Raw genomic sequence first — 57671 nt, forward strand, 5'->3', positions numbered from 1 at the left:
TATACATCCACGCCTATGACCACGGCCACTATAACCGCCACTCCTTTCGGAACCTCCGGAACTGCTACGGCCACTCCCTGGCCTTCGGTCACCTATACATCCACGCCTATGACCACGGCCACTATAACCGCCACTCCTTTCGGAACCTCCGGAACTGCTACGGCCACTCCCTGGCCTTCGGTCACTTATACATCCACGCCTATGACCACGGCCACTATAACCGCCACTCCTTTCGGAACCTCCGGAACTGCTACGGCCACTCCCTGGCCTTCGGTCACTTATACATCCACGCCTATGACCACGGCCACTATAACCGCCACTCCTTTCGGAACCACACCTACCGCCACCGCTTCGGTCACCTATACGTCCACACCTACAACCACGCCTACCACCACAATAACTCCCACCGGCACCTCCGGAACTGCCACGGCCACTTTCTCACCGACAGTCACCTATACATCCACACCTATTGCCACCGTGACCTGGACCGCGACTCCTTTTGGAACTACACCTACCGCTACCGCCACCATAACAGTCACGCCTTTCAGTACCTCGCCCACGGCAACTGCTTCGCTCACCAGAACGCCCGAGGTAAATCCCAGCGTAACCCCAACCACCACAGCGGTTATCGTACTTCCAATTAGCAGCGTCAAGATAACCAATAACATCCTCAATCCCGTTAAAAGCAGTCAACCGTCCTTGATTTCCTTTCATCAGGAAACTCCCGGCAGGATTACTGTAAAAATTTACACCACCCACGGCAAGTTAGTCAAAACCTTGGTGGACAATAAAGAGTATCAACCCGGTCAACACACAATGGAATGGTATGGAAAAGTGCAATCCGGAGAAGTGGTTCCTTCCGGAATCTATGTTGTGCATATCCAGGCTCCGGGCATTAACCGCTACGTGAGAATTGCGGTAATCAAATGAACAAAAACCGACTCTATAAACTTATAAATCTACGAATTCAAGGAGGAAGCGACATGTTTATAAAAACTCTGACCCTCGTGCTCACCAGCCTGTTGCTGTGCGGGCCCGTGTACGCCCAAATCCTCAGTGGCGGCGAAACACTCAAGACAGCCATCGGCGCCCGCCAGACCGGTATGAGCGAGGCATTTACCGCTTTATCCGGTGATGTTGCCGCCATGTACTATAACCCGGCAGGGTTGGCCAAACTCACCTCGCCTGAAATCACAACGATGTATACGGCCAATTTGTTTGAAAACCAAAATGCACTTATTGCCTTTGGAATGCCGGTACCGTTTTACGGTTCCAACACCCTCTCAATCGGTTTAATGAACCTGGCGGGAGCGCCCATGGATATTTATTATCCGGACGGCACAACAGAAACCCGAACCTCGCAAAACGATCTGATCACAACCGTAGGAATTGCCCGTCAACTTTCAACATCATTCTCGGTCGGCTTCAATCTAAAGTTCTTTTATTCATCACTGATTGAAGAGTACACTGCCCTGGCTTTTGGCTGTGATTTGGGAACGCAATATGCCTTTGCCCAACTCCCCGGTCTGACTTTGGGTGCGGCACTCCAGCATCTGGGAACGGAAATAAAATATGAGGACGAGGGTGATCCCATGCCAACGACGCTCCGCATCGGCGCGGCCTATGCCTGGCTGTTGGGAAAACCGCACACAGTGACCATCAGTACAGATGCTTTACTGCCCAATGACAGTGAGCCGCTGCAAAATATCGGCCTGGAATACAACTGGCAAAACACGCTCTTTATACGGGGAGGATATAAACTGGGATATGATATTGATGCTTTTTCAATCGGTGCCGGGATTGTCTTTTCCGGATTAAAGCTGGATTATGCCTTTTCCAGCACACAACTGGAACTTGCCATCCACCGTGTCAGTTTGGCATATTCCTTTGCGCCCTGAACTTCACTCACGCATTGTGGAGGATACTCATATAAATATGGGTATCCTCCACTACGCTATATTCTTTGAGGCGTTTGGTCACCCAGCTACAAAATTGGATTCCTTGTTGTGATTTGACCCGATAACCAACAGAAATAATAACATCCAAATTACAAGAATTTGTTAACTTGGTAGAAAATTCGGAAATTCCGAATTTTCTACCAAGTCGATCTTCAATTAATTAGAGTGCACCCATCGGGTTTGAACTGACATGATAAAATATTCAATATTTTATATGCGCTTCAATTGTGTCAGCTGACAAATCCGCACCACAATCCCACTCAACAAAATATCCGCCATTTGTTATTTGCATAAAAGCATCTAATTTTTCCAAATCAGTAAAAGCTTCAAATTCCAGATAAGGTTTCACATCAAAAATACCTGCGTTTCCATTATCAAAAATTATTTGAAGTGTATAATCACTATTCGGTTTTACTTCACTTATTCTCATTGATCAAGTCCTTTGATTTTAAAAAGTGTTTTACCATTCACTGCAAGCTCCCAATCTGCCAACAACTCATCCTTATGAATTTCAATCCAGGCAATAATTAGCTTAGCTTTCTGAGGTGATATCGAACCAGCCAGCAATTTGCCGTCCGGCACAGAATAAACTGCTGTTTCACCTTGGTATTCAGCGTGAATATGAGGCAATTTATGTTTTTCAATATCCCGAAAAAACATCCGAATTAAAATACCATAAAACATTGAAATCGTCGGCATTTCTTTTCCTCTTGCATCCTCTAAATTGACTTCTAAACTTATTTTAACCATTTCCGGATAATTTTCACAACTAAAATAACTAATTACACATGTTTTTTATAAATTGATAGAAAATTCAAAAATAAGAATTTTCTAAAATGAAGCTTTTCTTTTCGTCTTCGTTAAGACACAAGCTTTGGTTTTAAATATTTTTCAATATTTTCTACCCCAACCTTAAAATCATTTTTATATGCATCACTACCACCAAATTTCTCATATGTCATACTTTTGGTTTCTTTTTCAGGCGGATTTGGTTTTTCACTTGCATACATAAATGGATGCCTAACGCCATCAATCGCATCTCGATACTTAAATAATGTCACTAGAATACGCCTGCAAAGATCATATTCAAATTTTCCCTTCAACTGTCGTTTCCAGGTGTTAAGACCTGTGATAGCAACTGCGATTGCTGCTCCAGTAAGAATAACATCTTTTATCAGCACTATGAGTTCAGAGCAGGTCACTTGATCTCTCCCTTCAGACAAAATAAATCAGTAGCTAATTCCAACAAATTCAATGCATCATACTATTTTCATCATCTACAACTATCCAGTGAATAAATCACACCACTATCGAGTTACCTTGAAAGACCCTAAGTAAGCTGTTTTTTCACAACGAGTACTGTTTGAGCTCCCCGAAGGGGGCGAGTTACGCAGCCAGAAAAAACAGCTTACTTAGGGTCTTTCAAATGTTTTATTTACTGTATTGATCCGTTGTATCTATCATATTGAGATGATACTTTTTTCAGTATCTCTCCAAGGCTGCCCAACCACCTATTCTTTCAATGCTTCCGGTTTGGTAGCCAGTTTGGCATTGATGAAATCTTTGTGGTCCAGCCAGAGTAAATCGGCAATCTTGCGGATGGTCTCCAGTTCACTGCTTTCCAGTTCATGATCGGCCCAGGCGACCGAGAAAAGATCATGCACCAGTTTGACCCGTTCCTCATAAACACAGACCTTATTCACCTCACGGGTAAAACCCTGCCAGTCCAACCGTTCGGTAATCGCTTTGCCGGCGGCATCCAGGATATCTTCCTGCTGCGCCGCATCGTCAAACCCTTTTTGACCAAGAATTTTTTTCTTGGCTGCAACTTCTTCTTCGGTAATCTTGCCGTCTGCACCGGAAACCAATGAGAGCAGCGCACCTAAAACCACGCGATAGGTCAGTGCGTGATCTTTTTTTTCTTCTGCTTTGGCAATCTTGCTTGTGAAAAGTTCTAAAAGCCCCATGTCCTTCTCCTTCACCCTGCTTAAATTAATTTAATTCCTAGAAAATATATATTATATAAACTTATTCAATTTCCCCGCTCTGAAGAACGGGGATTTGGATATGATCTGTAGAAAATCATTATTACAATTCCGCAGTTTGTTTCTCAAACAAACTGTCCCCGGCTTAACATGCTTTACAATAATGCTATCCCGCTCATGTCACGCAGTTAAAGCCGGGGAATTCACGGTTAATATATTAAACTAAAGTATCATACTGCTCCAAAACATACTCATCAAACGGTTTCATGACCATAAGTCATCTATTTTTTCACAGCGAGTAATGTTTGAGCTTCCCGAAAGGGGGCGAGTTACGCAGCCAGAAAAAATAGATGGCTTATGGTCAAAGAGCACATACTTCTTCTACTACTTTATTTATTATTTTCATTCTCACAAATTTCGTAATGCAACATTTCTCACAAAAGGCCGGGCGATTTCCTGAAACCGTTCCAGGACTTCCCTGGGATAGGCCGGACGATCCATCAAATCCGGATGAGTCACATGGGTGGAAATATACTGCTGAAGAAAATAGGACGGCGCACCCTCAATCAAGCGGACGATTTCGCGAATATCCGCTTCCTGTACCAGCCCGGGTACACAGGTCGTGCGGTACTCGGTTTCAATTTGAGGATTATTGCGCAACAGCGCGATGGTCTGAAGCAATTGCTCCTTGGCATCGGCAGGCGCACCCAACTCGGACGCATACCTCTCAGGCGAGGTTTTCATATCCACTGCCACATAGTCTACCAATTGTTCTTTGATTAAGGTTTTAAGCACATTGGCACGCAGCCCATTGGTGTCCAGCTTGATGGCAAGACCGGTTTCGCGCAAGCTTCTCAATAAATAGGTAATTTGAGGATGCACGGTGGGTTCGCCGCCGGTAACAACAACGCCTTCCAGCAATTTCCGGCGGCGTTCAATCGCTTCAATCAATTCGTCCAGCCGTAGATCGTCCAATCCCTGATCTTCCGCCAACAGGAGTGCATTGTGACAAAAAAAACATTGCATATTGCAGCCGCTGAGAAATACCACCCCGGCGACCTTGCCGGGAAAATCCACCAATGATGTGCCTAAAAATCCCTTAATGCCCTGAATTGCATTCATTTTTCTGGTTTTCCTTTTCCGGAACAAACTCTGTCCGATCTTTAAATTCTTCCTGCTTCCCTTTGTTCCACTGCTGTACAGGCCTAAAATAGCCTACCACGCGTGAATAAACCTCGGTTTTTTCAGTACATTTTTTTGACATTGTATTTACCCCCTTTCGCTCGTGACTGGTGTTTTATGCGGTATTGCTGATGTCTCGCTTGCGGATTCTGGAATTTCCGTATCACCTGTTTCATCTTCTTTCATATACGGACATTCATAATGCTCCCCGCGGATATACCCATGCACCGGACAAATTGAAAAAGTTGGCGAGAGTGTAAAATACGGCAAGGTATAATTTTCGGCAATACGCCGCACTAAATTTTTACAAGCACGGATATCGTCAATACTCTCCCCAAGAAAAACATGCAGCACCGTTCCCCCGGTATAACTGGATTGGAGCTCATCCTGATGCTCCAGAACCTCAAAAACATCAATACTGCCATTAACCGGATATTGAGTTGAATTGGTATAATAGGGTTCATCCGTGCCCGAAGTAATAATATCGGGAAACTCGCGGCGGTCCAGCCGGGCAAACCGGTACGTAGTTCCTTCCGCCGGGGTGGCTTCCAGATTATACAACTCTCCATCCGCCTGCTGGTATTCCTGAAGGCGGTCACGCATAATATTTAATGTATGCAATGCCAGCGTCCGACCGGCCTCCGTCTCAATGCCCTGTCCGGTCAGATTCCGGGCCGCTTCATGCATGCCGCACAATCCGATGGTGGAAAAATGGTTGGACCAGTACTGACCGCTGCGCTGCTTGACACCTGCGAGATAAAATTTGGAGTAGGGATAAAGATTCTTCTCTGTGTAGCGCTCCACGATCTTGCGCTTGGCCTGGAGGCTTTCCCGGGCCAGGTCCATCAAATTCAGGATCCGCGCGTGAAACTCTTCTTCAGTCGCAGACAAATACGCAGCCCGGGGTAAATTCAGCGTCACGACACCCAGACTGCCGGTCAGGGGATTGGAACCGAACAAACCGCCGCCCCGCTTGCGCAGTTCACGATTATCCAGCCGGAGCCGGCAGCACATGGAGCGCGCGTCCTCAGGGTCCATATCACTATTTATGAAATTGGCAAAATACGGGATACCGTATTTCGCGGTCATGGCCATAATCGAATCCACGATCGGCGCATCCCAGTTAAAATCTTTGGTCAGATTGTAGGTCGGAATGGGGAAGGTAAAAATACGGCCATGGACGTCGCCGCGCATCATGACCTCGCAAAACGCACGGTTGAGCATATCCATTTCCTTCTGAAACTCACCATACGTCTCCGGTTGCAATTCCCCGCCCAAAATCACCGGCTCATTTTTCATGCGCTCCGGCATCTGCAGATCCATGGTGATATTGGTAAAAGGCGTCTGGAAACCAACCCGGGTCGGTACATTGACATTAAAAATAAATTCCTGCATACACTGGACAACTTCCTTGTAAGAAAGCTTGTCATACGCAATAAACGGCGCCAGATAGGCGTCAAAATCAGAAAAAGCCTGGGCACCGGCTGCTTCGCCCTGTAAGGTAAAGAAAAAATTACAGATCTGGCCCAGCGCAGTCCGGAAATGCTTAGGCGGTCCGCTCTCGGTCTTGCCGTACGCGCCCTGCAGACCTTTCGTCAACAGGTCACTCAAATCCCAGCCGCAGCAATACACTGAGAGGGAGCCTAAGTCATGGATATGAAAATCACCGTTTAAATGGGCATGCCGGACACGCCCGGAATGTAATTCCTCCAGCCAATATTGAGAAATCAGAATCGCGGTAATGTGATTGTTCAATCCCTGGAGCGAATAGCTCATATTGGAATTTTCCTTGATCCGCCAATCATTTTCTCCCAGATAATTATCAATAATTTCATTAGCAGAAGAAAACAATTCAGAGGTTTTGCGCAATTTGGAATGTTGGGCACGATACAAAATATACTGCTTGGAAACGTCCTTGAATCCCTCATCCATCAGGGTGGTTTCGACAATGTCCTGGACATTTTCAACCGTAGGTATCTGGTCGCCTTTATAGACAGCTCTTAAAATATTATGTACGCGCCGGGCGGTATTCTGTGCCTGCGCGAGATCATGCTTACCCACGGCAGACATGGCGCGAAAAACAGCGTTGACAATTTTTTGTTCATCAAAAGGAACGAGCCGTCCATCACGTTTTCTAATTTGACCGACACCCTGAATTTCCATTAGTACATTGTCCTCCCATATAATTTAACATAAACATATTTCTGTTGTGATTCATCTCAATTTTTATTGAGAGTGAATAAAACTCCGTTGAAAACGGCAAATCTACTTAATCACAATATATTGTTGTACAATCAATAAACACACACTATATATGGGCGTTTTTAATCTGTCAATAAATTTATTTTCCCTATATTTAAAGCCTTTTCGAGCCCACACCCCGAAAAAACAACCTATAGAAGCCTTTCTGGATTGCAAAAAAAATCACATTTTTCCCACCAGGAAGTCCTCTTTTCCTGGTCATCGCACGATCCCAGTTTCATCAAAAACAGATGTCAAAGAAGGCGTCAAGTGAATAGCGTGCCCGCGATACCCTGTTGAAATTGCTTAATAAGGATAACGCATGATCGTTTAAACCTTCGAAGAGATGTCGGGGTGTTCAATCGTATCCTGCTGGGTATGCATTATTTTGATGATCACACGTGCTGCGGGTGGTCGTGATCACCCTAATTAAGCCGGGTCAAACCTTTAATAACGAGCCTGTGTCAACAAGTGGCAATTCCGTTCTTTACATTTGATTGTCGTTGCGAGGAGCGGTTTTTGCGACAAAACAATCTGTTTTGATTGCAAAGATAAAAACAGGATTGCGACCAACGGAAGTCCCATACGATCCCCCATCCGGTCGGGGCTTCGCTTCGCCCGCAATGACAAATATCAAATTATTTAAGAGACACTACCGCAGCGTGCTACCCGGACCTATTTTTTCTTTCGCGTTTTAAGAACACGCTGCTTGATGACTTGTTTTTTTACGCCGGTATTTTTTTTCACAACTTGTTTTTTGGATACCGTCTTTTTAGTTGTAGTTTGTTTGACCTTCTTCGCAGCCGGCTTTTTAGAGGCTGCCTTTTTCTTGGAAACCAGCCTTGGGGTCTTTTGAAAAGCAGGGACTGCCGGCTTCCACTCCGGGTGCTTGACAGCACTTTTCTTTTTTGTCACAGCTTTGGGCACGACCGGTATTTCTGATTGCAAAACAGGTTCCGGTTTGACCGCTGCTTTTTTCGGCTGCACTTTCATCACTACTTTTGGTTCTACAAAATTTTTAGCCAGCCAAAGTGCACCCAACCCTGCAAATAATACAACCAAGCTGATTAAAGCACCCACGACCGGGATCAACTCAACCAGGAAGAGCGCGGTAAAACCAAGAACAAATGCCCCAATATTTGCTTTCATTTTATCCGGGGCCGGTTTAAGCACCAGCACGCCCAGTAAATATCCCATGCCGATGGCGGTTGCCATCCAGGCTGCAAAAGAAGTAATCCCCAGCACAATGGCAAGGGGAATCCCGATAATGGTAATGATAAAAATAATCAAACCAACCAATATTCCCAATGCAGTTAAAACGCCCCAGCCCAGACTGGACCAGAATTGATACCGCATGACCATGGCATACCGCCGCGCCGGTTGCGGAAGCAGCAGGATAAGAATACAGCCCAGCACCAGCAAACCAATATAAATCGTCAGGCGGTAAACCACTTTGCCAAATGTAAAAAAATTCTTCAGTCCGGCGGACACATCGTCTTGATCTTCTCCGGTATTTTTTTTCCAAACCGGGCGATTCTGGACATGGGCTCCCTGTTCAATATGAATCTCTTTTTCCGCAGTATACTCCAACCGCCCCAGGATACGTGCTTTTCGACCGATGATGATGGACCCTGCCTCAATCAGCAGGTCACCGGCAACTGTCCCATCCAGCATGACCGTGTTGGCACTGATGCGCATCCTGTCATTAGCTGTGCCGCTAAAGTGGACGCTGCCCCCTAAAAACCAGGAATCCGCTTCAAACACACTCTGGGGTTTGACATAAATTTCCGAGGCCAACACCAATGCACTCCCGCCAACCCTCCCGCTTAAAATAATATGCTTGGCCAGGACATGCAAATCATCGCCTACTTTGGCATTGATCTCGCCTTCCACCACCGCCACATTTAAATCCTGGACCACGGTGCCGGCAATCGCGGCTTTGGAAGAAGCCGCGACAAACAGGTCCTGAAGTGCATTGCCGGAAAAATCAACCTGCTCTGCCGCAATATAAAAATCCTCATCCAGCAAATCGCCGCGATCATAATAGATGTTTTCCCCGGATTGAAACTGCATCCCCAAAACCGGTGATGCCGCTAAAATGACCAGCAGTGCAGATAAAATTATTTTTCTCATTTCCAGCTCCTTTATTCATGCAGGCCGATGTACGCTCTCAGTCGGCACCTAAAATCCTTGACCGCTTCTATCCTAGCATTATAAAAAAAGGTTGAACACTCAGAAATCACTTTATTCAAAAAAACTCCTTGGCTTGCCAATTGGGTTTTTCACCAAAAACGAAACGCTTACTTGCCCAGCTTCAATACTGTCAGCAAATTCTTGCCCTGATAATCACTGATCTCATAGATCGTTTTTTCCCCTTGACGCCTCGCCCAAAAATGCCCCTGCTCGGTTTTTTTCAATAATTCCAGCATCTCATTTTTATCCGGCGTTCCCACCTCAATCAATGCCAATATTTTTTTATCCCATACGGCATCATCTAAAATTTTAGATGCCGATAACCGGGCAAACGCATTGAGAAAACGGCTCACCTCGGCATCCGGCAGTACGCTCCCCTGCTGCTGATCTTTCCAGACCATTTTAGCCGGTAATGCCGCAGGAGTCACAGCCTGGGCACCGTCCTTTACAATTTGTTCCTGCACAACCTCTTCGCGGGCGACAACCCGGGCCAGTCTCCCCTTTTGTGAAATTTGAATTTTGCGAATCGTATCTGTCGAAAAATCATAAATCTTCAGACTGCGCCACTGTTTGGCATCTTGGTTTAGTTGCTGTGTGATGTCGCCCAACAAGCTGTAAACACCGGTCTTGCCCGGGAGCCTGATATAGGTATGGGTCTTGGCTTCATTGACCCGGCCGACATACAGTTCAAGCTGTACACCCGCTTTGCCGGCAATCATGACATGCATGGCTGTGGTCGTGGCAAGCCCGAAATCCGCTTCCGCCTCGCTGCGCCGGGTAATCATATTGGTAATCCGCAATTCCCCCAAAAGACGCTCCAAGGAGCTGCCCTTGCCCGGGTCAACCGGAAAAACAATGGGTTCCAGCAACTGCCATGCCCCGCTTTGTTTTTCAAAAACAATTTTCTCGTCGCCTTTTTCCACGATTATTTTTTCAATTTCTTCTGCTTTTACCACCGGCAACTGAGGAAGCTCCAGGGTGCTGAAACCCTTATTCCCGGTCTGACTGATCAAAACATAGATCAACAAAAGCAGGAAAAAACCGCCTGCAATAATAAACTTTTTCTGTCTCACTTTATGCGTCCTCCTTCTGCTGATCTGACGATGCTTGCTCTTCCGGCGGTGTACGCTGAGCATCCGCAGGTGATTGATTAAACTGCGCGGCAATAATTGCCCGCCGCGCCTCCATCCGGCGCCAAAGCACCAACCCAACAATAATCACCAAAACCGGGAGACCCGCGGAATTAAATATTTTGATAAACTGACGATGTCCCTCGGCAATTTTACCAATTGCGGCTGCCTCACCGCCTTTACTCCGAATCGCAATCAAGGCATCGTCCTGAGCAACCCAGTCAATCATATTCTGTGTCAATTGGGCCAAACCATCTTTACGCCGTAGATCAATAAAATCATTGGTAATAAAATCAGCCCCGCCCACCACCACCAGGCGGGCCGGCTTGGCATTTTTGATATACGCCGGCAATACTGCCGACCCATCACTCGACAGCGGAACCTGCCCCTCTCCAAATGCACTGGGAAAAGCACCCGTCAGTGTCAACATCAAATCATACTGTTTCATCTCGTTTTTCTGCGGCGGCTGAATATATTGTGGCGAGAGCATGAAAAATTTCATCTGCGACCAGGCATGCTCCGAACTTCTGGCTAACACGCTCCCGACCAGTTGATTTTTCTCTACGACTGCCTGATTCAAACTCAGTGAACTCACAAAAGGCAATGTAAATGATTCTAAATTTTTAACAATCAAATGCTCCGCATCCACATGCGTAACCAAAGGAAAGGGCGGGTACGGCACAATGTTCTGCATGATAAAACCGGGACCACGCTGTGCCACCGAAATCTTCTGACACTGGGCATCATACACCAGATCCGGCATGATTTGGCCGCCGTAGGCTGCGACCAACTGCGAAAGCTGTGAATCCACAATTTTTGCCTGCATGGTTTGACGCGCATCCGCTTTGACCATCCTGACAAGCAATGCAAGATTTTTGCCTGACCGCAAGAAATGATCCAACAGATAACGCTTATCATCCGGTATCATCTCGGTCGGGCCTGCAACTACCAGCGCATCAATCCGCTCCGGAATGGTTCCGGTTTTCAAATTAACCGGCTGGACCTCATAGTTTTTCGAGAGGATCGTCACCAAATTGGAGAGTTCCGTTTCATACGCAGGCTCACCAAACCCCTGAGTAATACCCACGACTTTCATCTCATCCTGGATTAATTTCTTAATCATACCGGATAGCTGATATTCCATGCCGGTCGTATCCTGTAAAAGCGGGATCACTTCTTTTCTTCCTTGATACACAATGGCCAAACCCATGTAACCGTTTTTCTGCTCAAATTTGTCCTTTTCAACCGCAGTCAACTGAATCTGGTAAACGCCCAGACTGCGGGCCTCCTGTGCCAATTTAGGATCATCCGCCGGATCCAGAAACTGATAATTAAAATTGCCATTCGAATATGCCCGGTAATCCTCCAGCAAGTCACGCAGGTAGCGCGCATTGGCATTGTAGGGTGGCGGTAATTTCTTGGTAAAAAATGCCTTCACCGTCAAGGGGTCCTTCAACTGACGCATATACTGTTTGGAAACTTTGGAGAGCGAATAAGCATGGGTCTTGGTCAAATCAATGCGAACAAACAGTTTTATGGAAATAATATTGATCAGCACTAAAATGCCGATAATCATCAGAAAAAACGAGAAATCACTGCGTGTGCGTTCTTCGAATTTCATCCTATTTCCTCCTTTCCAAAACCAGGCGCGTACCCATAAAGGTAATCACCAACAAGGAAATAAAATAAACCAAATCCTTGGAATCAATGACGCCGCGGGAAAAATTCTGGCTGTGGTATTCAACCCCGAGATATTGAAACAGGCCGACCAAAAATCCCGGCACCACCATCAATACCTTATCAATCAGGAAAAGAACGAAGCACAGTGCAAATCCCAGAATAAAGGCCACGATCTGATTGCGTGTCAGGGCTGAGGTAAACAACCCAATGCTCAGATAGGCTGCGCCTAAAAGCAACAATCCGATATAACCGCCAATCACCGGTCCCCAGTCCAGCGGACCCAGGGTTGAAATGGTAATGGGATAACTCAGTGTCACTCCAATGGTGATTGCCAAAAAGCTGAAGGCTGCCAAAAACTTTCCCAGGAGCATCTCCGTCGTGGTCAGCGGCAGGGTCATGAGCAGCTCAAAAGACCCGCTGTTCATTTCCTCCGATAAAAGCCGCATGGTAATCGCGGGTGCCAGAAACATCAGCAACAGCGGAGCGGTCGTAAAATACATCCGCATATCAATCTGTCCAAAAAGAAAAAAACGGGAAAAGAAAAACCAGCCGGTAAATACCAGATAAACCACCATCACCACATAAGCAATCGGTGAAAAAAAATAAGAATAGAGCTCTTTTTTTGCCTGACCGCCAATCCGTTTCCAGCTCCGCAGAATATCGAAGCGGGCGGAACCGGAAGCGGGGTTATCCGTTTGGATTGTCATAAATAAAATCCCTCCTTGAAAACATTCAAAATATGGAGCCCTACGGGCTTGCCCGTGGTACCCCTTTTGACCTTGCATCGCACGCCCGTTTAGCAGACAACCAATGGAAGTCTCGCATTTCAATCATCTTTCCGGTCGGAGCGACATCCCGCGAAGCATTAAAACGCATTCATACCCGGATCACCCGGCATTCGCCGGGCAAGTAACGCCGGGCAAGAGTCCGAGGTATTCTGCAAAGCGGGATAAAAATCAGTTTGCTGTCAGCCGTTTGAAAACATTCTCCAGACTGACCACCTCACGATACATTTCATACAATACCCATCCCTGTTGTTTGGCCAGCGCAAAAATCTCCGGCCGCAAATCATCGTCATGCAAACTCTTCACCAGATAGCCTTGAATATCTGCGGCTTCAGCTTCCGTGCTTTCCACTGCCTTGACTTTCTCGAGTTTTTCCAGGGACACTGCAACTTGCTTGCCTTTGATTTTTAAATGAATCCGGCTTTCATCCACCGCCTGCTTCTGGAGTTGCTTGGGATTACCGTCCGCCACCACCTTGCCTTGATGGATAATCACGACCCGATCACAGGTCGCCTCCACCTCGGAAAGAATATGCGAGGATAAAATAACCGTCTTTTGCCGGCCCAATCGTCTGATCAGATCACGAATCTCACTAATCTGATTCGGGTCAAGTCCGGCAGTGGGTTCATCTAAAATCAGATATTCAGGATCATGCAGCATGGCCTGCGCCAAACCCACACGTTGCCGGTTCCCCTTGGAAAGCTCGCCGGTTTTCTTGGCCACCACATCCTGAAGTCCACACACCGCGACCATCTCACGAACACGCTCCAGACGCTGGTGGGGGGCGATCTGACGCATATCAGCAATATACATCAGATAATCATACACCAGCATATCCTGATAAATGGGATTGTACTCCGGTAGATAGCCGATCATTTCCTTAATCTGATCGATCTCCTCCAAAACATTCCTGCCTCCCACAAAAATTTTGCCTGACTCAGGCCGGAGATACCCGGCAATGAGACGCAGCGTGGTTGTTTTCCCGGCACCGTTCGGGCCCAAAAGACCCAAAATTTCACCTTTTTTCACCTCAAACGAGATGCCATCCACAGCCTTCACAGGACCAAAATTTTTGGAGAGATCTTCTGTTATAATCATACGGGTGCCCTCCATTTTTCTAATATTTTTTCCAATAAAAACTCCAAAAGTTTACTCAATATCAATTCCCTTTGTCAAGTCTTGCCGTTATTTTTTTTCATGTCATTCCTTTTGTGCCCAAATAATCCGAAAATCATCCCGTTGCGAAGGTTTTCCCAATTTTTTCATTTCAAACACTTCGCTTTTGCGATAGCCGGCGCTACGCAATGCCTGCTTGACGGTTGTCAGCGAAAAAGCGTAATGCCGGTGTTGTTCAGACCAGGAGGTCTGCCAGGCATCCGGTTGACCGTCAAACCCCTCGATGGTTACGTTTGTCGCTTGCTGCCGAGGGTCCCACTTGGCTTGCCAGCGGGTAAAAAAACCGTCCCCTTCCATAACCTGTGCCATTTTGCCGAATTTTTCTTTTAAATAGCGACTGGCATACTGATCAAAACAAAATACACCGCCCGGTTTCAAAACATCTCCGACCTTGCGAAAAACCTGTTCCAATTGTTTCGGTGATTTCAAATAATGCAGACCTCCGAAAACACAGACTGCCAAATCATAGCTCCGTTTTAACTTCATCGCTAGAAGGTCTTGACGGTAACAGGATATTTTCGGAAATTTTTTTTCCGCAATCGCCAGCATCGCCCGAGACTGGTCCAGCACATCCACTTGTTTGCCTTCGGATAAAAACCGGCCGGCTGCCTCCCCGGTGCCGCCTGCCAAATCTATCACCTGGATGTACTCAAAGCGATGCTTTTTAGCCAAACGCTTAAATGCCTTCCACCAATCAGCAACAAAACGTCCCTGCATGATGGCATCATAGCGATGTGAAAATTTATCGTAAATTGTTTTTTCCATGAGTCCTAACTCTTGAGAAAAAAATAATTGCCTTTAAGACACCCAAACAGTGCTTCAGTTCATTTTTTTTTCAGACTGCGTTTGGCTGTCTTTTTTTTCTTTCCAACACTTTTTACCGCAGACCGGGATTTCGTCTTAGAACGCTTTTCCATTTTAGCAATACCAGGAGAAACAACTCCCTCAGTTTGAATCAATCCGACTGTTGCAATAATTTTCAGACCTTCTTCCGGTGTGATGGCAAGCACATTGAGATCCTTCATAGGAATCATCAAAAAAAAACCTGATGTGGGATTCGGGGTGGTCGGTAAAAAAACATTGACCAGCTCCTTCCCGGCAATTTTCCGGGCGCTGGCCATGGACGGTGTGGTCAGAAACCCCAAGGCCCAAATCCCGGGCCGGGGGTATTCAAACATAACCACCGTCTGAAAAGCGCTTGAGCCGGTAATGGAAAAAGAATTCACCACTTGACGCATCGCGGAATAAATACTGCTGATGACCGGCAAACTTTTAATCAAGCGGTCTCCGAAACGGAGAACTTGCCGGCCAAGATAATTGGAAGCAACCAAGCCGGTTAAAAAAACCAACAATAGCGTAGCGACAATACCAAATCCCGGAATATGCTTATATTCCGATGGTATTTTAAACCCCAGGGTCCGCAAAACCTCCCCGCCCATGGGTGCCAGCCACCCATCAAGGAGATTGAATAGGAACACAAACACAAAAACCGTGGCAGCAATGGGAATAATCACCAAAAGTCCTGCAATGAAGATTTTCCGCAAAGTAAATTTGCTTTCCTTGGTCGTAGTATTCATCTGTCCTCCCCTTTTTTTCCAGCGCCAGTATGCATGGGGAAAATTGCAAAGTCAAGTATGAAAGCGAGAGGTTCTTTGCACCGCACTGGCATCCTCCGGCGAGTGAACTGTTTTATTCCTTAACAATTATCATGGCATGTTTCCACCAAGTAGGTTATGATACCCTCATTATTTTTTGCCGCAGTTCGATTCTCAAGCAAACTGTCCCCGGATTCAAAACCGGAGATAAAACAGTGGCATACTAAAGGTCTTTTGTTATGATGCTCATGCGGATTATCCAAAACATGACTGTTCCACCCGCCATCCGCTTCTATAACCATCTGTTCCATAGAAAAAAAGCAGTGCCGCCGCCTGCTCAGTCGGCTGTGGAAAAAAAGATCCAGGATTATGCCGCCAAGCGGACGGATATCAGCGATCATTTAACCACCTTATTTCATGAAGCACTGAGTTCCCGGCCGAATATAATTGTCGAACTGGGTACGCGCGGCGGTGCCAGCACCTTTATTTTCAAAAAAGTTGCCGAACATTTCCAAATTCCTCTGATCAGTGTGGATATTGATAACTGTCGGGAACTGGGTTCCCATCCTTTCTGGACATTTGTACACAGTGATGATATTGCCTTTTCTGAAAAATATGTGGATTGGTGTAAAGAAAAGCAATTCCCGCAATCAATTGACCTGCTCTTTATTGATACATCCCACGAATATAAACATACTGTTCAGGAAATCAAACATTGGCTGCCACTGGTATCGGAAAACGGAAAAATCATTTTCCATGACACCCATCTCCGCCTGATTTACAAAAGAAAAGACGGCAGCCTGGGGTTGGGTTGGGATAATCAACGCGGCGTGATCCGGGCCATTGAGGAATATTTCGAGACAACCTTTGATGAAACCAAAGATTTCCAGACAAGCATGAATGATTTTATTATCCGCCACTGGGCTCATTGCAGCGGCTTGACGATTCTGGATAAAGTACCGAAAAAATAATATAGTCGATCCTAAAAAAGTCAAATTGAAACTCATTTCCCGATGAAGCCTGGTCAAACGATTGAGCAAGTACGCTGCCGGGATTCGGATGATACGATGATACCCCGTCTTCGTGGCCGCTACTTTCGTGTCTATCCTCCTCGTCCCCGTTCTGCACTTTGTCCTTTGGCGGCTTACGCGATCAATCATTTAGTAGGGAATGGTCGCGACCATTCCCTACCGGCGGTTGAGACCTGTGCGCATTGTTTCAATCCTATGCTGCAAATCCGGCATCTGGCATACGCCGGACAAGTACGCCCGGGCAGGCTGTCCATCGTGTTCGCGCTAGCACGATAAGCTTTTCAACATTAATGAATCCGATACGTCGCTTTTGACTCCTGTAAATTCCAATCTTCACGCCAGGAGCAGTGCGCCAGCAACTGACGGTATCTTTTTTTATTCAGCGTCTTTTTTATTCGCTGAAAATCTTCAACCTGCTCCAGCTGTTCAATGACCGGTCCGTAGGGGCACAATTTAACTCCCCCGTTTGATAAAATTGTCAGGGTGTTCTGTCGGGCGCATTGCGTAAATGTCTTACGCGGCACCAGGGAAAGGGCGGGCATCATACAAGCATCAATATCGATTTTCTTTAAAACCCGCATGCGCAGCATTTTAAACGCAATATAATCAAGGAAAAGCCCAAATTGATCCCGCGTCATCCGCGGACGTTGCTCATCTTTCGGAACATGAAACTGTATTTTCTCAGCCAAATCAAGCAAACGCGGAAGCAAAAGGTTCTCCAGCACCTTTTGGAGCATCGCTTCGGTTAAATTCACCTGAACTGTAATCCGAATTTCTTTTTGCTTTGCCCAAGCGAGTGCCTGGTAAAAATCCGGCCATTCCAGGTACGCGACACTCTTCTCATCCAGCAGCACTGTTACCTGAAAGCTTTGCTGTAAATAGATTGGTTCCACTTTATAAAGATCCGGGTAATACATGACCGTTGAAAAACAATGTTTTTTTTCAATGGCTTTCTCCATCAGGCTTTGACATGCATACAGCTTTTCTGCAGAAAATTTGGGTAATACAAATTCCCAGGCCGGAATGTCTTCTGCCATCCGGAGCAATGCGATAAAAAAATCAAGAGATTTTTCCTGATATGCATTTCCGGAAGTACCGGGTGGACAGGTATCAATACAATCATGAGAATAGCAAATAGCAAGTTTTTTCCAAGTCATTGTCTGCTCCTTTTCGAAAATAGTCCTGTTGAGTCAGACAATACTTTCTTAAAAATATTTCACATAAAATGATTTTTTTTTTAAAATTCGTCGCTTTTAAGAACAACGTATCAGAATCCGCTTAAAAACCGGTCCAATTCCAGTATCTGGGTAAAATTCTCCAGCACCAAGTCAGGTTGATGTTCGGATAATTGCCGGGTAGTATAGGGCCCTGTAGCAACTCCCACGGTCCGGGCTCCGATTTCCTTGCCGGCGCGAATATCATGCTGCGTATCCCCAATCACCAGCACTCTTTCCATGGAGATTTTTTGACAGGTGGCGTCCTCTGCGCGCGCAACAGCAATGCGTAGAAGCTCGGACCGCACAACGGCATCCGAACCAAAACCGCCAAAAGGAAAAAAACGGTTTAAATCAGGCGGTTCCAGTTTGATCCGGGCACCCTTCTCAAGATTGCCTGTCCCCAGTGCAAGAACATAATCTTTCTGTGCCTGAGCCTTTTCCAAAAATGCCCGAATTCCGGGGAGCACACGAAAATTTTTCGCTGTCTCAAGTTTTTCAACCAGCAGGACCAAATAACGCGCAAAGACGTTTCCCATCTCATCCTCCGCCATGTCACGACCCTGATATTTATTTGACAGCTCATGCGCAATGGATGTATCGGTCCTGCCGGCAGGTGAAATATGACTCAAAGCATCCTGCCAGCCAAAATATTCTGTAAATGCCTGATTCATGGCCAGCATGCCGGCCCCCCCTGTCCGTACCAACGTGGCGTCAAGATCAAAGAGAAATAAAATCGGTTTATTCACAAAGACTCCTTCCCATTCAATTTTCCCAAGCACCCTGGGTGCTGATTTCATTCATTTAACAAGTGCTGTTTCCATAAAATCCTCTGCACTTTAGGAAATTACTTTTGGGGCTGCACACGCTTTTTTAATTCCTGCTCGCAGACCTCCTTATTATTCATGAATATCCGGGTATTTGGAAATACCAATAATGCTTGCTCATACACCTCAATCGCCTGTTGCCATTGCTGCTTTTGAACAAACCCGCCCGCCCAATTATTCCAGGCCGCAATAAGATTTTCTTCAAGATGACCATCCTCCGGATAGACCTGCATGGCGCGTGTATAGGCTTCCACAGCAAATTGCCAGTTCCCCCGGCTGCCGGAGGCGGCAGCCAAACGGTCATAGGCAAGCCTGAAAAACTTCTGTATATTCTCATCTGTTCCCAGATTTTTTTTATAACTTTCAATAATGATCAGTGCCTGGCGTTCGGCCTCTACAAATGATGTCAGCGCCATGGTCTGTATTTTTTGTCCCCAAAGACCTGCAATCATCTTCCGGACAGTCTCATTGTTTGAAACATGTTCCTTTATCCCTTTCAATGCTTTGTCTAATGATTCAGCTGTGGGTTTCACTAACCGCCCCTTCACATACTCTTGCACAATAAACACCCGTTTATTCTCAAAATGGTTCTTCGCCTTTACCGCGCTTAAAGCCTGGTGACAACGGTCAAGCGCTTGCTGCCATGCCCTGATTTCAATGGCCTGATTTATCCATCGGTCCCAAACGGCCACCTGGTTATTTCCCAACATCTCATCCGCAGGATACAGGGTCAGTGCCTGTTGATAAACTGCGAGCGCTTCTTTCCATTTCCCTTGCCTGGCTAAGGTCTTTCCCCGGTTGTCCAAATCTACAATCCCTTTTTCTGTTCCAATGAAATCCCGGTTACGCGCAGACGCTGTATCGATTTGTTCGCTTTTAACAGATTTTTGCAAACGGTTCAAAATGATCGCATCCCCGGTATTTTGTACAAAATTATTTTGGTGATATTTCTCCATCAAAATACGCAGTTGCTTTTCTGCAGCTTCCGGTCCTTGACGGGCATACACATCTTCAATCATGACCTGAACAACATCTGCCAATCTCTGCCCAAAATAATTTGCATCAAGCTTTTCCTGAATCGCTTTTTCACACACCGCCTGTGCCTTCTCCCAGTGTTGTGAAATCATAAGCTGACGTATCCAGTTTTCCCAAACCACACGATAATTATGGTGTAGGTTTTCATCATCAGGAAACAGACCCAGTGCTGCTTGATACGTTGCAATGGCCTGGGTCCAGGCTTTTTTTTGCAGGTGATGTTGGGCTTGAATATCATAGGCATTGCGAAGCTGAATCGCCATCCCCGGAACATCCCGGATCAGCGGTTCACAACGCCGAATAATTTCCGCCGCACGCAGCTGCCCGTCTTTTTTCAATTGTACCGCCAAAAGCAGCTCCCGCACATAGGCCTGTCCCGCCCGTTGAATCCCAATTTCATCCGGATATTTTTGCATCTGTTCCTTAAGTTTTGCTTCCGCCTGCACAGCGCCTTGTTTTTTCTTGAGGGACATGGCCCATGAAAAAACAATAAACCCCCGATTATTGGCATAGCGTTTATCCTGGGGTGCAAATTTCATTGCCTCCCCTAAAATCATCATAGCCTGCGCAAAGTCTCTTTTTTTTAATACCTTGTTGGACCACTCCAAATAGACTTCCTGCTTCCATTCCCTGAGCTTCTTGCGCGCGGCCGGCGAAAGCGCTTCATTCTCCAAATCGGTCAATGCCAATGCCCGCCGCCACTGGTTGCGTTCAATAAACGCCATACTCGGTTTAATAAATACCCAGGACTGCAACCTTTCGTAGTTGCCCTCCGGCATGCGTGCGGCAGCTATTTCTAGCAACTGCATTGCTTCCGTGGGTTTCTTCGCGTCAACCGCTGCTGTAATTTGTTCTTCCCAAATAACTTTTTGATTGTTCAACAAGGTCGCATCTTTGGGTGCCAGTCCCAGACCCATTTCCACCACTTCCACTGCTTGCGTGTAGTGTTTTTGGCCCACCAGTTCCTTACTCCAATTTGCCAAAACCGCCAGCACATTATGGACCGCTGTCTTCATTTTTGCATCCAAACTTAACGCACAAAAATTTGCCAACAAGGCTTCCTGATACTTTCGCTTTTTCGCCAGTTCAACACCGTGATTATAGTAAATAAGTGCGGCCAATCCCAGACCCGTAACTTCACGACGTTTATCCTGGTCCTTTTCCGAAATATAATTAAATCCCGTCTGCCGGGTAAATTGAGCCAGCACCTCAGGCCGACTCGCCGGATCAAACCCCGCCGGACTTGTCGTCTCTACATCCACGTGCCTGGCACCATCATAAAAAATAGAAAACGTATGATCCGGCACTTCAATCGCGCGGATATCCAGTCCCAACTTTTGACCAAGAATGCCATACAGGGCTGATGATGACACACAATTAAATTTTCCGGTATCCAACAGTGTCGAAAAACTGCTCTGATTTTCCTGATACCCGGAAATCAATACCCGTTTGTGCATCCACGCCAGCAGCAGTTCTCCTTGCTGATAAACTGTTTTCCCCTTGCGGATCATAATTTTCGCTTCCGCGACAAGTTGGTCTATTTGAGCAAGATAACGCGCTCGTCTCTGTTTTTCCTGTACCCCGGAAGCAACCAGGATCGCTTCTGCTTGTGACCAGGCAGCCAGCTTGCCATTTTTTGCATCCGCAAACAGCGATGCCTCGTCCGGCGAAATGTCAAAAACCGAAGAATTCTTTTTGAGCTGCCGGATAACCACCAAGGCGGATGCAGGTGATTCCTTAAAAGCATAATGCGACTTCGGTGCACCCACCCTGCCTTTAATCTCCAGCCCAGCCAAAGAAATCACCTGATTCTTCCCGCTTGCCTTGAAACGAAGCATCATCCATCTGGCTGCGACCGGGTCAAAACGAATCGACTGGTTTTTTTGATTATATAACAAGGTTTCTTCACGAATCGTTTGAAAACCCGTTTTTGCAGAAAGCGTTGATACCAGAAACTCCACCTTCATGGTATTTTTATTCCCCGGGCTTTTCAGATCAAAAAAAATTTCAAACGCTTCGGGCGCAACCACCTTTTGCTGCGAAACAAAAACCAAGTCCAAAGGAAATCCGGGATCAAGCGTGAGTGTCAGGGATGACGTCTGATTTGGACCCCATAAAGCCGATAGCTTTTTTTTGTCCAGCCAGGCGTCCGAAACCGAGATCAATCGAACAGCACCTTGAGCAAGAAAATCAATGCTTGGTTCAGCTGCATAAGCAGATAGCCGCATCCCCGTAAAAATCACCAGGAACGCCATCACAACACGCTTCACCCAAACCCTCCAATGGTGCCAGGCACCTTTTAGAAATTAAACTTACATCAACTTAGCTTCAAACACCGCACTTCCAAATATCCGAAATTTTTCTAATCGGCCATGCAGATTATCCGACATTTCATCTGCTTCCTCAACATATTCCCGATACAACTGCTGCCGGGCTTTTTCATTACCTGACAATTCAAGATATGTTGGATGGAGGTCTATACTTACGGTTTCATGCTTCCGGCCATAGGCGTAACATATATAACTGGAATAACTATATTTCCCCGGATAATCTACCAACCCAGCATTGACCGGGTTACGGTCAATGTATCGTAGGCATGCCAGTATATGCTTGTTTTCTTCAATAATCGTGGACCGGAAGCGGTCGCCCCAAAAATGGCCGGATACTGTGTATTTGGTGTTGTAATATTTGGCATAGGCGGTCTTAAATTCGCACATAAAACTTGAAACATCTGTGTTTTCTTCCATTTTAATAATTAGATGAAAATGATTACCCATAGGTGTGAATCCATAGATTCTAGCGGAATATTTCAGTTTAATACGCTGCAATATCCGGCATAGTGCCTTTCGATCTTTACTCTTCTTGATAAATAGTTGTTTGCCATTGGTGCGGGATGTGATGTGATAGGTTAAATTTGGTGCTTTCAAGCGTAAGGGTCTGCCCATTGCCTGCCTCCTCTAGAAGTATTTACTGAGTTAGACAGACAATCTCTGATTTCCATGCACTTTTTCTAAAAAAAGTGGCTGGCACTAAGCTACTGGCACTAAGCTACTCGTATTGGGTTGAGGTGTTAAAACTGCTAGAAACGTAGAATTGCTGTTATGCCGATTTGAATATTTTGAATGGTATCGCTGCTCTCGGAATTGGTTATCGTAAATCCTGGTAGTGTATAAACCTGGATTTCAAGCATTTCGATGTTCACTTGGACACCCAAGGCACTTTGCAGCATGGTAGTTTGCGCTTTTTCATAGGTGTTTTCTTGATAGAGCAGCCGCATTTCAAGCCAAAGTGCCAGCCACGGGAATACCGTTGCTTTTATTTGGGCCGGAAGTGTACCGGATAAACTCTGATAATTTTCCCAGACATAATCACTAACATTAAAAATCGTGTTGTCAAGATACGTCAGTTCCAATCCAACAGAAAAATCAATTTGTTTGCCGGGATTTGTATAATATGCCCCAGCAGCAACTTCATAGTTGAGAATGTCCAGATCATACCCGGTCCGTCCGATTTCAAATACGGTTTGAGTCAATTGATAATTCCCCATCCCTGCCTGAACCAGGACATTTTCCGCTCCCATATTGCCGAATAATCGGCGTACATTGACTTCCCAGGAATCAAGTGAAAACTCAATTTCCCGGGTTTGGATATAATCGCCCATGGCTTGCATGGATGACATACCACCATAAATTTCTATGTCATCATAAATGATTCCCACAAAATGTTGCGTGGTCTGGGAATTATTGGTATATGAATAATCATTGGCGATATCTGCAGCATAATCAATAAAATGAGTTTGTTCTTGTATTGTAATAGCATAACCCAGTTCCAGTCCCAATATTTGGGTTGTAGCAACAGCCGCATTGATTGTCTTCACAAATTGCTTATCTGCGGCAGCAATCCGGGAACCATCCAATGTCGAAATGCTTTCTTGTGAATCGAGCCATTGCTCATAGGCATATCCGACATTGATACAAGCCCATTTTTCAATGGGTACAATCACCTGTCCGGTATTGCCAAAAAAATCATCATGATTTTCTTTCCGGAAAACAGGATCATACGGTTTGATTGTCTGTAATTGCAGGTCTGAATTATTTTCAATAAGATACTGTGAGATATGATTCAATTGCGCTGGGTTATCCAAAAGATTCTCCGGCTGCGCAATTTTTTCGTGTAGAAAGAGATTGCTTTTTTCCTGATATAGAGAACGAATGGATGCCTGGACAGATGAGGTTATTAATATAAGTGCGAATAGAATAACAGCCTTTTTCATACATAAACTCCTGTTTTTTTTATTTGAAGACAGTTTGCCCGAAAATATTTTCCCGAACAAGTAGGGGCACAGCGCGACCGAAGGGAGTCCCGCACGATCCCCCATCCGGTCGGGGCGCCGCGCCCCTATACCCTATAAAATGTCTATTCCACAAACCGGTCTGAAAAATCCGTTTTAGAATAATTCCAGATTTTCAGATTGTCAATATAAGCATCTGCTTTTTGTAATGCTCCTGATCCGACAATCCCGTTTAATACGGTGAATGGAACAGATCCTACATCATAATTTCCCCAGTCCTCAGTACTGTAGCCAACTTCTACACCATCTTGATAAACAGCTATTGTTTTACTGCCATCAAACCCCGCATTTCGGTCATAAATTAAGGCAATATGTACATTCTCGTCACTAGACCAATTTAAATTTGGAGTTACCAGTACACCGCTTGCTCCAACAATTATTACTTTAAATTGGCTGGAGTGGGCTTGATCATCAACTGCCATCAAGAACCAACTGCTTCCAGGATTTTGATGCACCCAATATCTGGCATTGCTTTTGGCTGTCTGTGCATAGCCATTAACCATTGCAAAATTCGGTTTTACCCAATATTCAATGGTTCCTTTTTCGCCATCAAATACTGAATTATCATATCCTATATAGCTGTACCTATCATCATTTATGGCACCATTTCCAAACTGAACTGAATCATAACTAATACTTCCGGTAATCGTTCCATTAGGTCCGCTTTCGCTATTTTGGACTTCTGTTACTGACCCCAGCTTATTCCATAGCAAAAGACCTGGTACTTCGACCTGAATGATCAACGTCCCGGTATTATGCTCCACACGGATGGTTACTGTGGTCGTGGCGTCCTTGGTCACAATGGCCTCGCCCGTGCCGGTGTAAATCTCCACGCCGTCCACATCGTACAACTGTACCAGAATATCCCAATGCCCCACCTGGATGGGCTCAAATATCACGCTTCCGGAATGATCGGCTATCGTGATGGGCAAAACATGCGTCAACGCGCCCTTGGTCACAGTCACCTGACCGGTGGCGATGTTGTCCGCCGCGTCCAGGGCAAACATCATCTTCCCCTGACTAGGTGCCGTGTTGGGTGCAATTGGATTATTCTGCGAGCAGCTAATAAACATAACAGCAGGAACTGCAAGTACTGCGAGTAATAATGCTAAACGTTTCATACTGTATCTCCCTCACGTATTGTATTTTTGCAGGGGCACGGCGCGACCGAAGGGAGTCCCTCACGATCCCCCATCCGGTCGGGGCGCCGTGCCTCTATAAAATTTTTATTCCACAAACCGATCCGAAAAATCCGTCTTGGGATAGTTCCAGATTTTGAGATTATCAACAATGCCATCATTGCCTTCCCAATGATGACGACTCCAGTCATCCGGCTTAGGATAGGTACCCAAATACAATATTTTATCTGTCGACCAATTTAATGTAGGCATTCCAGTTTGAGTTACTACTGTTGTACTTATTGCAACACCATTTACAAATAGCTTTAATTTATCATCAGCTGTTGCTCCTGATCCATCCCAGGTAAGCGCCATATGAAATGGAGTAGATGTACTCCAACCCGGTATACTGCCCGGCGCCATGGTTCTAAAAACATTATTTGTATCATCATCACGAACAGTTAAAATCAGGTTGTTTTGCCAATCATTATAATGTATTTGAATTCCCAAAGGCTGTTCAGGATCATTAATTGAATTCATAATTGTATAATATAGTAAACATACATTATGACCAACACTACTGCTGCTCCAATTAGGTTGGTACCAAAATTCTATACAACCCTTTGGACCTAATTGAAGATTTTCATATTGAATATAATTATCTGCAATATTGTGATCCCCTGTACGTTCAGCAGGTTCATATCCATTTCCATATTGTCCGGAAAGATATAAAAGATCCCCAACAATCATTCCATTGGGTCCAACTTCACTATTCAACACTTCCGTATCTGACCCCAGCTTATTCCATAACAAAAGACCCGGCACTTCGACAATGATTTCTAAATTACCGGTGTTGTGCTCCACGCGGATGGTAACAGTCGTGGTGTTATTCTTGGTCACAATGGCCTCGCCCGTGCCGATGTAAATCTCCACGCCGTCCACATCGTACAACTGTACCAGAATATCCCAATGCCCCACCTGGATGGGCTCAAATATCACGCTTCCGGAATGATCGGCTATCGTGATCGGCAGTACATGCGTCAACGCGCCTTTGGTCACCGTCACCTGGCCGGTGGCAATGTTGTCTGCCGCATCCAGGGCAAACATCATCTTCCCCTGGCTAGGCGCAGTACTGGGTGCAATTGGATTGTTCTGCGAGCAGCTAATAGCAATAAAGGCTGATATTGCTATTACAGTCATGATTGATAGTATTTTTCTCATTTTTTCTCCTTTTGGTTAAGTTGAAATTTTTATCCAACCCTATTCTGGCGGTTATCCAAACCGCCCTTGCCAAAAACGCACATCACCTCCTTTTACCAAAGTCGGTATTGCTTATTGATTTAGTCTGATTTTGGTCAACCATTGCCAAACCGGAAAAATCGTGTTTTGGAATTACATTGCTAAAACGGTATAAATAAAAAACTTAAAAACAGACCTGCTGGATCAATATAAGAAAGATAGTTTTGAACAACTGTTTATTACAAAAAAGTTCGTTTTTTTAATAGTAATCCCAAATGTCATCCGCTCATATCTTCTTTGCGTGTTTTGCCACTTTTTGATCTTTTTGATCCATCTGCAACATAAAATACCTGACCAAATCCGCGCTGCGCTTAGCAGCATCTGCCAGGGTATTGGCATCATAATCCAATGCTTTGCCTTCAATGGGCATGATGAGCATCGGGCCGATGGTGGCTGCTTTCCCGGCATCAACCGACACTGTAATGGTTGTTTTACTTTCCTTTTCATCTTTTTTCAAAACCCGGTAAACCGGATGGGCTTTGGCGCTGATCCGGGTTTGTTTTTCATTTGATTTGAATTCAATTGCCAAAACAAACATATAGTCTTCGCCGGCCAATTCCCTGCTTCCTTTTCCGGCTATTTCCTTTGGCAGTGATGATTTGAGCGTGGTCTCGGCACTTTGTGTTTGATTGGTTTTGTCAAAAGCATACAGTTTCATATAAATATGCTGCGACAGGATGTTTTGCACTTTTTTCCGTACCTGCTTTTCCGGCATGGCCAGAATCCGAGACGAGAGACTCTTGGGCAGGACTTCTTCTGAGGATACCTGTTTGTCCTTGACCCATGTATATCCATTCTTTTTCGCCTCAACACTCGTAATACCCATTAACAATACTGATAAGACCAAACATGACAAAAGATGATATTTCATTTTTTCTCCTCCTGAATCTTCTAGAATGAATATTTCAACTCAATCAATTTCAATGTTGATAATTCGAGTTTACAGAATTCTTTCTCCTGCGCCAATAATTCATTGTACTTATGAATGATGCGCATAATGTCGTCTTTCGTGATTCTAAAAAAGAACGCTCCAATAACACCAACAGAAAAAGGCGCAAGTATCCACGAGGGAGTTCCTTCGTCCGTGTTCGCAGTCGCTATAAAAACAGCAAACCCGACAGCAAACAAACTGTAACTTATCCAAAAAAATATATTTTCAACTTCCAGGGCATCTATCATGGGATCTAATTCCTGATATAGTTCCTCATCAAAAGGTCTTACTTGATTAATATATTTCCGCATTTTCCCTATTGATCCATTCGGATACATTTCCAGAATACTTAGGGTTTGCATATCAAACAGCTTCACTTCGGTGATTGATATTTCCTCGGTCTCATTTTTTTTCGTTTCTGCCAAAACCAGCATAGGATTACATATCAAAACTATTCCCACTACAAATACAATAATTCGTTTCATAGCATGACTCCTATTTGATCTTTATGATCCAAACCACAGACATGTTAATTGGACGGGTTTCATCCGCCGTACGCGGAGTACCATTAGACCCATCACTACGAGGAACTCCAACTCTGAGATAGCTGACATGTGCACTATCTGCCGAAGCAAGCCTATCATTGTAGTATCCTCCAGAACCATGTGTTGGTATTTCGTCTTTCGATCCGGCATATTCCAACTTATGTTTATGCCCCTGAAAAGCATCTTCTTGTTCCACACCTGATGTTTGACTCCCTCGCAAAAACCTCCCCAGAATATTTAAATTCGGAATGACTACCCCATCCAAAGACCCGCCGGTTCCTGTCAATGTCTGGCCATTGCATTCTACCCAGCTATCCGGGAGTGTTTGGGGAACATTGGGTAAACTTTTATGCCAAGCCATAATCGTCCCAACCGGCAAGGTGGCATCAAATGCCATTTTTTGTGCTGTAATCGCGCCGTCCGCCACTGTCATGGCATAGGCTGATGTTCCCAGTTTTTGCCTCAGTGTCATTTCGGCATTGGTACCGACTTGAATCCCCACCCAGAGAGGTTGATTGAAACTTGACGGGGTCAACGCAGTTAAATTACCTAACACAGTATTGAAATAACCATTGTTGGTTACCACACTTTGCGCCTCTTCCCAGACCATGGTCCCGCCGCTTTCAGCTGCGTAGAGACGGAATGTGACGGAATACTGACCGTCGACAACTGGTTGCTGAACACTATCCATCAACCGGCCTTGGTAATTGAGGGTGTTAGGGATGTCGGCGAAAACGCCGGGTGCCATAACAATCACGAGTAGAATAGAAAGATATACTTTCTTCATTTCCTCAAACCTCCTTTAAATTTAATGTGGAGCAAACCTTCACTTATTTTGCAATTCCGAAAAAAAATATCTTGCAAAATTGGAGTAACAGCCCAATAATACATGTATGACATATTTACCTCGTTTTTCAGAAAAAAAAATCCAGCAGCTTACCAGGCAATTCGGCGCCATTCTGCTTACCGGCCCGCGCCAGGCCGGTAAAACCACGCTGTTGACCCACGCAGCCAGACAGCTTTTCAAATCAAACTTCTCAACCTTTTCCTTTGACACACCCAGTGAGATGGATACTTTTCGCCGCGATCCTGACCTTTTTTTTCTCAATCATCCCGGAATCCTGCTCCTGGATGAAGTCCAGCATGTTCCTGATATCTTCCCCTATTTAAAAAGTGAAATTGATAAAACTCCCGGTAAATTCCGTTTTTTTATTACCGGCTCCCAACATTTCGCCCTCATGAAGGGTGTAAGTGAGTCCCTTGCCGGACGGGCGGCTATATTGGATCTTTGGCCCCTGGCGCAACAAGAACTATACAAATCCAATTTGGAACACACACTTCATTTCCTGGAAAATCCTGCTGCTTTATCCACACTAAGAAAAAAAGAATTCCCGGTTAATGACAAACAGCATATCGTTCCAGCCATACTTAATGGCGGTTATCCACCTGTAGCTCTAACTGGTTTACCACCTACAGAGTGGTTTGAATCATATCGCCGCACTTATTTGCAGCGAGATATCCGGCAACTTAGCCAGGTCGGCGACTTAGGCCGATTTGACCGCTTTTTGACCCTTTGCGCGGGCCGCTCGGGAACCATTTTAAATAAAGCTGAATTCTCCCGTTCACTCTCGATTGACAATAAAACCGTAGATCATTGGCTTTCCCTGCTGGAGAGCAGTTATCAAATGATCTCCCTGCCGGCCTATCATGCCCATACCACCAAACGCATTACCAAGCGGCCCAAGTGGATTTTCGCAGACAGCGGCCTGGGTCTTCACCTCCAGGGTATCCGCGACATGTCAGGCCTGCTGTCAGCTCCGCATTTCGGACATCTGTTTGAAGCCTTTGTGACCATGGAGATCCGCAAAATTTTCAGTCATACCGGCAAACCCTGGAATGCTTTTCATTTCCGCGATGCCGTTGGTTTGGAATGCGATTTGGTGTTGGCAAAAGGCGGCCTCCTGCTTCCCATTGAAATCAAGCATACCGCCGGACCCACTACCTCCGATCTGGCGCCGCTCCGATGCTTTATGGAACTTTATCCAAAAAACACTCCTTATGGTTTGATGATTTCGCTTAATCCCAAAGTCGAACAACTCAGTCCCAATATTTTCAACCTGCCTTTGGGCATGATTCTAACAGGTGCCTAATTCATGGTATCAACCGGCCCTGGTAGTTGAGGGTGTTGGGTATGTCGGCAAACACACAATTGCAAATACCAATCATCACAATAAACACCAGTTTTTTTCTAAACATCATTAAGTTCCCCCTGGCTTGCGGTTTATTATTTTTCCCTTGTCCGCAGTTTGTCATTGCTTTATACTTCAATTAGCAAGACACAAGTTCGCGTCCTTTTTTTAGGAGTATATAATGTCTGAACCACTAAAACATATATCCATTCCACAACAACAATCCGGCAAACTTTTTCCCACTGATTCTGTTGGTGCTGTTGTCAAAGCAATCATTGATAATTTTTCACCTAAAAAAATAATCATTTTTGGCTCCTATGCCGCTGAAAAACAAACACCGGAAAGCGATCTTGATTTGTTAATCATCATGGATACCGAACTGCCTCCACATAAGCGTTCCGTACCTGTGCGTCTGCTTTTCAAACCCATGCCCTGCGTCATGGACTTGCTGATCTATACACCGTCAGAGATTAACTACTGGAACGGCACAGCCAACCATATCATTACCCATGCCCTCCGCACCGGAAAGGTTCTCTATGCGCAGCCAACACATTGAACTGTCCACACAGTGGCTTAAAAAAGCCGGTCATGATCTTATTACTGCTCATCAAACGCTATTGCTGCCGGACGGACCCACTGATACTGTGGCTTTTCACGCCCAACAAGCAGTAGAAAAATCACTAAAAGCTTTTCTTACCCTCCGGCAAATTGAATTTCCCAAAAGCCATGAATTGGTACGCCTCCTGGACATGGCTGTTCCGCTCCTTTCTGAACTGGATCAATTCCGCCAAGCTTGCGCTGAATTGTCAGACTATGCGGTTGAAATCCGCTATCCCACGGAAAGCCTTGAACCTTCCCGCGCAGAGGCTGTTTCCGCCGTCGATATGGCGGAGGAAATAGTCAAAACAATTCAGGATCATATGCCATAGTAAAAACACCTGCTACATCTGCAATTATTAAAGGATTTAGTTGTATTTTCAAGTCTCCGGATTCCCGCTTTCGCGGGAATGACTGACAATAAATCCCCCGCCCCCCTTTACAAAAAAAAGTGTGTTTATCCTACTATTTTTTCAATTCAACAACTGCAATAGACAAAGAATCATGTCCATCCATTTTGATAGTCCCGCCACCGCTATATCGAGACCATTGTAGTTTTGCTGTATAGTTGCCAGCAGGAACATTTTCTACCACGCAAGTAAAGCCGCCTGCAAAATGCCTTGTTGCCATAAGACTTAGTAAATAGCCCCCCTCAAAGGGACCATAATATTGATTATCAATATTTAGGCGAAATTTAACGACACCTGAATCACCATCCATCCAGCACGAATAATCCGCATTAACCAAAAGAGGATAACCAGAAGGTAAAATGTCAAATTCAATAACATCTTCCCACGAGGATGATGTTGTCGATCGACCACTCATAGTTTGTATTTTACAACTCCAATAATCTGTCACTGCTTTTTGCGCCAATTTATCAGTCGTTATCGCCCCATCAGCCACCGTCATGGCATAGGCCGAAGTGCCCAATTTTTGCCTAGGTGTCATCTCTACATTGATGCCAACCTGGATACCGACCCAGAGGGGTTTATTGAAAATGGCGGGAGTCAAGGCGGTGGAATTGCCAAGTACAGTATTGAAATAACCATTGTTGGTTACTACACTTTGCGCTTCTTCCCAGACCATGGTACCGCCGCTTTCTGCTGTGTAGAGGCGAAAGGCTACAGAATACTGGCCATCCACAACCGGTTGCTGAACACTATCCATCAACCGGCCTTGGTAGTTGAGGGTGTTTGGGATGTCGGCGGATACTCCTGCGGCAATAACTATTAGTGTTATTGCCAGTAGTATTTTTTTCATCGTCTCCCTCATTTCTTTAACTCAAGCACTGAAATCGAAATATAATCATTTAATCCCATTGTGACCGTGCCGCTTCCCGTGGTTCTATTACATTGTAAATGAGCAATATACTCCCCTGACGGCACACCTTCTATCACATATGAGAAACCGCCAGATTTGTATTCAAAAGCCACAGCATATAAATTGGTCCCTGTTTCTGAAGGCGCGTAATAATTATCTCCAATTTTTATTCTAAACTTACTTAAACCACCAACATTTCGGCCACATGAGTATTTAGCATCAATCAGTAACTTGCCCCCATCTGGTTTAATATTGAATGAAGCCATTGTATGCCATCCCGGTCCATCGGTTGCGACATCAGGATTACTGTCATGATAGTTCCAGCAATTTGTGATCGCATTAACCGCAACTTTACTGCTTGTAATTGCGCTGTCAGACACTTTGTTTGTAGTAATCGCCCCGTCCGCCACTGTCATAGCATAGGCTGATGTTCCCAATTTCTGTCTCGGTGACAACTCAACATTTGTTCCAACTTGGACACTTACCCAAAGTGACTGGTTAAATATTGAGGGTGTCAATGCAGTGGAATTGCCAAGCACTGTGTTGAAATATCCGTTTTGTGTCGCTACTGGTTGCGCTTCTTCCCACACCATAGTTCCGCCACTTTCCGCTGCATAGAGACGAAAGGTTACTGCGTATTGACCGTCCACAACCGGTTGCTGAACACTATCCATCAACCGACCTTGGTAATTTAGGGTGTTGGGGATGTCGGCGAAGGCATGAGTGGTTATGATTATCATCATAAAGCTTAAAAGTATTAATTTTTTCATTGTTTCAATCCTCGCCATTAAACTAGAATTTAATAACCAATTATTCAATTTCCAAAAGCCATAACTGATAAATTGCCACGTTGAAACTTCACTGTACTATTAGCGGTATAACCATATATTTTAATGTTGTGGCTACCTGCTTCTACTGGATAAGTCGTTATAATGGGTAAAGTAATTAAAAAACCATCATCTTGAGCATAGTGGGGCTTCCAAATAGCTTCTGCTTCGGGAATTTGTGCAGAATCAATCTCCAATTTAATATAAAGTGCTATTTCTTTAGTATGATGATAAAGCTGGACGGTAGATGATATTAATAATACTGAAGGTGTATCAACAGTAATAGTTGTTTCCAGCAATTCAACGAGTTCGCTAGCTGTCAGATTTATTTCAGATGTTGTTCCAATTCTTGTCCATCGCGGTTTCAACTTACTCGAAGTAACCTCTCCATCTGCAATTTTTTCTGTAGTAATCGCCCCATCTGCCACAGTCATGGCATAGGCTGATGTGCCTAACTTCTGCCGAGGCGTCATTTCTGCATTGGTGCCAACTTGGATACCGATCCAGAGGGATTGATTGAATATTGAAGGTGTCAAGGCTGTAGAATTTCCGAGTACTGTGTTGAAGTAGCCATTTTGTGTCGCTACAGATTGCGCTTCTTCCCAGACCATGGTACCGCCGCTTTCTGCTGTGTAGAGGCGAAAGGCTACAGAATACTGGCCATCCACAACCGGTTGCTGAACACTATCCATCAACCGACCTTGGTAATTTAGGGTGTTGGGGATGTCGGCGAATGACATGGCTGGAATTGCCGCCAGAAGCAAACACATTATTATTTTTTTCATTTCACTGCCTCCAGCTTTCATTGTTTAATAATGAACATCATTGCTATATTCTTTGGACGTGTTTCATTGCCGCCTGTTACCTCGCAACCTTCTGTAAATTCATTCATTCCATACACACCTCTCATTACACTCATTGTTCCGGCTGTTGTTCCATAAATTGCTGGTTTTTGTCTGTGATCATGACTTTGTATTTCGAAATCCTGTTTTGTTCCCACAATATCCCCAGTTGCTCCGTCGCCACGTGCAGTCCTTGATGTTGCATCAGGATCTACTCCTGCACCATGACTCCAGCCTCTTGGAAAATACCCTCTGAAGTCCGGAATATTAAAATCCGTACCTGAACCACCATATGAGTATCCTATGGCAGCAAATAAGTGGGGGTACGAAGAAGTGCTTAACCTGTTGCCAGCACATTCCATCCATCCATCCGGCGCTGTCTCCATAGGCCACATCACAATCGTACCACTCGGTACAACTCCCCAACCTGAGGCAACTTTGTTAGCTGTAATCGCCCCATCTGCCACTGTCATGGCATAGGCGGAAGTTCCTAGCTTTTGCCTCGGTGTCATCTCTGCGTTTGTGCCGACCTGGATGCCCACCCAGAGGGGTTGATTAAAAATGGATGGTGTCAAGGCTGTAGAATTTCCGAGTACTGTGTTGAAGTAGCCGTTTTGTGTTGCTACACTCTGTGCTTCTTCCCAGACCATGGTGCCGCCACTTTCGGCAGCATAGAGACGGAAGGTTACTGAGTATTGACCATCTGTAACCGGTTGCTGTGTACTATTCATCAAACGGCCTTGGTAGTTGAGGGTATTGGGGATGGCGGCTTTAATAGAAAAAGGTAAAATAAAAATTATTGTAAAAATGAGTAAACAATGTTTCATAATTCCACCTCAATCCTTTACTTCCATGTCATTACCGCCAAAAGCAATGACTGACAATTCTGCATACACAACTTTTGCCAGATTATCGTTCCCCTGTGCCCAAACGTAGATAGAAATATTATGTTGGCCTGCTGATACTTCTTGCAATGTCATCATAGGTATCACACTATTAGGACCATCACCACTTGTTGCATAACCTTCATATTGAAAAAAGACGGGATCTGTTTCTATCCATGTTTCATCCAGTTTAATTTTAAATGATATACCCTGCAATGTTTTAGAATGTGTGACAGAACCATAAAATAATATTTGCAGTATAGAATCGCTTTCAACTTCTATCTTCAAATCCAATTCAGGTATGTGCTTATCTCCGGTATTGCCTGCAATTTCCACGTCCGGTTCAAAGTCAATTGCTTTCTTTGCATAACCTAATTTCATCTTTGATAAAGTAACCGCTTTATCAGCAATATCATTTTCTTCAATCCCTCCATCTTTTATCTTGTTTGAAGTAATAGCATTATCTTTAAGCTTATCTGTTGTAATCACATTATCAGCAACCCCTATTGCATACGCTGCAGTGCCAAGTTGTTGCCTTGGTGTCATTTCTGCACCAGTTTCCATCTGAACACCTATCCATAATGATTGATTGAAATCTCCCATATTCAAACTAGTTATATTCCCCAACACTGCATTGAAGTATCCGTTTTTCGTTGTTACGATTTGTGCTTCCTGCCACAAAATATTTCCGGCTACAGGAGTGGTATATAATCGAAAGGTTACAGAACAATCTTTGTCTGCGACCGGATGGTTTTCATTAACCATCAACCGGCCTTGATAGTTGAGTGTCTTAGGGATGTCGGCATGAGAACTGGTATTTATCGTTAGTAATACCATAAAAACAATCATAATTATTTTCTTCATTTCAGCCCTTCCTTTACGTCAATATTTGTGTAGGGGCAATTCATGAATTGCCCCTACAATCATTTTATTTTTATTATCCATACAACTGACATATTAATTGGTCTTGTTTCATCTCCTGCATCCGCGCCCGTCACATTACCAACAGTGGCATTATCCGAGTCTATACTATATTTGTCATTTCCACTGTCTGCATCCTTTGAAGAAGACTTTCTTCTTTTAGCAGATGTTGTATGCCCATGTTGTCGAAGTTGGTCCGCTTGGGGTGTGCCCGAAATATTACTTCCGCGAAGAAATCTTTTCTCACCATTTAGATCTGGAACAATTCCACCGTGATAAGGACTTTCCAAATCGTCTACTATCTGACCATTACACTCCACAAATTGATTAGGCAAATCAGGTGTAACAGCTAAATATGACTTATGCCAAGCCAAGATTGTTCCTATGGGAATATCTGCACCAGGTGCAATTTTATCAGCAGTAATTGATCCATTTGCTATTTTCCCAGTTGTAATCCCTCCATCCACCACGGTCATGGCATAGGCTGATGTGCCTAACTTCTGCCGAGGCGTCATCTCAGCATTATTTCCCACCTGAATGCCTACCCATAGAGGTTGATTGAAAATCGAGGGTGACATGGATGTCACCGCTCCCAAAGTTGTGTTGAAATATCCGTTTTTCACATTCACAGACTGCGCTTCTTCCCATACCATAGTTCCACCGCTTTCTGCAGCATAGAAACGGAAGGTTACTGCATATTGACCGTCGACAGCAGGTTGGTTAGCGCTATTTATCAATCGGCCCTGGTAATTGAGGGTGTTGGGAATGTCGGCAAATGAAACCGATGCTATTGAAACTATAATTATGAGTACCGTGATTATTTTTTTCATGTGTCAACCCCCATTGTTTCTTTCTTTTCTCCTGTCATCCCCACCCTTTTGTTTATTCTTTCTCGCAAAACACACAATCAATATAGGGTGGCAAGCTACTCGCATCATCCACTGTATGCGTATGTTGCCCATTGGAGCTGGTTGTACCACTATAGGTATGTCTATGGTGATTATCCGCTACACGGTTTCCGCTGCTGTTTTCCCCTTCTGTAACACTATCTTCTTCACTTGTCGTTCCACTATAAGAATGGTTGTGGCTACCGGCTTCCTGCATAGTATGCGTATGCGTTTCACTCCCGCCTGTAGCACCGTATTCTGAAGCACCTCTTACAAATTTGCCGTCAAATTCTCCCACCCGCTTGTAACCAATAGGACAGGTTGCTCCGCGCCATAGGATGATCGCGCCTTGGGGCACAGCATTTTGTCCACCCGCCACGGACATGGCATACGGCGCAGCACCTAACTTCTGTCGGGGGGTCATTTCGCTCTTATCACTAATCTGAATTGCCATCCATAAAGCCTGGTCGAATAATGCGGGACTTAATGCGCTTGATCCGCCTAAAACAGTATTAAAATACCCGTTGCTTGCCGTCACTGTCTGCGCTTCTTCCCATACCATAGTTCCTCCGCTTTCTGCGGTATAGAGACGAAAGGTTACGGAATAATTACCTTTCGCTACGGGTTGATGGGCGCTATCCATCAGCCGTCCCTGGTAGTTGAGGGTGTTGGGAATGTCGGCGAAAGCTATTCCGGCTGTCACCCAAATCACTGCCAGAATCAATATTGTTTTTTTCATTTTGTGCCTCCTTCTTAGGGGTGAATACGCCAGCCCAAAAGATAATTTGTTGTAGGGAACGGTCGCGACCGTTCCCTACGGATCATTTGACGACCGCGACTTTAAGAATTTTCCGGCTATTGCCGATCTGCACAACCACCACATATATCCCGCTGCCCACAGTTGAGTGATTGGTATTCAATCCCTGCCAGACAACCGACCAGAAATCATCCAAAGGATTGCCGGTATTGGAAGCCAGGGGATCATATTCCTGATCCACCACAGTTTTGACAAACTCACCCAGAAGATTATAAATTTTAATCGTGACTCTTTTTCGTTCAGAGCCAACACGAAATTGGATCACGGTTTCTTCGCCTTGAGTGGGATTAAACTTGTTGTTCACTGCCCAGGCAATGCGTCCTTCCGGCAGTTTGGCCTTGATATCATCCTGATTAAACACACTAATGGCCTGTAAAAACCCGGAAATCAACAAATGAACATCATTGTTCATGGAACCGATAATGGTCTCTCCCAAACTCCCCAGCAGGGTATAGGTTGTATTGGATTGAAGCCCTCCTGCTGAATTGAGATGCCGTTCATTGATGCTGTACTCATCATCTGTCATGGCCCATCCTGTTGATGCCAGCAGGCATATCGCTATTACTATAATTATTTTTTTCATGTTCCCTCCTGTCCCCACAGTTTTCAGGCACTGTGCTCCTTGTCTCATTCTTCTTTTCCTTTTCCGGGCGTTTCTACAATCGCCCATACTTTATCGTCAATATCCATACTCAAACCCTGAACCTCTGCCAAGCTGATGTTCGGATCAACCATTTCTATGATGATCCCGGCAATAGGCGCACCTTTGGCATCCAGCAGTGAACCGGAGTAGCCTTTTTTGATGCCATGATTACGACCGATATTTAATACAATCTGATTGACCAATCCGCCTTTTCGCCGGACTTCCAGCACCTGCGCCTGCACCCGGGTTGCATCCTTTTCAGGCTTTGCAGTAACCTGCATGTCTGCAACCATTTCTTCAAGCAGATCCGCCTGGGATTTTTCCGGTTCTGCCGGTTTATCGGATTTTCCTGTGCTCTTGATAGGTGCCAGGACATATCCCAAACTCACCCGGTGCGCCGAATTGAGCACTTCCACAAAATTGAGCGCATAATTCAGGCTAAAATTTTGCCATACAACACCCAAACCGGCAGTAATCCCGCCCATATCAACGCCTAATTTGTAACCGCCGCGTACAGCCACCATATCTGCGATAAAAACTTCCAGACCCACATTACCGTTCCATTTTTCTTCCAAATCATACTGTACATCTCCGGCAAATCTGATATTCACCACCGGATCAGGATCAAATGCATACGACAGTCCGGCCAGTCCATAAGCAGGCAGAGGATCTGCGGTAGTATCATATTGAATGGGCGTTCCGATGTTTTTCAAAGCCAGACCCACATTGAGATTTTCCGCCAATGGTTTAATCTCGTAATACACTCCAAGATCACCTGCCAATGCAAATGCCGAATATTCTTCGACCAATGTCGAATAAAGCATCTTCGCACTGACACCGAACGCCACTACCTGTCCCATAATCCCAAAGCGCTTGGCTGCGCCCAAAGAGAGGAGCATATCCCTCTGCGCGTTGATATTGCTGATATCGCCATCATAAGTCACCAGCTCCATCACGCCGGCATCATAATAGAGAAAATGACTCATCATGTTCCAACCATCGCGTAAACGCATATCATAAGAAATGGAACCAAATGCATCTTCCGCCAATCCACTGTAATACGTTGCTGCAACACGCGGATGTTTGATGTCGAGCAATGCTGCGGGATTATAGTCATAGGCAGCCGAGCCCTCCCCCAATACAGCTGCCTGGGCATTTCCCATCCCGGCTGCGCGTACATTGATCTGATTTTTCAGCAGCAATCCCGAACAGGTTGTGGAATCCTGCGCATAGACACTCGAAATTATAAATATTGCGCCTAGCATGGTCATCACAGTTTTCTTGTTCATGCCAACCCTCCTTGATCAACCTGTAGGGGCACGGCGCGCCGTGCTCCTACAACATTAAATTTTTTCACCATTTGGCCATCTCCATGCGGCGTTTGGTTTCCGCATTAATGGGAATATTCAAATAGATATGTGAAAAGTGCTTAAAACCGATCTCATTGTTTGTGAGATCAATATCCTTGCACACGATTTTCAATGCTTTTTGAGTGGGTTCGTCCAATTGGGCTGTCACTGCAACATCATGCCCGTATAAATAGAGCCATCCCTGGACTACTGCGATAATCTCTGAACGATTCATGTAGCGGTAATAATTGGCAATCTGTTCCATCACGTACCGGTCCGGCTTGGCATCCGATCCCAGCAACCGCCAATAAGGCAGACGCAGATGGCGGCCCACCAACTGGATCACACTCGTCTCCACCAAAAGCCGCACTGCTGCATGACGGCCCTGAACTTTCTTGATACTGCCTTTGGCGCCGAATGACTGTCCGAACAAACTGATACCCACCTCTTTATTACTCAATGCCTTACGCACTTCCATGGAATTGACTGTATTGATTTTGGGAATACCGGTCATGGTATTAAAATCCAGCAAATTAAAATCCAGTGTAATCCGCGCCAGACCCCATTTGCTTGCAGCGCTCAAACGCATATCAACAGCTGTGGAAGGCATATCCTGCGGCAATCCACTGAAATCAGCACCCAAACTTCCGTCTGTATTTGATCCCCGGGTCATGAGGCCGCGGTCAAACTCGGTCACCCCTCCGCTGAGCACCACATCCGGCAGGGCTTTATTACCCAAGGCGCCATAACCTGTCATGACTGTATTCTGAATAAAAGAAGGATCATACGGAATAAAAGTGACCTTGCCACCGATAGTATTCAATGTGCTTTTCATCATCTCTGTGATATCTCTGGGTATTTCATAACCAGTGGACGAAGAGCTGCCGGTGTTGTCCCCCAAAGGCTTGCACATAATTTTCATGGATGGCGTGTCATAGATATCTGTCATGATCCCCAAATCATTCAAAGCATTTGTAAATGAAGTCACCTTCATTTGGGGGAGGCTTTCTTGAAGTTCAACATCCACTTCACGCGGATCAATTGATGCGCATGCTGGAATCAACCCAATCATACTGATGCTGATCATGCTGAACCAAAATCGCTTGAATTTTATTGGTTTCATAACCATGATACGCCACTCCTTTTTTTTCATTTTTCAATGACAATATTGATGACTTTGTCAACCGTACTACCGGATTCCACAACAATGCTGTTCTGATTGTTATCACCTGAACCATCATTTAAATTAATATTATTTTTATTTGATTTTTTCTTCTCTTTTTCCACATCTTTTTTAGCCTTTTCATTGCCTTTGGCCATGTCTTCCTTTTTAGCGGCATATTCCCATACCTTGGCATCCCCAAGAGCATCTGACACAATAAAACTGATATTGGTATCCGGTTTTCCCAAATCGTCATACTCTTTGATGCTGTCATCTTTGTACTTGGAAATATCATCATCAAAATCTCCGGCCGATACCATAACAGTCGTCATCCCGGTGATTAAAAAGCCTATTAACAACACCCTCAAACATCTCATCCCTACCATGTCATCCTCCAATCAAGCAATCATCTGTCGGCCATCACGGGCCAAACCACACATCGACCCGCGATGGCCGCTATCCGTTCCTTTCTTTCGGATTATTCCCCGACAATAGCACCCATGTTGGCTTCCGAATCCTCACCTACAGCAATATTCATGGCTCCTCCATCAACTTCCACATTATTGGTCCATGTACTGCCGACATGGTATCCATCCTTTAAATCAATCGATCCCATCCGCGAGGTGGAATTTTTCCCCACTGCGACATTCAAGCCTGATTTAATTTCCACTTTGTTGGTGAGCTTACCGGTCACCCGGGAATTTTCAATATTGATTGAACCCATGGAAGCATTGGAGCCTTCCCCCACAGCGACATTCAGCCCTTCCTTAACATTGACATTGTTATTAAGCTGACCGGACACTTTGGCGCCCTTAAGACTGATCGAACCCATAGAAGCGGTGGAATTTTCCCCAACCGCCACATTGAGTGCCTGTTTCGAAAGTGTCACTTTGTTGGTCACATCCCCGCCTGCTGTAGACACACCATTTTTCATACGAATCGTGCCCATGTCCGCTTTGCTGCCTTTTTTTACCGCAATATTTGTCGAACCATCTACTTTTACGTCATTGGTAATATCTGCATGAACTAATCCGCTGCTGGAAATCACCAGAATGGCTGCCACCGCATAAATTATTTTTTTCATCATTCATTCCCCTTTCATTTTTTGTTTGCTCAAGCAGTTCATTTAAATACAACTGAATTTTTATTGGATGCGCCACCTCCTATTGAAACATTGACATTCTGTCCGCTTACCCCGCTGAACGGTATATCGATATCATTGATCACAACCCCGGCTTTGGAGCTATTGCCAACACTCCCGCCGGCACTTCGATTCTTAATGATCACTGAACCGGAATTGGCCTCTGCACTTGATCCAATGGCGACATTGGTGGCTGTCATACCGGATACTTTGTTGGAAATATTTCCCTGGAAACTGCTGTTTTCCATGACCACAGAGCCTAAGTTGGCTTTGGCATCTTTTCCCAAAGCCACATTGGTGGCCACGCCGCTGCCGGTTTTATTGGAAATATTTCCGTGTACGCGGCTGTTTTTCAATTGCACAGACGAAACATTGGCAATGACATTTTTTCCGAGCGCCACATTGGTCACCACACCACCGGATGTCTTATTGCTGATTGAACCTTTGACAGCACTGTTTTTCATGTCCACTGCTGAAATATTGGCAGTCGCGTTTTTCCCTAAAGCCACATTGGTGCTCACGCCACCCGCACTGACATTCACGATGCTGCCGGCGGCAGTGCTGTTTTCCATATTCACTGCACCCTGCAGTGCTTTCACATCCTTACCAAGTCCCACGTTGGTCACGATCCCGCCTGCTGCGGTGTTCACCATGCTTCCCTTGACTTTGCTCTTCTCAAGATTGGCGCCGCCTTGAACTGCTTTCACATCTTTTCCCAATCCCACGTTGGTCACAATCCCGCCTGCTGCGGTGTTCACCATGGTTCCTTTGACTTTGCTCTTCTCAATATTGGCGCCACCTTGAATGGCTTTCACATCCTTGCCAAGTCCCACATTGGTCACAATACCGCCAACTGCGGTGTTCACCATCGTTCCCTTGACTTTGCTATTCTCAAGATTAGCTCCACCTTGAATGGCTTTCACATCCTTGCCCAATCCCACATTGGTCACGATCCCGCCAACTGCGGTGTTCACCATCGTTCCCTTGACTTTGCTATTCTCAAGATTAGCTCCACCTTGAATGGCTTTCACATCCTTGCCCAATCCCACATTGGTCACGATCCCGCCAACTGCGGTGTTCACCATCGTTCCCTTGACTTTGCTATTCTCAAGATTAGCTCCACCTTGAATGGCTTTCACATCCTTGCCCAATCCCACATTGGTCACGATCCCGCCAACTGCGGTGTTCACCATCGTTCCCTTGACTTTGCTATTCTCAAGATTAGCCCCACCTTGAATGGCTTTCACATCTTTGCCAATACCCACATTCGTCACTGTCGCTCCGGCACTTGTGTTAATCACTGTTCCTTTAATTTTACTCTTCTCAATGTTGGCCGCTCCCTGGTTGGCTTTTACATTCTTGCCAATACCCACATTCGTCACTGTCGCTCCGGCACTTGTGTTAATCACTGTTCCTTTAATTTTACTCTTCTCAATGTTGGCCGCTCCCTGGTTGGCTTTTACATTCTTGCCAATACCCACATTCGTCACTGTCGCTCCGGCACTTGTGTTAATCACTGTTCCTTTAATTTTACTCTTCTCAATGTTGGCCGCTCCCTGGTTGGCTTTTACATTCTTGCCAATACCCACATTCGTCACTGTCGCTCCGGCACTTGTGTTAATCACTGTTCCTTTAATTTTACTCTTCTCAATGTTGGCCGCTCCCTGGTTGGCTTTTACATTCTTGCCAATACCCACATTCGTCACTGTCGCTCCGGCAATGGTATTGACAACATTCCCTTTGACAGTGCTGTTCTTCAGAACTGTGCCGGCTTGATTGGCTTGGTTTCCTTTTCCAATCGCTATATTGGTAATCGTCTGTCCAACCGCAGTATTGATGCTGCTGCCTTTGAGTTTGCTGTTTTGCGCATCTACTGATGCCTGATTGGCGATATTTTTCTTTCCAATCGCTATATTAGTAATCGTCTGTCCCTGGTTATAGGTGGTGATCACACCTTTGGATTGGGTATTCTTCATGGATACAGATCCCATATTCGCCTTATTTTCCTTGCCAATGGCAATATTGACTTCCGTATCCGCGCTCCCGGTATTCACCAGGACTCCCTTCTGGCCGCTATTTTCAAGTTGGACAGATCCCATGTTGGCCTTATTTTTCTCTCCGATACTAAGATTGACATCTCCGGAACCTTTCTCGGTCTTGTTTAAGACAACACCCTTCACTTCTGACTCAGCATAACTGTTCCAGGAAATATAAACCGTCATGGCCACTATCAAAACCAAACGCAAATACCCAAGACACCTGCTTCTTTTTTCCAACAAGGATATTCGATTCATTTTCCCCTCCCTCATGAATCCCGGGATACTTTGTCAAAATGTTGCATAAATACTTCGGCCGGTGATATCCGGGATTTGTTTTGTTCGATCCGGTAAAACCGCACAAATTGTTTTTTTGCCCGCAGGAGCTGCACACCCACGGTTGTACAGGAGACAGAACATTCCCGGGCGGTTTCCAGATAGGTTCTGTCTTCAAAATAGATTTTTAAAATGATCCGACGATATTTGGAAGGTAAATCCATCAAGGCCACCAGAACCCGTTTTTTCATCCGACCATGCAACAGATGATCGATATATCCGGGGTGGGCATCATCCGGCTGCTGATTTTCCAATACATTATTGTCTTGCAGAACACACCATGACATGCCGCACTGCTTGCGCCAATGCGCCATGCAGGCATTCACCGTGATCCGGTACAACCAGGACCATAATTCCCCATCGTGCCGAAACATTAATATCTTTTTTTTCGCCAACACCCGCAGCATGACTTCCTGGGCCACATCCTCGGCATCCATCTGGGATTTTAAATAACGGCGGCTCAACCCAACAATCCTGGGATAGTAACGCGTGTATAATATTTCCCCTGCATGTCCGTCCGCCTGGCGGTAGGCTTCAATGAGTTGAATGTCCGGCATCACATCCATACTCTCTCCTCCCTGATTCGCTAGCACTGACTTGATTCCCGTCCAACTACTTGTTCTGGTTGTTGGTTTGCTTTTTGCAGAATTTCTTTCAGACTGTCCACTTCCACTGGTTTGATTAAAAAACGGGATATCCCTAACGTGGCCTGAATTTTTTGTACCATTTGATTGAATTCCCAGTGCAAGACAACAATATTCATCCGGGGATGTGCAGGATACAAATTCAGCAGCACTTTATGATCAATATTCGATATGGTCTCAATATCAATAAATAAATACTGAAATGAATTGCCGCCCAGCAGATCATCAAGCACAAGGTGATTGGTGCTGATATAGACTTTGAACAAATCAATATGCTCAATCTGTTCTTTCAAAATATGTGCAGAATCAATATTGCCATCTACAATGAGTATTTTCCCGCTCATGATCCCCCCGGATATGAAAAATAAATTCCTGCTGATTATTAATGCAGGATCTATGCCAAATTTCTTCGGCTTGGCAGAATCATGAAAAAGCTTTATTTTATCGATTTTTAATTATTAGGGATTTATACAGAATGTAATTTTAGGAAGTATTTACTTCTTAAATAAGAAGCACGAACTTTTCCAGAAATAACGCTGCCATTCATGAAAATACAACACTGTTTTGAAAAACGTGTATAAATAATTTCCCGACTAAGCTGGCCGGGTGTGGCAGACCAAATTTAAATTTATTGCAATTTATTCAAAATCGGATATTTTTAAATCCTCCTATTGAAGATTGGCCCAATTCCAGCGCAAGGCGGCGAATTATTTATACACGTTTATATCAGCTACTTCTTTCACGATAAAAATCCACGGGATTACCCGGCATCCGGCATACGCCGGACAAGTTACGCCGGGCAGACTGCCCATGGCATTTTTGTCGAAAGATGTTCGCGCTATCACGATAAAAGTTGCAATTTTTTCAAAACCTGGCGCAGGTATTCAGGTTTCATACCCAGATAGTTGGCAGTTTGCGTAATTTTTTTTTGATGACGCTCATAATGAAAACCATAAAAAGCTTTTCTTATTTTAAATTCTTGCTCCTTTTCAAACTCACTAAATTCAGTATATTTCATTTGTTGCAACCGGGATTGGATCAATCCCACTGGATCATCTTCGCTGCTCTCATGAGAGGCCAAGGCTCCCTCCACATCCTTCAATCCCAGCGTATTACCACTGCATCGGTGAATGCCGCGTACAATACAGTTTTCCAGTTGCCGGACATTCCCGTCCCATTTCATTTGCTGGAATACATCCAGTACTTCCTGATCAATCTCTTTAATATTTTTATGGTTGTTTAACGCGAACAGATCCTTGGTCAAATAAGTAATATCCTCACGTCGTTCCCTCAAGGATGGAATCGTCATAATATTTTTTTCAAACCGGTAAAACAATTCCTGTAAAAACCCGCCCTTTCTTACCATTTCACGAAGATTCCTGCTGGTGGCCGCCAAAATAATCACATCCACTTTTTTCTCAGTATTCGATCCAACCCGGCGAAAGGTCTTAAACTGAATGAACCTCAACAGCTTGGTCTGATGACTGAGGGATAAATGCCCGATCTCATCAAAAAACAAAATGCCGTTTTCAGCTTTTTCCACCAATCCCATGTGATCACGCGTGGCATTGGCAAACGCACCTTTTGTATACCCAAACAGCTCGGACTCAAACAATTCACTCGGAATACCAGGACAGTTGACATTGATCATAGTGCTGTTTCGCCGGTTACTGTGCTGATGATACATTCTGGCCGCCACTTCTTTTCCTACGCCGGTCTCCCCTTCAAACAGGGTGTCCATATTGGCCTGGGCGGCCCGATAAATCTGTTTAGTAATATCCAATATCCGCGTTGATTTACCGCCTAAAATCCATTCCTGTTCCTTTTGAATTCCGAAAGACTGCGTTTCATCAATTGCACTTAATATTCCGGCAACCTTTTCAATAAATTCTTTATACTCAGTAATGGGTTTATAATCAAAATCATTCGCACCCATTTCAAGTGTTTTAACCAAAATGCTTGTATCACCAGTTCCGCTTAACATAACAACCGGAAGTTCCTGCTTTGAATATTTTTTTCTCAATTTTTTCAGAGCTTCTATACCGGCGCGTTTGTCATTCACACCAAAATCAATATCTAAAAAAATAATTTCAGGTTGTGCAGCTTCGACAGCTTCCAAACAATGCTCACAATCCTCACTGAACGCAACCTGATAATTGTCCAATTCCATGCGCTCTTTGAAAATTTCCATAAAAGCAACATCATCATCAATAATTAGAATCCGCGCCATTATTCCACCCTCTTTTTCGGACCAGGTCCATTCTTCGGCAATTGTACGAAAAATGTTGTGCCTTGTCCAAGTGTGCTGCTCAGTATGCTGACTTCGCCACCCAGCAATTTTGCCAACTCACGAGCATTGCTCAACCCGAGACCTGTACCCTCTTTTTTTGAGGGTAATCTTCTGAAGGGTTTAAATATCGTTTCCCAATGGTGCCTCTCAATCCCGGGACCGTGATCAGTAATTAATATTACTATCATCCCATGTTTCTCACCCAAATGGATATCAATGTCTGTCTGCACCCGGGTAAATTTAACCGCATTATCAATCAAATTCATAACAATACGTTCAAAAATATGTTTGTCGGTTTTCATAAAAATTGTTTCGGCGGGCAAATGAAGATGGATTTTTTTTCTTTCTTTGGAAAGTGTCACTTCAAATTGATTTTTCTTGTTTTTCAGCAATAACCCAACATCTTTTCCTTCAAGATTCAGCTTCACTTCGCGATGACTTAGGTTTTCATGATCACTTAGATTAAAAAGAAAACGATTTAATGCCCTGGATTCTTCATGGGATAACTTAATATTATTCTGCAAATTCGGCACTTCCTCATTCCTTCCCAACAGGGTGTCCATATAATCCAGCCGTGTAGATATCCTATTTAATACTTTCCGGGCATCATGCGTAATTTTGGAAATAGTTTGTGATTTTTTTTCTTCAGCTTGCGCTAAAAAATAAAACGATAAAATCAGCGCCAACAGCAAAAGTAAAATGGCACTGATCGCCAGCAAAATATTGTCCTTGCGATGCATAAATTTTTCCAAAGTAAAAACAATCCTGAGCACAAAGCGTCCCTGGAGCAAATCCGGATGAAACGGCAGAATCGTATCAATTACCAAATAAAGGCTCTTGTCATTTGAATAAAACATTTCCGCATTCGATTCAGGTGGTTTTGTCAGCAATGTTGTCAAAGATGAACTCTCGCCGGATTGCGTGGTCATCTCTTTATCCATGTACAATGCCATGTACTGAATGTGTGTGGTTGCAGTTAAAAGGCGCATGGTATCCAATAGATTGTCGTACTGATTTTCCAATAAATAATGCATCGCACTCTTGCTGATTTGTTCACCAAGATTTTTAGATTCTTGAATATGATTATTTTCCATCTCTTCAAGATTGATAAATAACATTGCGATTGCACCTAAACCTACGAGAACCGCAGTGATGGCCGCAATCATGAATCTGTTTTTTCTCCAGAACCGCTTACCTTTCAATACCTGTATCCGCTTTCCTGCCTAAAAAAGTTCCATGGCACTGTATTTTTCCGTCCATTGTTGGTATCTTTTTTCATCCTCCGGCGAGATCGGCATGGCCCGGTCACAACCTAAAAAATAGAGCATCTGATGAAGTCCCGGATCTTCGTGCATTCGCGCAAAAAATTCCCCACATTTTTGAATGCGCGCCATTTTTTCCTTGTCTGCAGAAGCTCTGTAAAAAATAGGCAAATCAGCAATAGAATCCGGATGTTTAAGGAACGGCTGGATCGCTTCCCCCAATTCAGGCCGGAGTTTGGTAAAAACATCCAATGCATACTCGGTCTCCAACACCACATCCGTGGTCCGATAAAATAAAGAAAAAATTGAATTACGACTGCTGTTATACATTTTTACGGATTTAAAATATGTTTTTTCGTCATATCCGGCAAGCTTACTAAAAAAAAGATAGCGTATTTTATTTGTATCATGCGGATGGTTAATCCCAAGTGTTTTTCCCCGCAACTGGCCGACATGTTGAATATTATCTTTTTTTCGGACAATCAGTATGTAGTGATCATTGGACAATCTGCCGGCACGTTTTTTTTGCTGAAAACGAACCAATGGTTTGACCAAACTTTTCTTGTAATGCTTCAGAAAATTCACCAAATGACCACAACCGATGTCTGCCTGGTTTTCAGAAATTTTTCGATACATTTTCTTGTCATTTTCAAAAAAACGAAATTGTATCTGAAAGCCCAGTTGAGGAATCATATATTCATAGACCAAGGCTTTGTAAACTTCCATGGCTTCCCGCGGATTGACATAGTGTTGTAATCCCGATTTGGAAAGACAGAACACCACATCACTCGATTCGAACCCGTTGTTTTTGACCTGGGTGATTGTCGCTGCACCAACCGGCAGGGCAAGACAACCGATGATCAAGCATGTCCCTATTTTTAATCGAACAGCCTCAAAATACTTGTTCATGCAAATCTTTTCCCATCATCCGGATGTATTCAATCATTTGATTCTGATATTCCAAACAGGTCTCTAAATACTCAATCCTGACCTCGCTCTCATCCACTTGCGCCTCAATCATATCGCTGGTTTTGACCTCATCAATCCGGTACCCTTCAATGGCCAGTTGGGAACGCTCCCTGGCGTCGGCTTCAGCTTTTTCCAGGCGCTGGAGTGATCGTACCGAGCTCTCCAAATCTTTCAACAATACTTCCATTTGGGTTGTCAGCGCGTGTTTGGCATAAACCACCTCTTTTTTTGCAGAAGCATAGGCAGCCTGTTTCTCCCGAAGTACTGAGATACTCCCCATACCGAGTGGAAACGTCCAGCTCGCACCCACCGTGACCTGCCAGGAAGATTCCGGCATATTTCCGAATTCCGGTTCTTCGTGAAATGTATTGAATTCTCCACTCACACCGATCATGGGAAATAATTCCGCACGGGCAACTTCGACTTCCTTTTCCGCCAGTTTTTCCCCCAATTCCAGTTGCTGCCAGTTATGGTTTTTGGTTTGCATCGTATCAAATGATTCCTCCACAGTTACTATAAGCGCATTGGGGACCCTCGTATTTCCCCGGATGGTCACCGAATTTCCAGACCCTAATAACAACTGTAAATATCGGTTACCCTTCTCGACTTTGTTCAAAGTTTCCTGTTTCATATGCTCAATTTTATTGGCATAAACTTTGATGGTCATATAATCATACTGATTTTTCTTGCTGCGAGTGCTTTTCATTAGTGCCTTGGTAATCACCCGGAGCATCTTGAAGCGGCTCTCCATCTCCTCCGCCAAGCCAAGCAATTGTTCTCCTTGTGAGAGCGCAAAATACGTCTGACAAATCTGGCTGAAAATTGCCTGCACGCTTTCTGCTTGTTCATGCATTTTCAGTTCTTCATTCCAACCGGCTTGTTGATAGCGTCCGGATATTTTTCCAAAGGTGAAAATGGGTTGGGTTAATTTGAAACTTGATCCAAAATAATGACCGCCCAAATAACCGGATTCGATGGATTGAGGAATGGTATCGGCGGCATCAAAATATTGTTGTAATACTTTAATTTTTAAATCTTGAGGTATGGGTTCCGTCTCTCCGGGAGGTATAAAGCCAGGATCTAAAAAACCACTCCCATATTCATCATAGTATTTCTTAAATTTTGTAAACTCAAGAGGATCTGTCTCTGGTCCATACCCCCATGGAGAATATCCTCCATCGAGAATTTCATCTTTCATCGAAAAATAAGCGTATGTAAAAACAAACAAATCATAATACTCATCCGGCAAGGTAATGTTGCTGACACGATCATGATCCAAGATGGTCCAACCGGCTTCCACAGACAAACTTGGAAAAAAATATGACAATGCCTGGCCCTTGAGCGCGGATGCCATTTTGACTTTCTCGTAATGACTTTGTATCTGCGGATTATTCTGTAAAGCCATACTAAGACATTGATTCAAAGTTAATGCTTCGAGATTGTCATCAGCGGAAATTTTTCCATAAATGGCTGCCATGAATAAAAAAACCAGTAAAAACGCAAGGTGTTTTTTTGACAAGACTCCCCCCCGATCATCTTAAATTAATTGAAATTTAACATAACCAAAAGGGAATATAAAGAAAATAGTATCCGTTTTTTTCAACAACTCTATTAAACCACTAAAAATGAATTCCCAAACCGAATATAAAACCCAGACTTTTTGAAGGAAGGGTGATGGTATCTGCATCCAGCTGGAGAGATGCTTCGGTTGTGCCGGTTTCGTAGAAAACTGCGGCATGCCAGTAGCTGCCGCTCAGTCCGCCCCAGTCCAGCGCCAGTGTGACGGCCGGCACCAATTTTTTATCATCAAATTCCGCCTGATCCAGAGAAAAGGTCCGGACGCGAAAAGCCGGTCCGCCGGATATTCGCAATTGCAAAAATGACTCTTGAAAGGACCAGCGGGTTAGCCAGGCCAATTCAGCGCCCATACTATACTCCTGAATATAAAGTCCCTTGTCCAATCCGGATTCAGACTGTTTTTCGGCAGCATTGATATAAAGTCTGGCAAAGGGAACCACGCCGAGGCTAATATCCAAATGCGGTCCGCTCAATAGGGTCAACAGAGTTGCCAGATATTCGGCCCGAAACCCCAGATTAACCAGATTGTTATCATTGACATAGCCTTTTCCGCGCAAACCGCTCCCAATACTCTCTGTCTGATAGTTCAAAGACAAAATCAGCTCATTGTCCAAAGATCCCGCCGGATCATTTTTCGCTGCTGCTTGTGAAACCCACGCCGGCCCGATCACGGATTTATCAATTCGGTCTTTCTGGAATTTTCGCTGCCCAGCCATATTGCGCCGGTGTGCCAAAACATAGGCTTTATCCGCACTTCCCTTGTGATTAAGAATAAGAAAATTGCCAATGATCAGCGCCCCGGTCAAATTTTCAATGCGCGCATTATTTTGCGCGGCAATTGCAAACCCAATTGTTCCGGCCAAAAAAAGCAGCTCGGAATACATGACTGTAGACGATTCCCGCATCCCCGGTTCCAAAGTCTCTTCACCCAATCCGGGCAGCAAAGCTGATAAAAAAGAGAGTTTTTCCGGAGAAAAAAACCGTACATCCATGGCTTCAGCTGCTTCCAATCCTAAGGGATGCATTTTTTGTGATACCCAAAAGTCTTTAAGCAATGTGAGCGTGTTGGTTTCCCGATGCCGTGCTTGCCAGGCCATTTGATAGGCAGCCCAGCCTGAATATTCTGATTCCGGATATTTTTCCAGGAAGCGCTCCCAACCGGCTGCTTGATCCCCTTGCAAAATTGCATCAATCTGAAGCGTCAGCAACGCGATGCATTCTGAAAACGCCGGTGTTTCCGGCCCATACCGGTTTTGTTCAATTTCATGATAAGCAGTTTTCATAAGACGGGAAATTTCCGGATCAAGATCAAAGTGAGGAAGATAGGGTGTGTCTTCCGGAATTTCAGGAAGAATATTTTGTAAGGGGCTTTTGGGATAATATTCTTGGAGGTATTGCAGGTATTGCTCACTGCGGTCAGATTGTCCGAGCGCATCCAGCGTGAGTGCCAACCAGTAAAGCTCCAAATCCTGCAACCGTCCCGCCGGGGTCTGGGGATAGTACGCTGTCAGCTTTTGCGCAGCCGTATAGTAGTGGTCCAATTCAACCGCACCGAATACCGGACCTGGGCTGACTGTCAATCCCAGCATGAGTATCATGACCAAAATACATTTACGTTTCACAAATACCTCTTAAATACTTTCTCTATGTATCGATTGCCGCAATTATACAACCATGCATATTATAATGTAAAAATTTGTCAATTGAAGAAAAATCTGGTGTGTGTGATGAAGGTAGGAAAGAACCGTCGTGACCTGTCCTGCATATACAGGGTGTCCCGAACGTATGCATCGCTATGCAGAACCGTTCCCTACTTAGCCGATCCTGAAAAACATAAAAAATGCTGGAAATATTGAAAAAGCAATAAAAAAAACCTGTGCGTGTTGTTGAACGAATAAGCTGTATTTGTTGCAACCTACCATTTGTATGTCCCCGTATCATTGTATTGCCCATTTGCAGCATAGGAGTGAAACAATGCGCATATATCTCAAACGTATGAAGATACAAAAATTACACTATCATCTGACCAGGCTTCATCGAGAAATGAGTTCTAATTTGACTTTTTCAGGATCGACTACTTACAGCAGTTTCGCTGCCAGGGCTGCCAGGGGTGACCGTTCACTTTTGGTCAAAGTAATATGACCAAACAAACCTTGCGCTTTAAAGTGTTCGACCAAGTAGGTTAGTCCGTTGGAGTTGGAATCCAAATAGGGATTATCAATTTGATAAGGATCACCGGTCAAGACGACCTTGGTACCCTCCCCCGCCCGGGAAACAATGGTTTTCACCTCATGCGGGGTTAAATTTTGCGCCTCATCGACAATCATAAATTGTTTGGGAATCGAGCGTCCCCGAATGTACGTCAAGGACTCCAAAACAATCTTCCCGCTCTCATTTAAATACCGCAAGGTTCCTTCGCCGGTTTCTTCAGACTCCCCGTTTTGGTCCATTAAAAATTCCAAGTTATCAAAAATAGGCTGCATCCAAGGCGCGATTTTTTCCTCCTTGGAACCCGGCAAATATCCAATATCCCTTCCCAAGGGTATCACCGGCCGGCTTACCAGGATTCGACGGTATCGGCGCTCGTCCAAGGTTGCCCGAAGTGCAGCTGCAATCGCCAGCAGTGTTTTTCCCGTGCCTGCCGATCCTACGAGTGTCACCAGAGGTATATTACTGTCCAACAGCAATTCAAAAGCAAATTTTTGTCTCAGGTTTTTAGCCGTAATTCCCCAAATTTCCTGGTCACCCGAAATCAAGGGGACGATCATTTTTTCCTTCCAGTCGACCTTCCCCACCACGCTCTGATTTGAATCAGTTTTCCCATCCTTGAGAAGAATAAATTGATTGGGAAACAGCTCTGCTTCCGGTAAAGCCAGTTTTTTATCTGCTAAAAATTTCGCAATGAATTCGGAAGACACCTCCACAGTGGCAACCCCGGAGTAAAGCTCATCAATATTAACTTTGTGACTTTCAAAATCTTCTGCCTGAACTTCAACCACATCCGCCTTGACGCGCAGATTGACGTCTTTGGTAACCAACCGGACATTTCCCTCCCCCTGTTGTTGCAAAGACATGGCCAGGGCCAGTATCTGGTTGTCGATCCGGTTTGGTATCAACCCTTTCACCTTAACCTCCGGCATCTCAACCGGAATCTTCAAAATACCGCCGTTCTCCATTTTCACACCCTTGGAGAGTGATCCTTGACCGCGAAGTTTATCAATAAACCGGGAAACATGCCGGGCATTTTTCCCCTTTTCATCATTGCCTTTTTTAAATTTATCCAATTCTTCCAAAGCAACAATCGGAATCACAACCAAATTATCCGCAAACATTTTTAAGGCTTCGGGATTGTGAAGCAATACATTGGTATCGAGAATGAAGGTTTTTTTCATGAAAACAATCTCACTTTACGCTAAATTTAACTGCCTCATCAGTATCGGTTTCCGGCTGACGAAACATTACCGGCCGGTATCGCTGATTTACCTTACCTTGTCCATCCATTGATGCACGTCTTCCCGCTCACCTTTGAGGACGCCAAAATACACTTCCTGAATCGCTTGGGTCATCGGCCCACGCTTGCCATCACCGACCAGTATCTTGTCCACCCGGGTTATCGGTGTGATCTCAGCAGCCGTGCCGGTCATAAAAGCCTCATCCGCCACATAGAGACTCTCGCGTGGCAGAACATGCTGCTTGACCGTGTATCCCAGGTCCCGCGCCAGTTGAAATACACAGTGCCGGGTTATACCGGGAAGAATACTGGAAGAGGAAGGCGGGGTAAAAATCACCCCGTTTTTGATAATAAAAAGATTTTCACCCGACCCCTCGGATATATAACCAAAGGTATCCAATGCAATCCCTTCATCAAACCCGTCCTGAAGGGCCTCCATTTTAACCAATTGGGAATTCATATAATTGGAAGCCACCTTGGCCATGGCCGGCATGGTATTGGGTGCCGGACGGTTCCAGGAAGCCACCCGGACAGAAACACCTTTTTCCAGCGCATCCTCACCCAGATAGGCGCCCCATTCCCAAACAGCTATGGCGGTTTGAATGGGACATTTAAAGGGATTGATCCCCAAGGAATGATACCCGCGGAATATAAACGGGCGAATATAGGCTTCTTTTAAATCATTGGCAAGAATGGTTTCGCGCACCGCCGCGCAGAGTGTGTCCAAATCATAGGCAGTATCCATGCGGTATATTTTGGCTGAATCCAGCAACCGCTTCAAGTGCTCGCGAAGCCGAAGAATAAATGATCCTTTGGGATTGGCATACATTCGCAGACCATCGAAGGCACAAGAGCCGTAATGCAGGGCATGGGATAAAATATGTATCTTGGCATCATCCCAAGGCACAAGTTTTCCATCAATCCATATTTTTTTTGCCGGAAATCCCATGACACCCCTCCGATTCAATTGCCGTAAACGACCATGCTGTTTGGCGACGATAATTGCTTGTTGGCTTGACATCATACCCTGTCAGAATGCAATGTGCAAGTATTTTCCAAATACACGCCATCGGCTGCTATTGATCTTTTTTACAAGTCTGTTCGGCGTGAAAGCGATGAATACAACACACCTGGTCTGCTTATTTGTCACAACGTTGGATTTCAACCCAGCGGCGGGTAACCTTTTTTCAGCCGGCCTGATTCAGCCAAAGCTGTTCAAACCATTGCAGAAATTTCCGGCCTTCCTGGGAAATATCAACAAATGCCAGACCCACCTTATAGTTTTTCGGTTCCGGCAACATGCTCTTTTGCACCCAGGTCACTTTGGCGGCTGCCTCAACGTATTGCACCTCATTGCCTTCCGGCAATAGAAGCTTGAAACGCAGCACGGTATTGATCGCAACCGGTTCGGGAAGATAGACCTGCAATCCCCCCTGCGAGGCATTGTTGGTGATGCCTTCATTCTTTTTATTGTCCACTTCATAGGAAAACGGAAGATGGATAACAAACCTGGGAAAAACGCGGCGTTCAAATTCTATATCACCATATTTTTTTTTGTTCATATCGCTTCCTGTCTGTGAATTTCCCACCGCTCCGGTGTCACCGTCCGGAATTTTTTTCGGCATCTTGGGCACTACTAAGAAACATATTCTATAATGATTGTCGACATTTTATGGAATTTTATTAATGCTTTTTCGGATTCTATATGAGGTCAACTCATGGTGAGTGGAATTATTGCTTTTCGCCCTGCCATTCAATTAAAAACCTTTTCCATATCGTGGAAGCTGCTTCCGGCATTTCCACAAAGCGCAAACCAACCTGACATGCCCAGCCACTCTCGAAATTACCCTGCCTGGCCCAAACCACCTCAGCCTTAGCCTTGCAGGTATGCTTTTCATTCCCCAGGGGAAGCAGCATCGTTATATCAATAATCCGGCCTTGTTCAACACTGCCGGGTAAAAAGGCCATCATGCCGCCTAAAGAAATATTGGCCGAGACACCTTCGGGTGCTTGGGGGTCATCTGATATTTGAAAAGCCAACGGCAATGAAAAATCCAGCCGGGGATATCGGCGACGGTCAAATTGCGCACTTCCAAAACCCTTCATGCATAGCCTCCTGTTTTACAAACCGGCTTCAAAAATTCTACCATTACCTTCCTGACTTTAAAATCATTTTTTGGTTTTTTTTAAATACCGGGAGAAATTTTCAAATTACGTATAGAGAGAAGAATCCGGCTGGTCCAGCTTGAAATCAACCAAAAACTCTTTCAACCACTTACGATTATTTTGATCCAAATCCAGAAACTGTATTCCGATCATAAAACCGCCCTGAGGTGCTGCTGCACTCCAGGCGACGCGTGAAAGAACCTCAACTTCGAGGCATTCCTCTTCAGGAACATCCTTGGGATCTGTGAACCGTTTTTCTGTCGGCGGGAGATAAATAATCACCATTAAATTCTGATTTAGGGGAAGGTTCTGCTCAGAGTGCATCATCAAACCACCTGCGCCCAGGTCTTCGGCCAAGTCAGCCTGCGGTTCAGAAATATTCCCGCGATCCAAACAGCGAAACCTGACCTGAATTTTAATCGGCATCCGGGTAAAACGCCTTCGCTCTGCATTTGCCTCAGCCTTAAACGCCTCAGAAGCCATGTCATACCTCCCGCAGGAAAAGTGTTGCGAACGATTGATTATAAATCGAATTTAAATTTATTTCCACTGATAAGCGCGTAAAACCGCTTGTGAAATATTGGTAATATGATCCCCGATTTTTTCAATATTGTTAATAAAATCAACAAAAACCAGCCCACCCAAAGGACGGCACTCCCGGGCATTCATACGATCCAGATTCATCTGCTTCAATTGCTGATACTGCCGGTTCACATTTTCTTCCCGTACCAAAACCTGTTTGGCGGCGTCTCGATTGTTTTCCTGAAGCGCGATGATAACCTCTCTCAGCATTCGTTTAATCTCACTGCTCATTTCACGCAATTCATCCATCGCTTGATCATTAAGCTTAACTTCCAGGCGGGAATGCCGTTCCGCCAAATCCACCAGATTGATCGCATGATCACCGATTCTTTCCAAATCATTGACCGAATGCATGAGCACCGGCAACTGCCGGGCCTCGTCAGTACTAAGATTTTTCCGGGAAACATCAATTAAATAATCAGTAATATCATGCTGAAAACGATCGAGCCCCTGCTCATAATTTCCGACCTCACTTAATTTTTTGCGGTCATTTTCAAAAAAC

56 protein-coding genes and 1 pseudogene (1 of these 57 running past the window's edge) are annotated in these 57671 nt (G+C 44.8%); 6 read left to right on the forward strand and 51 right to left on the reverse strand.

The window, feature by feature from the left end; all coding sequences use genetic code 11:
- Both K8S19_08560 and K8S19_08565 read left to right on the forward strand, forming a co-directional pair.
- Positions 1-930: hypothetical protein (locus K8S19_08560; GenBank protein ID MCD4813727.1), on the forward strand; the 930-nt coding region annotated here is incomplete at its 5' end.
- Positions 931-983: 53 nt separating this feature from the next.
- Positions 984-1898, forward strand: a complete 915-nt coding sequence (locus tag K8S19_08565) for a PorV/PorQ family protein (GenBank protein MCD4813728.1) — start codon at positions 984-986, stop codon at positions 1896-1898.
- A gap of 52 nt (positions 1899-1950) precedes the next feature.
- Here K8S19_08565 and K8S19_08570 read toward each other — a convergent pair.
- The 15 genes and pseudogenes from K8S19_08570 to K8S19_08640 form a co-directional block, all read right to left on the reverse strand.
- Positions 1951-2097, reverse strand: a pseudogene (locus K8S19_08570) (virulence RhuM family protein).
- A 63-nt stretch (positions 2098-2160) separates the two neighbouring features.
- Positions 2161-2388, reverse strand: coding sequence for a DUF2442 domain-containing protein (locus K8S19_08575; GenBank protein MCD4813729.1), 228 nt, complete (start codon positions 2386-2388; stop codon positions 2161-2163).
- The gene (locus tag K8S19_08580; GenBank protein ID MCD4813730.1) at positions 2385-2657 is read right to left on the reverse strand and encodes a DUF4160 domain-containing protein; all 273 of its coding nucleotides are present in this window, start codon (positions 2655-2657) and stop codon (positions 2385-2387) included. The genes K8S19_08575 and K8S19_08580 overlap by 4 nt, the downstream gene beginning before the upstream one ends.
- A 161-nt stretch (positions 2658-2818) precedes the next feature.
- Positions 2819-3160: a hypothetical protein gene (locus K8S19_08585; GenBank protein MCD4813731.1), complete on the reverse strand. Its 342-nt coding sequence runs from the start codon at positions 3158-3160 to the stop codon at positions 2819-2821.
- Between the two features lie 309 nt (positions 3161-3469).
- Complete coding sequence (locus K8S19_08590) at positions 3470-3925, reverse strand: TerB family tellurite resistance protein (protein ID MCD4813732.1); 456 nt, start codon at positions 3923-3925, stop codon at positions 3470-3472.
- 426 nt (positions 3926-4351) lie between these two features.
- Positions 4352-5065 (reverse strand): anaerobic ribonucleoside-triphosphate reductase activating protein, encoded by a 714-nt coding sequence (locus tag K8S19_08595; protein MCD4813733.1) that lies wholly within the window; start codon positions 5063-5065, stop codon positions 4352-4354.
- Positions 5043-5207 carry an anaerobic ribonucleoside-triphosphate reductase gene (locus tag K8S19_08600; protein ID MCD4813734.1) on the reverse strand — a complete coding sequence of 55 codons (165 nt, stop codon included), beginning with the start codon at positions 5205-5207 and terminating at the stop codon, positions 5043-5045. The genes K8S19_08595 and K8S19_08600 overlap by 23 nt, the downstream gene beginning before the upstream one ends.
- Positions 5208-5212: 5 nt before the next feature.
- A complete protein-coding gene (locus K8S19_08605) occupies positions 5213-7288 on the reverse strand; it encodes a ribonucleoside triphosphate reductase (protein ID MCD4813735.1) in 2076 nt (691 codons plus the stop codon).
- Between the two features lie 753 nt (positions 7289-8041).
- Positions 8042-9499 (reverse strand): hypothetical protein, encoded by a 1458-nt coding sequence (locus K8S19_08610; protein ID MCD4813736.1) that lies wholly within the window; start codon positions 9497-9499, stop codon positions 8042-8044.
- A gap of 167 nt (positions 9500-9666) precedes the next feature.
- On the reverse strand, positions 9667-10632 hold the full coding sequence (locus K8S19_08615; protein MCD4813737.1) for a DUF4340 domain-containing protein: 966 nt from the start codon (positions 10630-10632) through the stop codon (positions 9667-9669).
- A gap of 1 nt (position 10633) precedes the next feature.
- Positions 10634-12310, reverse strand: a complete 1677-nt coding sequence (locus tag K8S19_08620) for a GldG family protein (protein ID MCD4813738.1) — start codon at positions 12308-12310, stop codon at positions 10634-10636.
- A gap of 1 nt (position 12311) precedes the next feature.
- Positions 12312-13076 carry an ABC transporter permease subunit gene (locus tag K8S19_08625; GenBank protein ID MCD4813739.1) on the reverse strand — a complete coding sequence of 255 codons (765 nt, stop codon included), beginning with the start codon at positions 13074-13076 and terminating at the stop codon, positions 12312-12314.
- 249 nt (positions 13077-13325) lie between these two features.
- On the reverse strand, positions 13326-14252 hold the full coding sequence (locus K8S19_08630; GenBank protein MCD4813740.1) for an ATP-binding cassette domain-containing protein: 927 nt from the start codon (positions 14250-14252) through the stop codon (positions 13326-13328).
- 102 nt (positions 14253-14354) lie between these two features.
- Positions 14355-15095: a class I SAM-dependent methyltransferase gene (locus tag K8S19_08635; protein MCD4813741.1), complete on the reverse strand. Its 741-nt coding sequence runs from the start codon at positions 15093-15095 to the stop codon at positions 14355-14357.
- A gap of 59 nt (positions 15096-15154) precedes the next feature.
- Positions 15155-15907, reverse strand: coding sequence for a DUF502 domain-containing protein (locus K8S19_08640; GenBank protein ID MCD4813742.1), 753 nt, complete (start codon positions 15905-15907; stop codon positions 15155-15157).
- 284 nt (positions 15908-16191) lie between these two features.
- Between K8S19_08640 and K8S19_08645 the strand changes: the two genes are divergently transcribed.
- Positions 16192-16896 carry a class I SAM-dependent methyltransferase gene (locus K8S19_08645; GenBank protein MCD4813743.1) on the forward strand — a complete coding sequence of 235 codons (705 nt, stop codon included), beginning with the start codon at positions 16192-16194 and terminating at the stop codon, positions 16894-16896.
- 347 nt (positions 16897-17243) lie between these two features.
- Here the strand turns inward: K8S19_08645 and K8S19_08650 are convergent, their stop codons facing one another.
- The 10 genes from K8S19_08650 to K8S19_08695 all read right to left on the reverse strand — a co-directional run bounded on the left by K8S19_08650 (position 17244) and on the right by K8S19_08695 (position 29063).
- Complete coding sequence (locus K8S19_08650; protein ID MCD4813744.1) at positions 17244-18113, reverse strand: hypothetical protein; 870 nt, start codon at positions 18111-18113, stop codon at positions 17244-17246.
- 110 nt (positions 18114-18223) lie between these two features.
- A complete protein-coding gene (locus K8S19_08655) occupies positions 18224-18919 on the reverse strand; it encodes an HAD hydrolase-like protein (GenBank protein ID MCD4813745.1) in 696 nt (231 codons plus the stop codon).
- 98 nt (positions 18920-19017) lie between these two features.
- On the reverse strand, positions 19018-22302 hold the full coding sequence (locus K8S19_08660) for a tetratricopeptide repeat protein (protein MCD4813746.1): 3285 nt from the start codon (positions 22300-22302) through the stop codon (positions 19018-19020).
- Between the two features lie 42 nt (positions 22303-22344).
- Complete coding sequence (locus K8S19_08665) at positions 22345-22977, reverse strand: transposase (protein MCD4813747.1); 633 nt, start codon at positions 22975-22977, stop codon at positions 22345-22347.
- 134 nt (positions 22978-23111) lie between these two features.
- Entirely contained in the window at positions 23112-24305 is a 1194-nt protein-coding gene (locus tag K8S19_08670; GenBank protein MCD4813748.1) for a hypothetical protein, read from the reverse strand.
- 143 nt (positions 24306-24448) lie between these two features.
- Positions 24449-25504 (reverse strand): LamG domain-containing protein, encoded by a 1056-nt coding sequence (locus tag K8S19_08675; GenBank protein MCD4813749.1) that lies wholly within the window; start codon positions 25502-25504, stop codon positions 24449-24451.
- A gap of 105 nt (positions 25505-25609) precedes the next feature.
- Positions 25610-26722, reverse strand: a complete 1113-nt coding sequence (locus K8S19_08680; GenBank protein MCD4813750.1) for a LamG domain-containing protein — start codon at positions 26720-26722, stop codon at positions 25610-25612.
- Positions 26723-27026: 304 nt separating this feature from the next.
- Positions 27027-27671 (reverse strand): hypothetical protein, encoded by a 645-nt coding sequence (locus K8S19_08685; protein ID MCD4813751.1) that lies wholly within the window; start codon positions 27669-27671, stop codon positions 27027-27029.
- Positions 27672-27691: 20 nt separating this feature from the next.
- Positions 27692-28216 (reverse strand): hypothetical protein, encoded by a 525-nt coding sequence (locus tag K8S19_08690; protein MCD4813752.1) that lies wholly within the window; start codon positions 28214-28216, stop codon positions 27692-27694.
- 10 nt (positions 28217-28226) lie between these two features.
- Positions 28227-29063, reverse strand: coding sequence for a hypothetical protein (locus K8S19_08695; protein MCD4813753.1), 837 nt, complete (start codon positions 29061-29063; stop codon positions 28227-28229).
- A gap of 106 nt (positions 29064-29169) precedes the next feature.
- Between K8S19_08695 and K8S19_08700 the strand changes: the two genes are divergently transcribed.
- From K8S19_08700 to K8S19_08710, 3 genes are all read left to right on the forward strand, one after another.
- Entirely contained in the window at positions 29170-30426 is a 1257-nt protein-coding gene (locus K8S19_08700) for an ATP-binding protein (GenBank protein MCD4813754.1), read from the forward strand.
- A gap of 220 nt (positions 30427-30646) precedes the next feature.
- Positions 30647-31021, forward strand: coding sequence for a nucleotidyltransferase domain-containing protein (locus K8S19_08705; GenBank protein MCD4813755.1), 375 nt, complete (start codon positions 30647-30649; stop codon positions 31019-31021).
- Positions 31002-31394 carry a HEPN domain-containing protein gene (locus tag K8S19_08710; GenBank protein MCD4813756.1) on the forward strand — a complete coding sequence of 131 codons (393 nt, stop codon included), beginning with the start codon at positions 31002-31004 and terminating at the stop codon, positions 31392-31394. Before K8S19_08705 ends, K8S19_08710 begins: the two co-directional genes overlap by 20 nt.
- A 133-nt stretch (positions 31395-31527) precedes the next feature.
- Here the strand turns inward: K8S19_08710 and K8S19_08715 are convergent, their stop codons facing one another.
- The 26 genes from K8S19_08715 to K8S19_08840 form a co-directional block, all read right to left on the reverse strand.
- Positions 31528-32322 (reverse strand): hypothetical protein, encoded by a 795-nt coding sequence (locus K8S19_08715; protein MCD4813757.1) that lies wholly within the window; start codon positions 32320-32322, stop codon positions 31528-31530.
- Between the two features lie 8 nt (positions 32323-32330).
- Positions 32331-33152 carry a hypothetical protein gene (locus K8S19_08720; GenBank protein ID MCD4813758.1) on the reverse strand — a complete coding sequence of 274 codons (822 nt, stop codon included), beginning with the start codon at positions 33150-33152 and terminating at the stop codon, positions 32331-32333.
- A gap of 44 nt (positions 33153-33196) precedes the next feature.
- A complete protein-coding gene (locus K8S19_08725) occupies positions 33197-33994 on the reverse strand; it encodes a hypothetical protein (protein MCD4813759.1) in 798 nt (265 codons plus the stop codon).
- 17 nt (positions 33995-34011) lie between these two features.
- A complete protein-coding gene (locus K8S19_08730) occupies positions 34012-34878 on the reverse strand; it encodes a phage tail protein (GenBank protein MCD4813760.1) in 867 nt (288 codons plus the stop codon).
- Between the two features lie 9 nt (positions 34879-34887).
- On the reverse strand, positions 34888-35799 hold the full coding sequence (locus K8S19_08735; GenBank protein MCD4813761.1) for a hypothetical protein: 912 nt from the start codon (positions 35797-35799) through the stop codon (positions 34888-34890).
- A 59-nt stretch (positions 35800-35858) separates the two neighbouring features.
- Positions 35859-36686, reverse strand: a complete 828-nt coding sequence (locus K8S19_08740; GenBank protein ID MCD4813762.1) for a hypothetical protein — start codon at positions 36684-36686, stop codon at positions 35859-35861.
- Positions 36687-36738: 52 nt separating this feature from the next.
- The gene (locus K8S19_08745) at positions 36739-37482 is read right to left on the reverse strand and encodes a hypothetical protein (protein ID MCD4813763.1); all 744 of its coding nucleotides are present in this window, start codon (positions 37480-37482) and stop codon (positions 36739-36741) included.
- 82 nt (positions 37483-37564) lie between these two features.
- A complete protein-coding gene (locus K8S19_08750) occupies positions 37565-38143 on the reverse strand; it encodes a hypothetical protein (GenBank protein ID MCD4813764.1) in 579 nt (192 codons plus the stop codon).
- A gap of 44 nt (positions 38144-38187) precedes the next feature.
- Positions 38188-39492, reverse strand: a complete 1305-nt coding sequence (locus K8S19_08755) for a PorV/PorQ family protein (protein MCD4813765.1) — start codon at positions 39490-39492, stop codon at positions 38188-38190.
- A 64-nt stretch (positions 39493-39556) separates the two neighbouring features.
- Entirely contained in the window at positions 39557-40681 is a 1125-nt protein-coding gene (locus tag K8S19_08760) for a hypothetical protein (GenBank protein ID MCD4813766.1), read from the reverse strand.
- A gap of 20 nt (positions 40682-40701) precedes the next feature.
- Positions 40702-41100 (reverse strand): hypothetical protein, encoded by a 399-nt coding sequence (locus K8S19_08765; protein ID MCD4813767.1) that lies wholly within the window; start codon positions 41098-41100, stop codon positions 40702-40704.
- Between the two features lie 92 nt (positions 41101-41192).
- Positions 41193-41801, reverse strand: a complete 609-nt coding sequence (locus tag K8S19_08770) for a hypothetical protein (GenBank protein ID MCD4813768.1) — start codon at positions 41799-41801, stop codon at positions 41193-41195.
- A 35-nt stretch (positions 41802-41836) separates the two neighbouring features.
- Positions 41837-44149: a hypothetical protein gene (locus tag K8S19_08775; GenBank protein ID MCD4813769.1), complete on the reverse strand. Its 2313-nt coding sequence runs from the start codon at positions 44147-44149 to the stop codon at positions 41837-41839.
- An 11-nt stretch (positions 44150-44160) separates the two neighbouring features.
- The gene (locus tag K8S19_08780) at positions 44161-44793 is read right to left on the reverse strand and encodes a sigma-70 family RNA polymerase sigma factor (protein MCD4813770.1); all 633 of its coding nucleotides are present in this window, start codon (positions 44791-44793) and stop codon (positions 44161-44163) included.
- A gap of 20 nt (positions 44794-44813) precedes the next feature.
- Complete coding sequence (locus K8S19_08785; GenBank protein ID MCD4813771.1) at positions 44814-45215, reverse strand: hypothetical protein; 402 nt, start codon at positions 45213-45215, stop codon at positions 44814-44816.
- A 497-nt stretch (positions 45216-45712) separates the two neighbouring features.
- Positions 45713-47101, reverse strand: a complete 1389-nt coding sequence (locus K8S19_08790; GenBank protein MCD4813772.1) for a sigma-54 dependent transcriptional regulator — start codon at positions 47099-47101, stop codon at positions 45713-45715.
- A complete protein-coding gene (locus K8S19_08795; protein MCD4813773.1) occupies positions 47101-48327 on the reverse strand; it encodes a HAMP domain-containing histidine kinase in 1227 nt (408 codons plus the stop codon). Before K8S19_08795 ends, K8S19_08790 begins: the two co-directional genes overlap by 1 nt.
- A gap of 57 nt (positions 48328-48384) precedes the next feature.
- Positions 48385-49332: a phosphate/phosphite/phosphonate ABC transporter substrate-binding protein gene (locus K8S19_08800; protein MCD4813774.1), complete on the reverse strand. Its 948-nt coding sequence runs from the start codon at positions 49330-49332 to the stop codon at positions 48385-48387.
- The gene (locus K8S19_08805; GenBank protein ID MCD4813775.1) at positions 49316-50911 is read right to left on the reverse strand and encodes a TolC family protein; all 1596 of its coding nucleotides are present in this window, start codon (positions 50909-50911) and stop codon (positions 49316-49318) included. The genes K8S19_08800 and K8S19_08805 overlap by 17 nt, the downstream gene beginning before the upstream one ends.
- A 100-nt stretch (positions 50912-51011) precedes the next feature.
- Complete coding sequence (locus K8S19_08810) at positions 51012-52592, reverse strand: hypothetical protein (GenBank protein MCD4813776.1); 1581 nt, start codon at positions 52590-52592, stop codon at positions 51012-51014.
- 456 nt (positions 52593-53048) lie between these two features.
- Positions 53049-54362, reverse strand: a complete 1314-nt coding sequence (locus tag K8S19_08815) for a PhoH family protein (GenBank protein MCD4813777.1) — start codon at positions 54360-54362, stop codon at positions 53049-53051.
- Positions 54363-54449: 87 nt separating this feature from the next.
- On the reverse strand, positions 54450-55370 hold the full coding sequence (locus K8S19_08820) for a branched-chain amino acid transaminase (GenBank protein MCD4813778.1): 921 nt from the start codon (positions 55368-55370) through the stop codon (positions 54450-54452).
- A 238-nt stretch (positions 55371-55608) separates the two neighbouring features.
- Positions 55609-55983: a PilZ domain-containing protein gene (locus K8S19_08825; protein MCD4813779.1), complete on the reverse strand. Its 375-nt coding sequence runs from the start codon at positions 55981-55983 to the stop codon at positions 55609-55611.
- Positions 55984-56152: 169 nt separating this feature from the next.
- On the reverse strand, positions 56153-56527 hold the full coding sequence (locus K8S19_08830; GenBank protein ID MCD4813780.1) for a PilZ domain-containing protein: 375 nt from the start codon (positions 56525-56527) through the stop codon (positions 56153-56155).
- 105 nt (positions 56528-56632) lie between these two features.
- On the reverse strand, positions 56633-57070 hold the full coding sequence (locus tag K8S19_08835; protein ID MCD4813781.1) for a PilZ domain-containing protein: 438 nt from the start codon (positions 57068-57070) through the stop codon (positions 56633-56635).
- Between the two features lie 57 nt (positions 57071-57127).
- A protein-coding gene (locus K8S19_08840) for a Na/Pi cotransporter family protein (protein ID MCD4813782.1) crosses the window boundary here: on the reverse strand, positions 57128-57671 show its final stretch. Its footprint extends 1109 nt past the window's final position; 544 of the gene's 1653 nt are visible here — the last part of the coding sequence; the start codon falls outside the window, past its right edge; it ends in the stop codon at positions 57128-57130.

The organism is bacterium (assembly GCA_021108215.1).
In the GTDB taxonomy this organism is placed as follows: Bacteria; Oederibacteriota; JAAXVQ01; order JAAXVQ01; family JAUVAV01; genus JAIORK01.

Coding starts and splice junctions, on each gene's coding strand:
- K8S19_08565 (MCD4813728.1), top strand. CDS start 984: ATGTTTATAAAAACTCTGACCCTCGTGCTCACCAGCCTGTTGCTGTGC.
- K8S19_08575 (MCD4813729.1), bottom strand. CDS start 2,388: ATGAGAATAAGTGAAGTAAAACCGAATAGTGATTATACACTTCAAATA.
- K8S19_08580 (MCD4813730.1), bottom strand. CDS start 2,657: ATGCCGACGATTTCAATGTTTTATGGTATTTTAATTCGGATGTTTTTT.
- K8S19_08590 (MCD4813732.1), bottom strand. CDS start 3,925: ATGGGGCTTTTAGAACTTTTCACAAGCAAGATTGCCAAAGCAGAAGAA.
- K8S19_08595 (MCD4813733.1), bottom strand. CDS start 5,065: ATGAATGCAATTCAGGGCATTAAGGGATTTTTAGGCACATCATTGGTG.
- K8S19_08600 (MCD4813734.1), bottom strand. CDS start 5,207: ATGTCAAAAAAATGTACTGAAAAAACCGAGGTTTATTCACGCGTGGTA.
- K8S19_08605 (MCD4813735.1), bottom strand. CDS start 7,288: ATGGAAATTCAGGGTGTCGGTCAAATTAGAAAACGTGATGGACGGCTC.
- K8S19_08610 (MCD4813736.1), bottom strand. CDS start 9,499: ATGAGAAAAATAATTTTATCTGCACTGCTGGTCATTTTAGCGGCATCA.
- K8S19_08620 (MCD4813738.1), bottom strand. CDS start 12,310: ATGAAATTCGAAGAACGCACACGCAGTGATTTCTCGTTTTTTCTGATG.
- K8S19_08625 (MCD4813739.1), bottom strand. CDS start 13,076: ATGACAATCCAAACGGATAACCCCGCTTCCGGTTCCGCCCGCTTCGAT.
- K8S19_08630 (MCD4813740.1), bottom strand. CDS start 14,252: ATGATTATAACAGAAGATCTCTCCAAAAATTTTGGTCCTGTGAAGGCT.
- K8S19_08635 (MCD4813741.1), bottom strand. CDS start 15,095: ATGGAAAAAACAATTTACGATAAATTTTCACATCGCTATGATGCCATC.
- K8S19_08640 (MCD4813742.1), bottom strand. CDS start 15,907: ATGAATACTACGACCAAGGAAAGCAAATTTACTTTGCGGAAAATCTTC.
- K8S19_08645 (MCD4813743.1), top strand. CDS start 16,192: ATGACTGTTCCACCCGCCATCCGCTTCTATAACCATCTGTTCCATAGA.
- K8S19_08650 (MCD4813744.1), bottom strand. CDS start 18,113: ATGACTTGGAAAAAACTTGCTATTTGCTATTCTCATGATTGTATTGAT.
- K8S19_08665 (MCD4813747.1), bottom strand. CDS start 22,977: ATGGGCAGACCCTTACGCTTGAAAGCACCAAATTTAACCTATCACATC.
- K8S19_08670 (MCD4813748.1), bottom strand. CDS start 24,305: ATGAAAAAGGCTGTTATTCTATTCGCACTTATATTAATAACCTCATCT.
- K8S19_08675 (MCD4813749.1), bottom strand. CDS start 25,504: ATGAAACGTTTAGCATTATTACTCGCAGTACTTGCAGTTCCTGCTGTT.
- K8S19_08680 (MCD4813750.1), bottom strand. CDS start 26,722: ATGAGAAAAATACTATCAATCATGACTGTAATAGCAATATCAGCCTTT.
- K8S19_08685 (MCD4813751.1), bottom strand. CDS start 27,671: ATGAAATATCATCTTTTGTCATGTTTGGTCTTATCAGTATTGTTAATG.
- K8S19_08690 (MCD4813752.1), bottom strand. CDS start 28,216: ATGAAACGAATTATTGTATTTGTAGTGGGAATAGTTTTGATATGTAAT.
- K8S19_08695 (MCD4813753.1), bottom strand. CDS start 29,063: ATGAAGAAAGTATATCTTTCTATTCTACTCGTGATTGTTATGGCACCC.
- K8S19_08700 (MCD4813754.1), top strand. CDS start 29,170: ATGACATATTTACCTCGTTTTTCAGAAAAAAAAATCCAGCAGCTTACC.
- K8S19_08705 (MCD4813755.1), top strand. CDS start 30,647: ATGTCTGAACCACTAAAACATATATCCATTCCACAACAACAATCCGGC.
- K8S19_08710 (MCD4813756.1), top strand. CDS start 31,002: ATGCGCAGCCAACACATTGAACTGTCCACACAGTGGCTTAAAAAAGCC.
- K8S19_08715 (MCD4813757.1), bottom strand. CDS start 32,322: ATGAAAAAAATACTACTGGCAATAACACTAATAGTTATTGCCGCAGGA.
- K8S19_08720 (MCD4813758.1), bottom strand. CDS start 33,152: ATGAAAAAATTAATACTTTTAAGCTTTATGATGATAATCATAACCACT.
- K8S19_08725 (MCD4813759.1), bottom strand. CDS start 33,994: ATGAAAAAAATAATAATGTGTTTGCTTCTGGCGGCAATTCCAGCCATG.
- K8S19_08730 (MCD4813760.1), bottom strand. CDS start 34,878: ATGAAACATTGTTTACTCATTTTTACAATAATTTTTATTTTACCTTTT.
- K8S19_08735 (MCD4813761.1), bottom strand. CDS start 35,799: ATGAAGAAAATAATTATGATTGTTTTTATGGTATTACTAACGATAAAT.
- K8S19_08740 (MCD4813762.1), bottom strand. CDS start 36,686: ATGAAAAAAATAATCACGGTACTCATAATTATAGTTTCAATAGCATCG.
- K8S19_08745 (MCD4813763.1), bottom strand. CDS start 37,482: ATGAAAAAAACAATATTGATTCTGGCAGTGATTTGGGTGACAGCCGGA.
- K8S19_08750 (MCD4813764.1), bottom strand. CDS start 38,143: ATGAAAAAAATAATTATAGTAATAGCGATATGCCTGCTGGCATCAACA.
- K8S19_08755 (MCD4813765.1), bottom strand. CDS start 39,492: ATGAACAAGAAAACTGTGATGACCATGCTAGGCGCAATATTTATAATT.
- K8S19_08760 (MCD4813766.1), bottom strand. CDS start 40,681: ATGGTTATGAAACCAATAAAATTCAAGCGATTTTGGTTCAGCATGATC.
- K8S19_08765 (MCD4813767.1), bottom strand. CDS start 41,100: ATGGTAGGGATGAGATGTTTGAGGGTGTTGTTAATAGGCTTTTTAATC.
- K8S19_08770 (MCD4813768.1), bottom strand. CDS start 41,801: ATGATGAAAAAAATAATTTATGCGGTGGCAGCCATTCTGGTGATTTCC.
- K8S19_08775 (MCD4813769.1), bottom strand. CDS start 44,149: ATGAATCGAATATCCTTGTTGGAAAAAAGAAGCAGGTGTCTTGGGTAT.
- K8S19_08780 (MCD4813770.1), bottom strand. CDS start 44,793: ATGGATGTGATGCCGGACATTCAACTCATTGAAGCCTACCGCCAGGCG.
- K8S19_08785 (MCD4813771.1), bottom strand. CDS start 45,215: ATGAGCGGGAAAATACTCATTGTAGATGGCAATATTGATTCTGCACAT.
- K8S19_08790 (MCD4813772.1), bottom strand. CDS start 47,101: ATGGCGCGGATTCTAATTATTGATGATGATGTTGCTTTTATGGAAATT.
- K8S19_08795 (MCD4813773.1), bottom strand. CDS start 48,327: ATGATTGCGGCCATCACTGCGGTTCTCGTAGGTTTAGGTGCAATCGCA.
- K8S19_08800 (MCD4813774.1), bottom strand. CDS start 49,332: ATGAACAAGTATTTTGAGGCTGTTCGATTAAAAATAGGGACATGCTTG.
- K8S19_08815 (MCD4813777.1), bottom strand. CDS start 54,362: ATGAAAAAAACCTTCATTCTCGATACCAATGTATTGCTTCACAATCCC.
- K8S19_08820 (MCD4813778.1), bottom strand. CDS start 55,370: ATGGGATTTCCGGCAAAAAAAATATGGATTGATGGAAAACTTGTGCCT.
- K8S19_08825 (MCD4813779.1), bottom strand. CDS start 55,983: ATGAACAAAAAAAAATATGGTGATATAGAATTTGAACGCCGCGTTTTT.
- K8S19_08830 (MCD4813780.1), bottom strand. CDS start 56,527: ATGAAGGGTTTTGGAAGTGCGCAATTTGACCGTCGCCGATATCCCCGG.
- K8S19_08835 (MCD4813781.1), bottom strand. CDS start 57,070: ATGGCTTCTGAGGCGTTTAAGGCTGAGGCAAATGCAGAGCGAAGGCGT.